Raw genomic sequence first — 57,671 nt, 5'->3', positions numbered from 1 at the left:
TGATATTTGTCATGACTTTGCGTACCCTACGGCGTCTCATCCAAAAGGAAGAAATTCTAGACAGCCACATTGAAAGTACCGAAAGCCGCACCTCCGAGATCATTACCAACATCAAAACCGTCAAGGCCTTTGCCACCGAAGCCCGTGAGTTGGCCCGTCAAACCCAGCGCCTTGACCGCGAGTTCAAGATGGTGATTGATCGCATCCATCGCGGCTACATGTATTTGATTACTTGGCAAGCCGGCTGGGTGCAATTCTGTTTGTTCACGTTGTTGGGTTTTTCCTTGGCTGCCACGATTGCCGGACGGGTCTCCATTGGCCACTTTATGACGATTTACACCCTCGCCAGTATGGCCTATGCCGAAATTACGCCCCTCTCCCAGGTGTCCGAGGTGTTTGCGCGGCGCTATGCCTCTATTTTGCGCTTCCATGAATTTATGGAACTGCCGCCGGGGCGGGATGCCATTGACCTAGAGCAAGCGGAGATTCCCCGCCTCAAGTTTTCCGGCAAAGTGGATTTTCAACATGTCTGGTTTAGCTATACGCCGGGGCGTCCCATTCTGCGGGATATTAATTTGCTCATTGAACCCTGCCAAACCGTGGCCTTGGTGGGGCGGTCGGGGTCGGGAAAATCCACGCTAATCAAGCTTCTTTTTCGCTACTTCCAGCCGGATCAGGGGCAGATTCTCATTGACGGCCAAGATATTCAAACCCTTGATGTGCGTGCCTATCGCCGCCGTCTGGCCATTGTCCACCAAGAGGTGGATGTCTTCAATGGCACGCTGTGGGAGAACCTCACCTATGCCAATCCCGAGGTCAGTGCCGACGCCGTCTATGAGGCCTGTGCCATTGCGCGGGTGGATGAATTTGTGCACCAGTTGCCCTTGGGCTATCGCACGATTGTGGGGGAACGGGGCCTGCGGCTTTCTGGGGGTCAGCGACAGCGGCTGGGGATTGCCCGTGCCCTCTTGGCGGATCCCGATGTCCTGATCTTTGATGAGGCCACCTCCAGTTTGGATTATGAATCGGAGCGGGAAATTCAACTTGCCCTGCGCTCGATTACCGGAACGCGCACCATGATTGTGATTGCCCACCGCCTGAGTACCGTTCGCGATGCCCATCAAATTGTGGTGTTGGATCAAGGCACAATCCGTGAGCAGGGAGACCATGAAACCCTTCTTGCCCAAGGGGGGTTGTATGCCCATCTCTATTCCATTCAGCGCGATCGCGCCCCCCATGCCTAGCCGAGATCCACCCCAAGAAAGCGATCCAAGAGCCGATAGCGCCAGAACGTGCGCAGCAAGATGACCCACAGGAACACAATCAGCACAATCAAGGCCCACAACCACCAAGGGAGAGGTTCCAACTCCGCTACAGACCGTAGGGTCGGCGAGACGCTGATCATCAGAAAGGCAGCCAGCAAAGCTAAAACCACTGCAACATAACGCCAGTTACCCACCAACGGCGCACCGCCAACCCATGTCGAATGGGGAGGTTTGAGAAACAGGACTAAACAGAGAGAGGCCAGCATCAGGGTAGTCACCAAGGCCGTACGAGCGATCGCCACACTTTGGCTCAGTTCCGAGAGCACCTCATGGCTCTCCAAGAGTGCTGGATCAAACCGTCCCTGGAGAAATTCGAGCAAGGGGGTGAGTTCGCGAGCCAACACCCCCAAGTACATGAAAATGGCCAACAGCGCTAGACTTAGAGTGGCGGGGATCACAAAGTGCAGCAATGAACGAATCAGCGATCGATGGGGACGTGGTCTCGGCACTGCCCAAAAAGCCACAGCAAGCGTGGGCAAACCAACCCCCCATAGGGTTAACAGGCTATTGTGCTTAATCAGTAGAGGAAAGGCGCGCCCCGCCATGACGGTGACCAGACAGAGCAAACTAAAGCTAAAGACCCGCACCAAAAAGAGCTTGGTGACATCCTGAATGCCGTTGTAGATGCGCTGCCCCTCGCGAAAGGCTGCGGGTAAGGCTGCAAAGGAATCTGCAAGCAGCACAATATCGGCGACATTACGGGTAATGGCACTGCCACTTTCCATCGCAATTCCCACGTTGGCCTGCTTCAGGGAGAGGACATCATTCACACCATCGCCAATCATGGCCACCTGATGCCCGAGGGCACGGAGTCGAGTCACGAGTTTCGCTTTTTGCTCTGGGGTAATGCGACCAAAGACCGTAGCTTTCTCGGCCATCTGATCAAAGCTGGGATCATCCATGGCAGCGAGTTCTGCGCCGGAGATGGCGATCGCCCCTGCATCAAGGCCGACTTGTTTACCGAGGGCAACCACCGTTTCTGCATGGTCACCGGAGATGATTTTGATTTGAATTCCCGCCTGTTGAAAACGCTCCAAAACATCGCGGGATTGGGGTCGCAGGCGATCGCCCACCCAAATCACTGCTAAGGGTTCGAGGTCTGGGGGCAATAGGGGGGTCTCCTGATGCTCATCCCACGTGGGATCACTGCTACTGCGGACAAAGAGGAGCACCCGCAATCCCTGCTGCCGTCCCCGCTGGAGCAACTCAGCCACCTCAGGGGAGAGGTCTTCGGTTTTGAAGAGGACATCCGGTGCGCCTAGGATAAATGTTTCCGAGTCATTCCACGCTGCGGCACTCCACTTGTAGGCGGAGGAAAAGGGAATTTCTAGGCGAAGGGGTTGGGGACTGCTGCCAAACGTCTCTGTGAGGGCAACAATCGTGGGGTTTGGAGCACTAACACTGGCGGTAAACGTAGCTAGGGCAGCTTTTGTCTTTTCTTCTGTATCGGTGAGGGGGTACCAGCTATGGAGTTCAAGGGCATTAACCGTCAGCGTCCCCGTTTTATCAAGGCAGAGAATATCCACACCACTGAGGGACTCAATGGCATTCACCTGCTGCACCAAGACATTGGAGCGAGAGATGCGCAACGCCCCCAAAGCATAGGTGAGTGTAATGGTCAGATACAATCCCACCGGCACTAGACCTGCAACCACTGCTGCTGTTTGCACACTCATTTGTAGGGTGGTCAGCCGCACCAATAGCGATAGCAGCACCAAGAGCCACAGGAAAATGGCAAGGGCGAGAATGACGCGAATAATCAGGTTAATTTCCCGTTGCAGGGGGGTAAGTTTGTGGTGGTGGGTCTTAGCCGCTGCGGTCAGTTGATGGGCGGTACTGTCTTCCCCCACCTGTTCAGCCACATAGGCGGCGGCACCGCGCACACAAAAGCTCCCAGAGTACAGGCGATCGCCCGCTCGCTTGGAAATGAGGTCTGACTCTCCTGTGAGTAACGACTCATCCACTTGAATCTGGCCATCGCCCACCACGGTGCCATCGGCAACGATTTGATCCCCCGGCTCTAAGAGGAGAATATCCCCCTCCACAACCTCTGCGGGATCGATAATCGCTTCTTGGCGATCGCGCAAAACCTTGACACGGGGACGGGTGAGGAGGCTAATTTCATCCAATTGCCGTTTGGCGCGGATTTCCTGAAGGATGCTGATGACAGCATTGAGAAACACGACGACAATAATGGCGGCCACATCCCCCGGCCGCCCTAAAAAGAGCAAAATCACGCTAATAAAGGCAAAAACCCCGTTGATAAACGTCAAGAGGTTTTCCCGCAAAATGTCGCCATAGGTGCGATTGCTTTCACTCGCTTGACGGTTGATGCGACCCTTGGCTTGTCGCTCTGCCACTTCCGCCGCTGTAAGACCCGTCAATGGTGCTGACATAGTTATAGTTTAGGTTTCCGCTGATTTCACCACAAACACCGAGCAGGGAGCATCAGCAACAACGGCGCCACTTACCGAGCCTTGCACAACTCGCTCAACTCCCGTGAGACCGCGACTGCCCAGTACAATTAAATCCGCATTATAGATATTGGCTAGGCGTAAAATTTCATCCACCGGGTCACCGGTGACAATTTCAATTTCCGAGTTGCAGGGAAGCTGGCCTTGGAACTGTTGTAAATGCTGTTCAATACTACGGTACGTGCCCATTTGCGGATGCAAGGAAGGGCGATCGGCACTAACCCCAAACCCCGATTCCACCGGTGAAATCACATGACTGAGAATCACTTGAGCATCTGGCTCAAGATTTAACTGTGCCACTGCTGCCATCACCCGTGCCGATAACTCACTGGTATCAAGGGCCACTAAAATTGTTTTGAACATGCCTGTGACTCTGTACTTGCAATCTCCTAGTCTGCCATAAGAGCGCAAGTAGCGGTCAAACAGCCTTTCTGGCTAGCCATTCACAATGATTATTAACCACACCTATCGGTTTATTTTCTTGAAAACTCGTAAAACTGCTGGCACCAGTATTGAAATTTCCCTATCCCAGTTTTGTGGTAATGAGGATGTCACCTACCCAAGTTAAAAAGGCAATTAATCCCGAAATTTGGAATGACTATTTTAAGTTTTGCTTTGAAGGGGCGTGCGCGAAGGAAATAGCTGCTTTTGGCTACTACTGGGAAACTGGATCAGCGACCCCAAATTAGATATAGCTCCTTTGAGCATACAAAAGAATGACAAGCGGGAATTAAGTAAAAGTACTCAGTGGTAGTGTCAACATTTGTTACAAACGTTGCTGGGGATCATAAGACTTGTGGAGAATCCCTAGGAAACGCTGACATTTCCTCGCATTCCCAAGGAGATCGCAGTAGCGTGAGGATCAGTACAGAACTCGTAAGTGTGGACGTGTTGAGACGGTGTCGGGTGTCAATCACAATGCCCTGATCACCAAGGAATTGTTCTGTCAAGACTGCAAACCCTATCCAAGAGTGCCTATGAAAGTTGGGGTCGTTAAGGAACGCGAAGTGGGTGAACAACGGGTTGCCCTGATTCCGGAAGTTGTGGCCAAGCTGGTGCAGCAGGGGTATCACCTCTGTGTCGAGTCCGGTGCAGGGGATATGGCTCACTTCAGCGATGATGACTACCGTGCCGCAGGTGCGGAAATTAGCTATTCCATTGAAGAGGTCTGGGGGGGTGTGGATGTGCTGCTCAAGGTCGCCCCTTTGCGCGATCGCGAGGTGGAGTGGATTCGCCCCGGCACCACCTTAATAAGTTTTCTCAATCCCTTGGGCAATCCGTGGCAGATGCAACACTTGGCAGAGCGGCAGATTACCGCCTTTGCCCTTGAGTGTCTTCCCCGCACCAGTCGTGCCCAGAGCATGGATGCCCTCTCCTCCCAAGCAGCGGTGGCTGGCTATGCGGCGGTGTTGTTGGCCGCTTCCCATTTGCCGCGCTTTTTCCCGATGTTGACGACGGCGGCGGGTACGATTCCCCCGGCCAAGGTGTTTGTCATTGGGGCAGGGGTGGCCGGCTTGCAGGCGATCGCCACCGCGCGGCGTTTGGGGGCTGTGGTCGAAGCCTTTGATATTCGCCCGGCGGTCAAGGAAGAAGTGCAAAGCCTGGGTGCCAAATTTGTCGAAGTCAACCTTGAGGAGGAGACGGTGGCTGCCGGCGGCTATGCCAAAGAGGTCTCTGAGGCGGCGAAGCACAAAACTCAAGAGGCGATCGCTACCCACGTCCACAGTGCTGATGTGGTCATTACCACTGCCCAAATTCCTGGTAAGCCTGCCCCTCTTTTGGTGACAGAACGCATGGTAGCTAGCATGAAACCGGGTTCAGTCATTGTGGATTTAGCCGCTGAGCAAGGGGGCAACTGTGCCTGCACAGAATCGGGGCGCTCCATTTGTCATCGGCGGGTCACCATTATTGGCCCGATTAATTTGCCCTCGACAATGGCGGTGCATGCCAGTCAAATGTATGCCAAAAACATTTCGGCGCTCCTGAAGTACCTTGCCCCCAAGGGGGAATTGGTGTTGAACTTTGGCGATGACATCATTGATGACGCTTGTATCACCCATGCAGGACAGGTGCGCAATCCACGGGTACTGCAACTGCTGCATCCCGCCCCAACCTTGGCCACAACGGTTTAGAAATTTCCCTAGAGGAGAGGGTTGGTTCTATGACGGATCCCATGCTTGTCAGTCTGATGATTTTTGTGCTGGCCAGTTTCATTGGCTTTGAGGTGATTAATAAAGTCCCACCCACGTTGCATACGCCCCTCATGTCCGGCTCCAATGCGATTTCTGGGATTGCGGTAATTGGTGCACTGCTGATGGCGGGGAGTGGACACCCCCCCTTAACGGTAGTTTTGGGATTCATGGCGACGGTCCTGGCCACGATTAATGTGGTGGGCGGTTTTTTGGTCACGGATCGCATGTTGCAGATGTTTAAGCGGTAGGAACCATGGATGGGCTAACACGCATTGAAGAATTGAGCTATCTGGGCGCGGCGGCGCTCTTTATCCTCGGTTTGAAAAAATTGGGGTCGCCGGCCACGGCACGTCAAGGAAATCGCCTTGCCGCCTTGGGGATGTTGATTGCAATTGGGGTCACGCTCCTTGATCGCCAGATGATTAGCTACACGGGCATCCTAGTGGCCCTTGGCCTCGGCAGTGTCATCGGGGCGATCGCGGCCTACACCGTGGAAATGACGGCCATGCCCCAGATGGTGGGGTTGCTCAACGGCTTAGGGGGGGCGGCCTCGGCCTTGGTGGGCATTGGTGAATTTTGCCGCCTTGTGGCTTTAGGGGAGCCGCCGACCGCCGGTACGCTGATCACGATGATTTTGGGGGTGCTCATTGGCAGTGTTACCCTCAGCGGTAGCCTTGTGGCCTTTGGGAAACTTCAGGGACTGATTCCGGGAACCCCGATCCTTTTCCCACTGCAGCAGGCAATTAACCTCGGCTTGCTGGTGGCTTTCTTGGTTGGCAGTGGGTTGGTGTGGTCAGATCCCAGTCAGTTGCGGCTGTTCTGGGGTTTGGTGGCAATCGCCGGCACGTTGGGGGTGCTCTTTGTCCTGCCCATTGGCGGTGCCGATATGCCCGTAGTTATTTCCCTTTTGAACTCCCTCTCAGGGCTGGCCGCCAGTGCTGCCGGCTTTATTGTGGGCAACAGTATGCTGATTATTGCCGGTGCCTTGGTGGGGGCGTCGGGGTTAATTCTGACCCAAATCATGTGCAAAGCAATGAATCGCTCCTTGGCCGATGTCCTCTTTGGCGGTTTCGGGAGGGCAACCGGCGGCGGTACGGAGGGAACTACCCACGCCACGGCAAAGTCGGTACACACCATTGACCCTGAAGCAGGTGCCATGATGCTCGGCTATGCCAAGTCGGTGGTCATCGTCCCCGGCTATGGGATGGCGGTGGCGCAAGCGCAGCATAGTGTCAAGGAACTGGCGGATCAACTGGAGCGGCTCGGTGTGGAGGTCAAATACGCCATTCACCCTGTTGCCGGTCGCATGCCGGGTCACATGAATGTGCTGCTAGCGGAAGCCAATGTCCCCTACCCCCAACTGAAGGACATGGAGGACATCAATCCGGAGTTTGAGCATGTGGATGTGGCACTGGTGATTGGCGCCAATGATGTGGTCAATCCTGCTGCTCGCACCAACCCCGGTAGCCCCGTCTATGGCATGCCCATTCTCGATGTGGATCGGGCACGGCACACCATTGTGATCAAGCGCAGCCTCAATCCGGGCTTTGCCGGTATTGACAACGAGTTGTTCTACAAAGAGAAAACCTTCATGCTTTTTGGCAACGCCAAGGACGTACTCAACCAGCTCATTGCCGAGGTGAAACAGCTCTAAGGGGTGGCAGTGGCCACCCGACAATCAAATACAGGGGCAATTTCTGCCAGATCAAACTGATCAAGGCGATCCAATGCCCAATGGCAGCGGCGCTGGAGCATGTGGAAGGGATAGGTGTGAGCCACCCCCAAGACTTTGACCCCGGCTTCGCGGGCGGCTTGAATTCCCACCAAGCTGTCTTCGATCGCCAGACAATCGGCGGCGGTGAGATCAGCCCCTAGGGCTTGCAGGGCTTCAACGGCTCGCAGATAGGGGTCAGGGTGGGGTTTGCCCCGCTCCACACTTTCGGCACTGATAATGCAGTCCACGGTGAGGTTGCCCTGTTCAAGGGCCAAGTCCACATCGGATCGCAGGGCACCGGTGACAATGGCAATTTTCAATTGCGCCGCCTGGAGTTTCTCCAGCAGGGCGATCGCCCCGGCAAAGAAGGGAAATGGTTCTATACTGGCCAAGCGTGCGCGGTAGGCGGCGGCTTTTTGCGCCACCAGTTTATCCAAATAGGCCGGGGGGACTGCCCGCCCTCGGCGGCTGAGCAGGTTATCCAAACAGGCGCGATCGCTCCGTCCTAAACAGAAGAGAGCGTATTCTCCCCGCTGCGGGCGCACATTCTCTTGCAGCAGAATCTCGTCAATGAGGGCAGCATGAATTGCCTCATCGTCAACGATCACGCCGTTGAAATCCAACAGGACTGCCTTCAGGGGCATACCTAGCGTGCTAGCTCTGGAAATAATTGGCGAATCCGGGCTTGGAGTTGCTCCGCCTCACTTAAGTGCGCCATCTCCGCCGCGGGGCGCATTAGGGATTCTCCCACTAAAACGGCTTGGGCACCGGCCTGAGCCACCCGTTCGACATCGGCACGCTGATGAATACCGGATTCACTGACCACAAGGATATTGCGATCGCGCAATTGCGCCCCATAGGTCGCCAACAGCGTTTCAGTGGTGGCCAGATCAACACTAAAGTCCGTCAGATTGCGATTGTTAATGCCCACCAGGCGCACCTCCTCAAGGCCTAAAACCCGCTCCATCTCCGCGGCGGTGTGTACTTCCACCAAAGCCGTCAGTCCCAAGCTTTGGGCAATGCGCAGGAAATAGCGCAAATCACGATCCGAGAGAATAGCGGCAATCAGGAGCACGGCATCGGCGCCCCGCAGCCTTGCCAGAAACATCTGGTAGGGGTAGAGGATAAAATCTTTGCACAGCAGGGGCACCTCCACCACCTGGCGAATTTGGGCAAGGGACTCAAAACTGCCTTGGAAAAATTCACTGTCCGTCAGCACAGACAGACAGGTTGCGCCGGCGGCAACATAGGCTTGGGCGATCGCCACCGGATCAAAGTTGGGACGAATGATGCCTTTACTGGGGGAAGCCTTCTTGACCTCAGCAATCAGCGCCGGACGGGTGACGGGGGTTTGCAGCGCCTTTAGAAAGGAACGCACCGGTGGTGCATCGAGCACCTGACGCTGCAACTCAGACAAGGGCAGCACCTCCCGCAGTTGCTCTACCTCCTGTTCCTTGTGCCAAACGATTTTTTCTAGGATATTGCGGGGAGCCTCATCGGCCACCGGTACTTGGTAGTGCAGGTTGCGAACGGTCACAGGAGGATTGGGGGGACGCCGGCGAATATGCATGGGTCAGTTTTATCGAGTTGGAGCCGTTGAACATTAAGATAAACCAGAATGACGGTACGGAACTACCCTTCCCGGTTCTTTTCTAAGCGGAGTCAAGATGGCCATTGGCGTTTGGGTTCTCGGCGATCAACTGTGGCAGGGGCAAGCAGCCCTGCAAAGCTGTCCAACGCCGGTGCCCGTCATCCTCATTGAGTGCCACGGGTGGGCAAAACAGCGCCGCTACCATGCCCAAAAATTGGTGCTGGTCTGGTCGGCCATGCGCCACTTTGCCCAAGAACTGGCAGCGGCCGGTTGGCCGGTGACCTATGCAGTTGCTCCCGACTTTGCCACGCCGCTGCGCCGGTGGATCGAAGCTCACAATATCCACGAACTGCGGATCATGGAACCCGGCGATCGCCCCTTTGGCGATCTGATTGCTGCCCTTGACCTTCCCTGTAGGATCAAATTCTTGCCCAACAATCACTTTCTCTGGTCCAAAGCAGAGTTTCAGCAGTGGGCAAAGGGGCGCAAAAACTTGCTTTTAGAGTACTTCTACCGCGCGGGTCGCCAACGCTTTCAAATTCTCATGGACGGCCCAACCCCTGTGGGGGGCAAGTGGAACTACGATGCCGAAAACCGCCAACCGCCGCCTACCCACCTCAAAGCGCCCCCACCGCTGCACTTTTCTCCGGATTCGATAACCCAAGCAGTTATTGAGACAGTGCGCCAAGGGAATTTTGACACCTACGGCCACATCGAACCCTTTGAGTGGGGAGTGACCCGCGCTCAAGCCCTGCAAGTGCTGGCCAACTTTATCAAATACCGCTTGCCCCAGTTTGGCCCCTACCAAGATGCTATGGTGGCAGGAGAAGAAACCCTCTGGCACAGCTTGCTCTCCCCCTATTTGAACTTAGGCCTACTGCATCCCCAAGAGGTGATCCATGCCGCATTGGCAGCCTACGGTGAATGGCAACTGCCCCTGAATAGCGTTGAGGGGTTTATTCGCCAAATTCTCGGCTGGCGGGAGTATATGTACGGTCTGTATCACTATTTCGGTGCCGAGTACACTCAGCACAACTTCTTTCAGCACACCCAACCTTTGCCCACCTTCTTTTGGCGGAGCGATCGCACCTCGATGAACTGTCTGCGCCACGTTCTGCGGCAAATTGAGCGCACAGGCTATGCCCACCACATTCAACGGCTGATGATCCTCGCCAACTTTGCCCTGATTGCCGGCCTCTCTCCCCAGGCGGTGGAAAACTGGTTCCACAGTGTCTTTATTGATGCCTACGATTGGGTAATGCAAACCAATGTCTTGGGCATGGGATTGTTTGCTGATGGCGGTCTGCTGGCCTCCAAGCCCTATGCAGCCTCTGCCAATTACATTCGGCGCATGAGCAATTACTGCCAAGGATGTGCCTACGATCCGAAGCAACGGGTGGGCGATCGCGCCTGTCCTTTTAACTTTTTCTATTGGCATTTTCTCGCCCGTCACCGTGACGTTCTCAGTCACCAAGGACGCATGAGCGTGATTCTCAAAAATCTTGATAAATTTAGCCCAGCAGAAACAGCAGCAATTCAACAGCAGGTGGCGCAGTGGTATGCCGAAAATTTATAAAATCCCTAGGTCAAGAAAATGAAAACTGTATTCTAGATTACTGTGATTTCTTAACTCTTAGTCAAAGCAGGCGAGTCTGCTGTTTCTGGAAGATTTCAGACCTTTTAGACCCTATCGCTAATAAGGTTTAACCAAAAGATAACCAAAAAATAAATTCCTCCTACTCTCAAGTCGAGATAATTTGATTGAGGTAGAGCAAAAGTACACTTTCCACCCTAAAAAATTCAATACTCATTCCGAGGGATAATCAAAATGAATGAGACAGTCAATAGTCAACTGTCTGCAGCCGCTACGTTGGATGACTTACCCTATTTTTCCTATCAGGTTTCCCCTGAAACCATCTCTGAAGAAGTAGCTGATGAATTCCAACGTCACCCTGAACTACCGGGGGTGTTGGTCGTGGCGGGCGATCGCGTGATCGGCATGATCTCCAAGATCAAGTTTTTTGAGCGCATGAGTAAGCAGTTTGGTCGAGATCTCTACTTACCGCGCCCGATCAAATTGATTCCAGAGATTGCTGCACCCCAAGTGCCTCCCCTTGTCTTGATGGCACGGACTCCCGTTGAGGAAGCCGTGGAACAGGCCTTGAGTCGTCCCCCTGCCTTTGTCTATGAACCTGTGGTTGTGCGTAAGGGCAAGCAACTGGTGTTGGTGGATATGCGGGTGATCCTGATTGCCCAAGCCCAAGTGCTGAGCAAGAAAAATCTCTTCATTCAGCAGCAGCACCTGCACACCCAGCAACTCCTTGAGAAGTTAAAGGTAGAAAAAGAGCGCAACCAAGACTACGCTAAGCGTCTTGAAAGTGAGCTAACCCGCACCCAACAGATGAACGAAGCCCTAGAGCAGCAGGAGCGCTCTGTCCGCGAACAAGCAGAACGCATTGCCCAACTCAACCAGCGGTTCATCTCCATTAGCCAAGTGCTCTCCCAACGGGGACAAAAAGCCTTTCAAGAAACCTTCATCGGCGTCAACCAAATCACGCGGCATACAGCGGAGGTCTATCGCCTCGGCGAGCGCCTGAAGCACGACGTGGAAATCATTGACAAAGCCACCCATCAAATTGCCGAGATTACCCGTCAGGTGAAGCACCTTGCGGTACAAGCAGGCCTAATTGCCAGTCGCAGCGGCCAGCGGATGGCTGGGTTTGATTTTATTACTGAAGCCATTAACAAACTGGCCAACCAAGTGGTTTTTGCCAACCAGCAGGTGGAGGAAATGGCCAATCATTTTCGCCATCACATCGGCGAAGTGGTGCAGTCCACCGCCGCTGGGGAAAAGATCGCGCGATCGCTCCTCAGTCAAGTAGAAGATACCCAGCAAGCCATCCAAGAACTGCAAGCGCTTTTAAATGCTGAGGAAGAAACCCCTGAGTCTGATAAGTCTGACGCCATGCCAGTCGCTGTGGTCGCCTAGGGAGTAGAGATAAACGATTGCCACGGGGTATGGTGGATATTGAACATCGCTCTTTTGCTTACCGAGGATGCCTCAACCCACTGTGATTCTCCATGGCGGTGCCGGCAGTTCGCTCCAAGATAAAGGTGGTCTCATTCCCGTGCGCCAAGCTTTGCACAGCATTGTCACCCAAGTCGCTCAGGCTCTTACAGAAGGTGCAACGGCTCTTGAAGCAGTGGTATTCGGGTGTCGACTCCTAGAGGATGACCCCCGCTTTAATGCAGGAACCGGCTCTGTACTGCAATCCGATGGTCAGATTCGCATGAGTGCCTCGCTCATGGATGGGCAGCGGCAGCGCCTTAGCGGTGTGATTAATGTCTCACGGGTAAAAAATCCCATTGAGCTTGCCCATTGGCTGCAACAGTGTCCCGATCGCCTTCTTTCTGAGGTGGGGGCAGCAGAACTTGCTCGGGAATTGCAGCTTCCTGTCTATCAACCCCTCACCGATCAACGACTCTACGAGTGGCTAGAGGAACGCAAGGGCAATTTCCCAAAAACGATGGCCGCAGTCGTCGCCGAGGAGGCAAGGCGGGGCACGATTGGTGTGGTGGCTTTAGATCGGCAGGGGCACTTGGCTGTGGGCACCTCTACCGGCGGCAAAGGCTTTGAGCGCATTGGCCGCGTGAGTGATTCTGCAACACCGGCGGGCACCTATGCCAATCGCTTCGCAGCGGTCAGTTGTACCGGCATTGGTGAGGATATTCTGGATGAGGCGCTAGCAGCACGGATTGTGGTGCGGGTCACCGATGGCTTGTCCCTAGAGGCGGCTTTTGAAAAATCCTTCCAAGAAGCTGCCAGTCGGCAACGGGATTTTGGCGCCATTGGTCTTGATCATCAGGGGGCGATCGCTTGGGGCAAAACCTGTGATGTCCTCCTTGCCGCCTACTGGCATGGCACCACCATTGGCGATACCTTGGAATTACCACCAGGGCTACAGGTGGGCAGTCAAAAATAATTTATCTTTGGTGTCAAGTTTTTTTATTGCTCGCTGTACCGGATTGGGTGCATCTGTGGGGGCAAACGCCTATAATCTTAAGTGTTTTTACATTCATTTGGCCGATGTCCCTTGAGGGAACCCTATGACCAATACGACCTCGCCTGCCATTCTCAATCCGATTGCTCGTCCTGAAGTTCCCCAAGAACTTGCTGAAAACATCATCCTCACTTCCCTCAACGATGTTTATGACTGGGCACGGCTATCGAGCCTCTGGCCACTCATGTATGGCACTGCCTGTTGCTTCATTGAGTTTGCCGCTATGATTGGCTCGCGCTTCGATTTCGACCGTTTTGGCTTGGTGCCCCGCAATAGCCCCCGTCAGGCAGACTTGATTATCACCTCCGGCACAATCACGATGAAGATGGCACCGGCCTTGGTGCGCCTCTACGAACAAATGCCCAACCCCAAATACGTCATTGCCATGGGGGCTTGCACGATTACAGGGGGGATGTTTAGCTCTGACTCCTATTCTGCCGTACGCGGCGTGGACAAGTTGATCCCCGTGGATGTCTATTTGCCGGGCTGTCCGCCTCGTCCAGAGGCCATCATGGATGCGATCGTCAAGCTGCGCAAGAAAATTGCCAACGAGCATCTGAGTGAGCGCGGCAACCTTGCCCAAACGCACCGCCTCTTTACTACCAAACACAAGATGAAGCCGGTGCCCCCCATTTTGACAGGGCAATATCTCAATGCCCCCAGCCGCCAAGCTCCGCCCCCAGCCCTTGCGCAAGCAATGGGAATGGCAGTGCCTACCCTTGGGGAACCCGTGAGCGAAACGAGCGCCGTTGCAGAGTAGTTTGGTCATCGTTGCTAAGAGGTAGCAATTATGGAAGTTTCAACCGAGCTTTTGGTACTGGCTGTCTATGCAGCCTTGGCGGGTCTATATCTGCTGCTGCTGCCGGCGATCGTCTATGCCTATCTGAATGCTCGCTGGTATGTAGCCAGTTCCTTCGAGCGGGCGTTTATGTACTTTCTTGTTACCTTTTTCTTCCCCGGGTTACTCCTGTTGGCTCCCTTTATTAACTTTCGTCCGCAACCCCGCTCGCTCGATTCCTAGGAACTATGCGCCGCATTGATGTTCTCGGGATTGGTTTGGGTGTGTTTTTTGCAGGCGGCTTGGTGTATCTCCTGTTGCGGATGGCTGGGGTTGAGCCGCTGCAAGCGGGGATTTGGAGTCAAGCGATTTTTATCTTGGGGGTTCTAGGTTGGCTTGCGACGTATCTGCTGCGCGTCTTTACAGGGCGGATGACCTACCACCAACAACTCAAGGACTATGAAGAAGCGATGATTCGCGATCGCCTAGCACGCATGTCGCCAGAGGAACTAGCCGCCCTCGAAGCACAAATTCTAGTGGAATCAAACGAGATTGCCGATCCTCAATTGGGGGATAATTAGCTCAAGTTTCGCCATGGCTTGAGAATGCTCTTTCCCCGCTCCTGTGGTTTACTACTTCATCCCACGTCCCTGCCTGGTGGTCACGGCATTGGTGACTTGGGTGCGGCAGCTCGTGAGTTCCTCGCATTTTTGGTGTCCAGTGATCAGCAGTACTGGCAGGTGTTGCCGCTAGGGCCGACGGGTTTTGGCAATTCCCCTTACATGTGCTACTCCGCCATGGCCGGCAACCCCTTGCTGATTAGTTTGGATGAGTTGGTCAAAAAGGGCTGGTTAACCGACGCCGATTTAGCAGGGGTTACGCTTGAGAATAGCGATCGCGTTGATTTCGAGGCCGTCATTCGCCAAAAACTGCCCCTGCTCCGCCTTGCTGCTCAACGCTTTCAGAGTCAAGCCACCCCAGAAGACTGGCAGGCCTTCCGCAACTTTCAAGCCCTTGCCCACTACTGGCTGCCAACCTATGCCCTCTTTATGGCACTTAAGGATCACCACGAGGGACAGCCGTGGTATGAATGGCCCGCCCCTTTGCGCGATCGCGAGCCGACCGCCCTTGCCGCTATCCAAGCCGTTCTCAAAGAGCGCGTTTTTGAGTACGAGTTTCAGCAGTTTCTCTTCTACCAGCAGTGGCACGCCCTCAAGGAAGCCGCCAACCAACAGGGGATTCAAATTATCGGTGATATTCCCATTTATGTTGCTCACGACAGTGCTGATGTCTGGGCTTTTCCCCACTTCTTTGAACTCAATCCAGAAACAGGGGCGGCTGCCCTCATGGCAGGTGTGCCCCCCGACTACTTTAGTGCCACAGGACAACTGTGGGGCAACCCCATTTACAACTGGAAAGCCCTTGCTGCCGATGGCTACTCTTGGTGGATTGAGCGCTTCCGTGCCCTGCTCTCCTACATGGACATTATCCGTGTGGATCACTTTCGCGGCTTTCAGAGCTACTGGCAAGTGCCCGAAGGAGAAGAAACAGCCGTCAATGGCGAATGGCAACCGGGTCCCGGTGCTGCCTTCTTTGAAGCACTACAAGCTACCTTGGGACGACTGCCCATTCTGGCGGAGGATTTAGGGGATATTACCCCCGATGTCATTGCCCTGCGGGATCAGTTTCAGTTTCCGGGGATGAAAATTCTCCAGTTTGCCTTTGGCGGCGGCTCGGATAATCCCTTTTTGCCCTTTAACCAAGAGCGCAACTGTGTGGTGTACACCGGCACCCACGACAATGATACGACTGTAGGTTGGTACCGAAGCCTGAGTGACTGGGAACGGCAGCGCTTCATTGACTATTTGGGCTATACCCCCGCTGAACCCCACTGGGCATTGATTCGCATGGCCTTAGGCACCGTTGCCAACCAAGCCATTATTCCTGTTCAAGATTTACTCGGCCTTGATAGCCATGCCCGTATGAATTTTCCCGGTACTGGCGAGGGTAATTGGGCGTGGCGACTGACTGCTGGACAACTCACGCCTGAACTCGCGGCTCATTTGAAGCACTTGGTGCACCTCTTTGGCCGCCAGTCCCCACCAAGACCCCAGCCCGTCGAAGCGGAGGCAGAATCCTTGGCAACGGAAGAGTAGCACTAAGCTCGCCGCCGGCCATCGGGCATAATCGTCCCGCGCAGATCCACTTCACTGAGGTTGGCACCGCTCATATCCGCAGCGGTCAGGTTCACCCGCGTCAAATCCGCCCGCGACAGGTTAGAGCCTGAGAGGTTGGCATCCCCTAAGTCTGCCCCACTCAAATTGACACCACTGAGATCCACAGTGCCCACTAAGCTGCGGCTAAACGTTGCCCGGCTCAGGGTGGCTCCACTCAGGGTTGCTCGGCTGAGGTTGGCTTCTGAGAGGGTGGCGCGGCTCAAGTTGGCTCCCACCAAGCGGGCACGGCTGAGATTCGCCTCGACGAGATCAGCACGGCTAAAGTTGGCTTCCGTTAACTCCACCTCACGAAGATTGGCACCGCTGAGATTGGCGCCCCGCAGCTTCACCCCATTAAAGACTAGGCCACTGAGGTTGGCACTACGCAAATCCGTCTGACTTAAATCCGCATTGTCCAGCAATGCCCCCTGCAAGTTTGCCCCTTGGAGATTAGCGCCCCGCAGATTGGTGCCCACCAGTTTGGCATGGCTGAGGTTGGCACCCCGCAAATTGGCACCACTGAGATCCGCACGGCTAAGATTGGTATGACTCAAGTTCGCACCACTAAGATTGGCGCCACTGAGGTTGACATCTGATAGCTCTAGGGAGGACAGTTCCGCCTTTGCCAGTTCGGCACCGACAAGGTTGGCCTTGGCAAGGTTGGCTTCGCTGAGCTTGACTTCTGTGAGATCGACACGGCTAAGATTGGCACCCGTGAGGTTCGCCGCCGTTAAGTTAGCACCACTGAGGTTGGCACCGCTGAGGTTGGCACCGCTGAGATTAGCATTGCTGACATCTGCCTGAATCAAATCCACACGGGTCAGGTTCGCCTGCTTTAGCTCCGTCCCATGCAAATTCGCGCCCTGTAAATTTGCCCCCGAAAGGTTCACACCGTCGAGCGTCAATCCCCGTAAATCCGCATTGGCCAAATCTACACGGGAGAGATTTGCCCCCTGAAGCACAGTTCCCCGCAGTGTGGTTTCACTGAGTTCAGCCCGGCTAAGATTAGCGCGCGTTAAGTTCGCCCAACTCAGATCACTGCGGCTCAGGTTTGCGCCGGCAAGGTTGGCATCCACCAGTTCTGCTTTGATGAGCATGGCATTGACAATTTCGGCGCCACAGAGCGCCGCACCACTGAGGTTGGCACCGCTTAGATTGACCCACTCCATGTCGGCACGGGAGAGAATGATCCCCCGTAGATCGGCGTTGATGAACTCGCCATTGGTTAAACTGGCTCGATTAAAATCCCGTTCACCGCTGGCATAGCGTTTTAACAACTCTTGGGGATTCATCAAAAAAAAAACGGGTCTGGAACCCCGCCCTTGAGAGCGGCTCTACAACTCTAAGCCTAGCTTAATTCGCTAAAACCACACTACGCTCGTGAGAGGATGGTAATAAGGACTTGCGCTCGATGCTCTCATGGACACCATCCCTCTCCTCGATCTCAAAGCCCAATATCAATCCCTGCAAGCAGACATCGATCGCGCAGTTGCCCGTGTATTGGCATCGGGTCAGTTCATTCTAGGACCAGAGGTACAGGCCTTTGAGGAAGAGGTGGCGACCTATTTAGGGGTGCGCCATGCGGTGGCGGTCAACTCAGGCACCGATGCTCTGGTGATTTCCCTGCGCAGCTTGGGGGTGGGTGCAGGAGATGAGGTGATCACCACCCCTTTTTCGTTTTTTGCGACGGCAGAGGCAATTAGTTTGGTGGGGGCCCGCCCCGTGTTTGTGGATGTGGAACTGGACTCTTTTAACCTCGATCCGGCGAAGATTGAGGCAGCGATTACGCCCCGCACCAAGGCAATTTTGCCGGTGCATTTGTTTGGACGGCCTGCGGCAATGGGGGCGATGGTGGAACTGGCCCAAGCCTACGGGTTAGCAATTCTGGAGGATTGTGCTCAATCTTTTGGGGCTCGCTATTGCCCGCCCTGTGAAAATTGTCAATGTACAGCAGCAACCCAAAAGCGCTTCGCCCATCAATTCACGGGGGCGATCGGCCACATGGGTGCTTTTTCCTTCTTTCCGACAAAAAATTTGGGTGCCTATGGTGATGGGGGGTTGATTACCACCAATGATGATGATCTCGCCGAGCGATCGCGCATGCTGCGGGTGCACGGTTCTCGACGGCGCTACCACCACGAAATGATCGGCTACAATTCTCGCCTGGATAGCCTACAGGCAGCGATTCTGCGGGTCAAGCTGCCGCATATTGATCGCTGGAATCAAGAACGACGGCGGGTGGCGCAAACCTATAACCAAGCCTTAGCCGGGCTAGATAGAATAGTCACGCCTGAGATATCGCCGGGGCATGTGTTTCACCAATATACGATTCGGGTGCTTGATGGCCGGCGGGATGCCCTTGCCGCTTACCTGAAGGCAGCCGGTATTAGTTCAATGATTTACTACCCGATTCCCCAAGATCACTGTCCGATGTACAAGGGGCAGTCTCCGCCAAATCCGGTGAGCGATCGCCTTGCCGGCGAGGTGCTCAGCCTACCCATTTGGCCTGAATTGAGCGATGCCACCATTGAGTATATTGCGGTAACCATTCGCCAGTTTTTTCAGAGGCCCTAAGTACCTCTCCCCAGTATTTATCTTGACTTAACAAACCCTTAAAGTCCCACTCGCTAAGCTAGCAACAGACCTTTTCTAAAACCTGTAATGTTGCTAGGGCAGGAGTACGATTTCATGAAGGTTGCTGTTTTCAGTGCTAAATCCTACGATCGCGAGTTCTTGAATGCTGCGAACGCAGCTCAAGGTTACCCCCACTACCTGAACTACTACGACGTGCGCTTGCGCTCTAAAACTGCTTCCCTTGCCAAAGGGCATGATGCCGTCTGTGGCTTTGTCAACGATGATCTGGGGGCAGAGACCCTAACACGGTTGGCAGAGATAGGGGTACGTCTGATTACCTTACGCTGTACAGGCTTTAACAATGTCGATCTGGCTACGGCGGCCAGCTTGGGGATCACAGTGACCCGCGTCAGTGCCTATTCCCCCTATTCGGTGGCGGAGCACACCGTGGGACTGATCCTAATGCTCAACCGCAAACTCCACCGTGCCTACAACCGCGTGCGGGATGACAATTTCTCTCTAGAGGGGTTGATGGGCTTTGACCTGCACGGCTGTACGGTTGGTATTATTGGCACGGGTAAAATTGGCCGTATTGTGGGTCAGATTATGCGGGGTTTTGGCTGCCACCTCTACGGCTATGATCCCTACCCTAGTGAAGCCTTTAGGGAGATTGGTACCTACACAACCCTAGAGACACTGCTGGCGGAATCCGATATTGTCACGCTCCATTGCCCCTTGGTTCCTGAAAATGAACACCTGATTAATGCAACTACCATTGCTCAAATGAAGCGGGGCGTGATGTTGATCAATACCAGTCGCGGTAAACTGGTGGACACCAAAGCCGTGATTGAGGGCATTAAAAGTGGCCAAATTGGGTATCTGGGGATTGATGTCTATGAAGAAGAAGACTCCCTCTTTTTCCAAGACCTCTCCGATACAATCATCCAAGATGACACCTTCCAACTTTTACAATCTTTTCCTAATGTGGTGATTACGGCTCACCAAGCCTTCTTTACCCGCAACGCCCTCAATGACATTGCTCGTACCACGATTGAAAATTTGACCTGTTTTGAACAAGGCCTGCCCCTCGTCAACGAAGTGAAACAGAGCTAAAGGGCGGCAAAACGGCTATCCCCATAACCAGATCCGCTATAGTAGCGATCGCGTTTATTTTTTTAGGAAAGCAGCATGGGGCGTGCAGAAAAAGTCGTTCTGGCCTATTCGGGGGGGGTGGATACCTCCGTGTGTATTCCCTATCTCAAACACGAGTGGGGGGTCAAGGAAGTCATTGCCCTTGCGGCCGATTTAGGACAGGGGGAGGAACTGGAACCGATTCGCCAAAAAGCCCTAGAGGCAGGGGCCAGTGCCTCGTTGGTGGTGGATGCCAAAGCTGAGTTCATCCGTAACTACGCTTTTCCGGCCATTCAGGCCAATGCCCTCTACGAAAATCGCTATCCCCTCTCGACTGCCCTTGCGCGCCCCTTGATTGCCAAGCTCTTAGTGGATGCGGCTGCCGAGTACGGTGCCGACGCCGTTGCCCACGGCTGTACGGGAAAAGGGAATGACCAAGTCCGCTTTGATGTGGCGATCGCGGCTCTGAACCCCAACCTCAAGGTCTTAGCTCCTGCTCGCGAATGGGGCATGAGCCGGGAAGAAACCATTGCCTACGGCGAACGCTTTGGCATTCCCGCCCCCGTGAAAAAATCGTCTCCTTACAGCATTGACCGCAATCTTTTGGGACGCAGTATTGAGGCAGGCTCCCTTGAGGATCCGTGGAGTGAACCTCCCGAGGAAATCTATTCGATGACCCAAGCTATTGAAAATACCCCCAACTCCCCGGAGTATGTGACCATTGGTTTTGAAGCAGGGATTCCCGTCAGCCTTGAGGGTCGCTCCCTTGATCCTGTAACTCTTATCGGTGAACTCAATGAACGGGTGGGTCGCCACGGCGTTGGCCGCATTGACATGATGGAAAATCGCCTAGTCGGTATTAAGTCCCGCGAAATTTACGAAGCCCCTGCCCTCTTGGTGCTCATTGACGCCCACCGCGATCTCGAAAGTTTGACCCTGACTGCCGATGTCACCCAGTACAAGCGAGGCATCGAAGAAACCTACAGCCGCTTGGTCTATAACGGCCTCTGGTACAGTCCCCTGAAAGAGGCTCTGGATGCCTTTATTCAACAGACCCAGCAGCGGGTCACCGGTACCGTGCGCGTCAAGCTCTTTAAGGGAACTGCACGGGTGGTGGGACGGCAATCTCCCTACTCCCTCTATGCGCCCGAGTTGGCCACCTACGGCGCCGAAGATCAATTCGACCACAAGGCCGCCGAGGGGTTTATCTATGTGTGGGGACTACCCACCCGTGTCTGGGCAGAAAAACTGCGCCAAGGCTAATCGGGGGCTTCGACAATACACCACTCATGGAGTTCGTAGTCCACACAGCCGTGTTGGATAAGAGGATCGCGGGCAACGATTTCCTCGGCCGCCTTGCGGGAATCGGCGTGAAACAACAACATGCCACCTCCACGCTCGGCCCAGTATCCCGTGCGGGCCTGATGCCCTGCCTCGATCAGGGAACGCACATAGGCACGGTGGGCAGGAACGTATTGATCAAACGTGGCTTTATCCACAATGCCGCGCTCAATCTTGACAAACCATGGCATCGGTTCTTGGCTCCTGTGGGTTGGCATCAACCCCTAGAATAGCTATATGCAGTGTGCCTAGGCGACGCTGTTGTGCCCCGACTGTGAACCGCTATGAGTAAAACTATTACCCTAGAAACCTTGTTGAGTGAATTTGCCCGTGGAGTACGGAATTTCCGTGGTGTCAATTTGGCGGGCAGTGTGCTTCCTTTAGTCCAACTTAGCCATATTGATCTGGCGGGAGCCAACCTTCAGGGCATCAATTGGAGTGGGGCGGATCTCATCAAAGCGAACCTTGCAAATGCCGATCTGCGGGGCGCTAATCTGATCGGTGCCGATTTGAGCGGTGCCAATCTCACGGATGCCAATTTGCAAGAGGCGCTGCTCAGTGGGGCAATTTTGGTGGGCGCCTATCTCTCGCGGGCCAATTTGCAGCGGGCAGTGCTAAGTGGGGCAATCCTCAAGGGGGCGGTTCTCCACGACAGTAACCTCAAGGACACCAATGTGGTGGGAGCGGATTTATCGGCGGCGGATTTAACCGGGGCGATCGCCCGCCGCCAAGATCTCCAGGAGGCTAACCTTTCAGGAGCCACGCTCCCCAGCGGTGAAATTGTGCTCGAAGAGACGGATCCGGAGGAGGCTCCTGTTTCCTCTCCTGCTGCAAGTAGCACACCAATGGCGATCGCCGGCGAAACAACGGTTTTAGAGTGGACCAATGAGCAGGTGATTGAAAAGCTGATCCTCCAGCAGCATCCTTTACTGCCGTCTTACCAAAGTGCCGACCTGAAGGTAACCGATTTGGGCAATGGCTGCTACCAACTGCGAACGGTCACCGAAATGGTGGTGGCAGTGGTGGAGGGGTCGAGGGTGGCCGATGAAAAAGTAACCCTTTTCGTGGAGGCTCCTTTTGCGGATTTGGTGGCCGGTGTGCTCCAAGCCCATTCCTTTTTGCCCACGCAATTCATAAGTGAGCCTGTGCCCGCATGGCAGTACGAGCAGGTGCCGATTCCTGTGGGAGGCGAAGTTCATCAAGGAACGGCGCGGCAACTTTGGAAAACCTGGTGGCTCCTTTCAAAATCTGCTGCCAGGGGTCAAGAGCCAATCCCCCTCCAACTGTTGGTGGACAAACGTTGGCAACCCATTCGCGATATTGCCTTTTCCCCCTCAGCAGTAGGAGGCATCATTATCAAAACTGCGGCAGGAGATCGCCACTATTCTGCGGATGCTTCGCTCATTTGGCTAGAAAGTGTCCAGTTTGGATCACCGACAACCACTACCCCAGTGCCCACCCCTACAACCTCTCTCCGGAGCGGTCTACTGAAATTTGAAAATAATTGCTTGACGATTCAAACGGCGGCGGGTTCCGTCTGTGTGCGGGGGGAAAATTTGACGGTCACCCTTGATGGTCAGGCGATCGATCTAAACCAGCTCTGATGGTCGTTGTTCAGCCCTTTGATTTTAGTTGCTGGCCGATTGCGGTTAGGGATTTGCCTGCCAATACGTACCTCGTGGGGGGAGCGGTGCGGGATGCCCTCCTAGGGCGGACAACGTTGTACCCCGACTTGGATTTTATTGTGCCGGCGGAGGCCATTGCCCTGTCCAAAAAACTGGCGGACAAGTATCAGGCCGGCTTAGTGGTGTTGGATCGAGAGCGACAGATTGCCCGCCTGGTCTTTGCCAATGCAACGGTGGATATTGCGCAGCGGCATGGAGAAACACTGTTGACGGATTTGAGGGATCGCGATTTTCGCCTCAATGCGATTGCCTACGACATTCACCAGCACCGCCTTGTCGATCCCCTCGGTGGTCTGTTGGACTTGCAGCGCCGCCAAATTCACTATGTGGCGCCCGAAAATTTGGCTGCCGACCCGCTGCGACTCCTGCGCGCTTATCGCCAAGCTGCCCAACTGCAATTTACGATTACGCCCGAAACGCGGCAGGTGATCCAACGCCTTGCTCCCCAGTTGCGGCAGGTGGCCGCCGAACGGGTCCGGATGGAACTGAGTTACCTTCTGAGTGCCGCTGCAGGAGCCGCCCAAGTAACCCTCGCCTTTCGGGATGGGGTATTGCCGGTGTGGCTGCCTTCGGTTACCGAGGAGCGGATTACCCACTACCATGCCCTTGAGTCCACCCTCGCAAATTTCCCCTTCCCTGACCTGTGGCCGGCGCTGACAACATCCATTGCGGCAACCACTGCCCCCGGCGAACCCCAACGGCGAACCCTCGCGGCGTTGGCCAAGCTCACCTGCCTTGTAAATGCCGGCGATCGCCAAGCAGCCGAGGAACTGACCGCCCTCACCTACACCACCGATGAAATTCGCATTGTCCAAGTCCTGTGCCGACTGCTCAGCCACTGGTTAATCCCCCTTGAACAGCCCCTGAACCGCGAGCAAGCCTTCTATCTCTTTCGCACAGCGGGGAGCTATTTTCCGGCCTTTGTGGCCCTTGCCCTCAGCCGTGGCGTACCCAAAGATCATCTGGTGCCCTTGGTCAAAGCGTGGTTAGACCCCGGCGATCCCGTTGCCCATCCCCCCCAATTGCTGCGGGGGGCCGACTTGGTGGAACAGTTTCATCTTGCGCCGGGGCCGCGTATCGGGGAACTGTTGCGCGCCGTGGAAGCCGCCCAAGCCCGCGGAGAAGTTAGCGATCGCCCCCAAGCCCTAACCTATGTGGCCCAAATTCTGAACTGTTCTTAGGAGCCGCTAAGAAAAATCTCTTGCCAAAGGTTGTCATAGCGCTTTTGGCTTGCCCCATCGAGGGGCAGCAGTACCTCACTCCGGGCAAAGGCGCTGGGGGTGGCGAGGGGAATATAGCGGTGAAATAGGGTGGTCGTTAGATCCGCCACCAAGGGGGAAGGTGCATCACTAAACCGACTCAGTTGCTCGGCCACCTCTGGCTGCCACCAGTAGTTCAACCAATTCAAGGCTGCTCGATCCGGTTCCTGGGTACAGACCCATAAATCCGTCCACAGCGCCGTACCACTGCTCGGCAAGACCGCCGCATAGGTCTGGGGATCTTGCTTCAGGAGTGGCAGGACATCCGTTGACCACCCCACGGCCAATTGGGTAGCCCCTAGCATCAGGGGTTGCAGGTAGGCATCGGAGCTAAAGAAACGGCAACCTCGGCGCAGTTGAGACAAGCGCTCCCGTAATTGGGGATGGGTGGGCGGGGCGTTGTAGGACAGTCCCAAGGATTTCAGGGTCAGGCCGATTACCTCACGGGAGCTACTGAGCAGGCTGTAGTGACCCTGCACTGCCGGATGCCAGAGTGCTTCCCAATCTCTGGGTTCCCAGCCCAAGTCGGCAAAGAAATCGCGGCGGTAAACAAGGACGGTAGCTCCCCACCGATAGGGAAGACCCCAGAGGACATCCCCCTTACTTAGGAATTGCAGTAAAGACCGCCAAGGGTCTGCCCCGTCAAGCCGGTTGGGAAGCCATCCTTTGGGAATAGGCGCAATCTGCTGCCGACGAATTGCCTGAGCCAACCACCCATCCCCCAGACTTAGCACCGCCGACCCTAGGTTGCCCGCTGCCAGGAGGTTGGCCAGCGCTTGGGGAGTGTCCTCAAGATGCAGACGCACCGGAATCCGCCACTGTTGCTGAAATCGCTGAATGAGTTGTGGCGGTAAAGATTTGCGCAGCAGATAAACGGTTAGCTCCCCTGCAGTAGCTGCTTGACACCCCCTAAGGGCGATCGCCCCTAGGGCAAATAGCCCCTGACAAAATTGCCGCCGCTGCATTAGCGTTGTCGGCAAAACCGTAACCGAGCGGGCCGAGCCGGATCTCCCAGTTGCTCGATGCCGCGATTGTTGGCCACGAGGTGCCGCAGGATCAGGTAGATGCGTTCCAGTTGATCCGGGGCATTCACCGCGGTGGCGATCGCCCCCAAGTCGAGGGGTTCATCACTTTGTTCCAAGACTTTAACAATCTGCCGTTGCAGTGCCAAATTCGCCGCCGCGGCTTTCTTGCCGGCTTCGACGCCCGGCTGATGGTAGGCATTGATATTCACCAAGAAGCCATACAACCCCACCGCTCGCTCGTAAAGGGCAATCAGGGCGCCCACCGTCTTTGGGGTTACCTCTGGAATCGTGACCGTCAGGGAGGGGCGCTCCTTTTCATAGAGGGCTTGGCGCGTACCGAGGAGCAGGCCACTGAGGTAATCTCCTGAGGTAATGCCCGGTTCCACCTCTAGGCCGGGTTCTTGACCATCCCGCAGCACTTCAATAAACGTGACAAAGAAGTTGGGCAGGCCATCCCGCAACTGCTGCACATAGGCATGCTGATCCGTGGTGCCTTTGTTGCCATAGACCGCAATCCCTTGGTGGACAATGTTGCCGTCGAGGTCCTTTTCTTTGCCGAGGGACTCCATTACCAACTGCTGCAAGTAGCGGCTAAACAGCAACAGGCTATCTTTGTAGGGGAGGACAACCATATCTTTTTCCCCCCGACCCTTGCCTGCATGGTGCCACGCCAAAGCGAGAAGGGCAGCGGGGTTTTGGCGGATCTGCGGCACCCGCGTTGCCTGATCCATTAGCTTGGCACCTTCCAGCAGAGCGTCAATGTCAATCCCCTGAAGAGCCGCAGGCAGCAGACCCACCACAGACAGTTCGGAGGTGCGCCCCCCCACCCAGTCAAACATAGGGAAAAGGGCAAGCCAACCGTTGGACTCCGCCACTTGGGCTAAAGCACTCCCCGGCAGGGTAATGGCCACAGCATGAGCGGCAAAGGCCAGACCGGCCCGTTGAAAGCGAGCTTGGGTCTCCAGCATGCCATTGCGGGTTTCCGGTGTCCCCCCCGATTTGGAAATGACGAGAACCAGCGTTGTCCGCAGGCGATCGCCCAACTCGGCAAAGACCCGCTCAAACCCTGCCGGATCCGTGTTATCGAGAAAATGAATGTTCAGGGGAGGATTGACGGGGGCAAGGGCAGCCGCCACAAACTGCGGACCCAAGGCAGAGCCGCCGATGCCAATGGAGAGAATATCCGTAAAGCGACCCCCTTGGGGTGGAGCAATGGCGCCACTGTGCACCCCTTGGCTAAACCGCTTCACCTGGGCAATGGCCTCGCGAATGTCCGAACGCAATTCCGGGGTGGGAGCCAGCTCCGGATCGCGTAGCCAGTAGTGCCCCACCATGCGCCCTTCATCGGGGTTGGCGATCGCCCCTGCTTCCAGTGCTTTCATTTGCTCAAAGGCGCGCTCAAAGGCCGGCTCTAGGCACTGCACAACCTCTGGGGTCAACCCCATCCGACTGACATCCACATAGAACTCCAATTCAGGGTGGTAGTACAACCAATCTTGGTAATGCTGCCAAAGAGCCAAAGCATCCATAAAAACACTCTCGCGCTACGATCTCAGCCTACCTCAACAACCGTCCCTTGCCGCGAACCTCGGGTTTCCCTTAATAAACTGCGCCTTCACAAAAGCGGCAAATTCTGCTAAAGCGATCCGCAGGCGATCGCCCGCCACCTCAACGAAATCATTGTGATCGGCGCCCTCGACCCACAGGAAAAATTTTGGCTCAGGGGCAATGGCAAACAGATCTTGGCCATGACGAAAGGGTACAACCCTGTCGGCAGTACCGTGGAGAATCAACAGTGGCACCTCCAGGTGCGGCAGCTTATCCCGGTTGATGAATCGGTCAAAGGGAAACAGCGAGAACGGCAGCACCACCCGAAAGATGGAAGTAAAGGTACTTTCTAAGACCAGACCTGCAATCGGAACCCGTGTCGCCAGTTCCGTCGCCACTCCCCCGCCAAGGGAACGACCATAGAGAATCGCCCGTTCTGGAGGCACTTGCAGTTCCTCTGTGGGATAGGTATAGGCGGCTAAGGCATCTGCGTAAGCATGATACTCAGCGGGGCTGCCCGAACTCAAACCATAGCCACGATAGTCGTAGGCAAGAACGGAAAATCCCCACTGCCGCAGTGTCTGGAGAAAGGGTTCTACCATGCCGAGGTCTTCACCGTTACCGTGACTAAAAAGCAGCGTAAAGTGAGCCTCTGGATTAGAGACATACCGCAGCGCCAGGCGATCGCCCCGACCCACCGGAATCAACGTGAGATCCTCAGAAAAGAAATAGGTGGGAGGTGGCGGCTGGAAAATTAGCCGATCGACCCCCCAGTAGAGATAGACGGCAATGCTCAGGTAAATCAGGAGGAGCGATCGCCCCAAACGCAGCCAACTCCACTCCCCCAGTACCCAGTTTGGCAGCCAGCTCATTGAGGGGTAGAATGCAAGCTCGGTGCCAGCAGCGGCAGTGTCCCTAGGGGCTGCTCCACCTGTTGCGCCAGTGGCGGTACCACCTCCCGCACGCGGGCAATCACTTGACCGGTGGTTGCATCATAAATTTGCGTCAATAGCTTGGGATAAAGGCCAATGCCGATAATCGGCACCAGTAGGCAGGCAATGATAAACACTTCGCGGGGTTCGGCATCCACAAGGGCTTCATGCTCAACTAATTCCTTGTTTTCCGGGCCGTAGAAAATTTCCCGCAGCATCGAGAGCAGGTAAATCGGCGTGAGGATCACCCCCACAGCTGCCAAAAAGACCACCATCACGCGAAAGGGCAGAGAATAGGCATCGCTGGTGGCAAAGCCAATAAAGACCATGAGTTCGGCCACAAAGCCACTCATCCCCGGCAAGGCCAAGGAAGCCAGAGAGCAGGCGGTAAACATGGCAAAGATCTTCTTCATTTTCTGGCCGACACCCCCCATTTCCTCAAGGATCAGCGTGTGGGTGCGGTCATAGGTGGCTCCCACCAAGAAGAAGAGGCTGGCTCCGATTAAGCCGTGGGAGACCATTTGCAGGATTGCGCCGCTCATGCCCAAATTGGTAAACGAGGCAATGCCGATCAGCACAAAGCCCATATGGGAAATCGAGGAGTAGGCAATTTTGCGCTTGAGATTGCGCTGGGCATAGGAGGTCAGCGCCGCATAGATGATGTTGACCACCCCCAAAATCACCAGCACCGGCGCAAACTTGGCATGGGCTGCCGGCAGCATATCCACATTCATGCGAATCAGGGCATAGCCCCCCATCTTTAGGAGAATGCCCGCCAGCAGCATGTGCACCGGCGCCGTTGCTTCCCCATGGGCATCGGGTAGCCACGTGTGGAGAGGAACAATCGGCAGCTTGACCCCATAGGCAACCAAAAAGGCCGCATAGAGCAGCACTTGGAAACCGACGGCATAGTCCTTGGCTGCCAACGTCTGCATATCAAAGCTAATCGTGTCGCCATAAAAGGCCATGGCCAAGCCCGCCACCAAGATAAAGAGGGAGCTGCCTGCGGTGTAGAGAATGAACTTGGTGGCGGCGTATTGACGCTTGGGGCCGCCCCAAATTGCCAAAAGCAGGTACACCGGAATGAGTTCCAATTCCCAGGCAAGGAAAAAGACCAGCATATCCTGCACGGCAAAAACCGCAATCTGGCCACCGTACATCGCCAGCATTAAAAAGTAAAAGAGGCGCGGCTTCAGGGTCACCGGCCAAGCGGCCAAAATCGCCAAGGTGGTAATAAAGCCGGTGAGCAAAATCAGCGGCATCGAGAGGCCATCTGCCCCCACCGACCAACGCAGGCCAATTTCGGGAATCCAGTCATAGCTTTCCCACAGTTGCATGCCGGGAGTGTTCAGGTCATAGGACGTGGTGAAGGCATAGACCATCAGCGCAAAGTCCATCAACCCCACCGTCAGGGCATACCAGCGGATGGGGCGTCCTTTGCCGGTGGAATCTGGAATGAAGGGAATTGCCAAGGCAGCCACAATCGGAAACAGGATAATCGTTGTCAGCCAAGGAAACGTACTCATGGCAGTCGTGTTTACTCCTCCAGCAGTTAGGAAAGAACCCTGAGCGGGGTTAGGCTTGCACCGAGAAGATGACAAATCCCAACACCGCCAGCAGCACAATTAGGGCGTAGAATTGGGCACGGCCATTTTGGAAGTATTTCAGACCTTCACCGGTGACCATGGTGACAAAGCCCGTGAGGTTCACTACCCCATCCACCACGTTGTAGTCCACTTCCAAAACCTGACGCGCCAAGCGACGACAGCCTTTGATGAAGACCGCTTCGTAAAGTTCATCGAAGTACCACTTATGCAGCGAGAACCGATACAGGGGTTGAATGGCTTTGGCGATCGCCTGCGGACTGGGTCTGCCTTTGAGATACATCAGCGAAGCCAAGGTAATGCCGACTAGGCCAATACCCACAGAGCTGCTGCCAAGGATAAGGAACTCAGTCAAATCCACTGCGTGCTCCGCCACTATCTCCTCCGCAGGGGCATGGATAAAAGCCTCAAAGAGATTATTGAAGGGGGTACCTACAAAACCAATCAAAGTCGAGGGAATCGCCAGCACCACCAAAGGCAGCGTCATCGTCCAAGGGGATTCATGGGGTTCAGCGGCATGGTGATCAGGGTGCTCCCGGAGCGCGGGGGGCACATTGCGGAACTTACCCTCAAAGGTCATGAAGTAGATGCGGAACATATAAAAGGCCGTCAAACCCGCCGTGAGCCACGTCAGCCCCCACATGGCCGGGTTGGCATGAAAGACCGCCCCCAAAATTTCATCCTTCGACCAAAAGCCGGCAAAGGGAGGCACGCCAGAAATGGCCAAGCACCCCACCAGAAACGTTGCCGCCGTAATGGGCATGTATTTGCGCAGCCCCCCCATGTAGCGCATATCTTGAGCCAAGTCAGGGTTATGGCCAACTACCCCTTCCATGCCATGGATGACTGAACCTGATCCGAGAAAGAGCATGGCTTTGAAGTAGGCATGGGTCATCAGGTGAAAGAGGCCGGCACTATAGGCGCCCACGCCCATCCCCATGACCATGTAGCCCAGTTGGGAAATGGTTGAATAGGCCAAGCTCTTTTTGATGTCGTTTTGGGTGAGGGCAATGGTGGCACCCATAAACGCCGTAAAGGCACCCGTCCAAGCAATGATCGTCATGACTGGGGGCAATTGCTCAAAGACCGGGAACATCCGCGCAATCAGAAACACCCCGGCGGCCACCATGGTTGCGGCGTGAATGAGGGCAGAAATGGGGGTTGGGCCTTCCATTGCATCCGGCAGCCATACGTGCAGCGGAAACTGAGCAGATTTGGCCACAGGACCAAGGAAGACCAAGATGGCCAGAATTGCCGCCAGGCTGGGGGACAGTAGCCCCGTATTCACCAGCTCTGTCAGGCGATCGCCCATCTCTGCGAACTCAAACGTCCCCGTTGCCCAAAACAGACCCACCATGCCCAACAGAAGGCCAAAATCGCCGACGCGGTTGGTGACAAATGCTTTCTGCGCGGCTTCCGCTGCGCTTTTGCGGTCATACCAGAAGCCAATCAGCAGGTAGGAGCACATCCCCACCAGTTCCCAAAAGATATACACCTGCACTAGGTTAGGACTGACGACCAACCCCAGCATGGAAGAGCCAAACAGGCTCAAATAGGCAAAAAAGCGCACATAGCCGGGATCATGGGCCATGTAGCCATCGCTGTAGAGCATGACCAAAAAGGCCACCGTGGTGACAATGACCAGCATCAAGGCGGCTAAGGGGTCAATCACGTATCCCATGGCAATGTGGAGATTCCCCGCCGCTGCCCATTCAATCATTTGGGTATAGGGGGCATGGCCTTGGACTTGGCTCCAAAAGAGGCTCAGCGAATGTCCCATGGCGATCGCCATCAACGCCATGATGAAAATGGCACTGGGTCGCCGCAGTTTTGAGGTGGTCTCTGAGAAAGCAATTAAGCCAAAGCCAACAATTAGCGCTCCCAACAGGGGTAAAACGGGAATCAGCCAAGCGGATTGATACAGGGGTTCCATGTGTGCCACCTAACTTTCCATAAGAGCTGCCTGCCTAGAAAACCCAATAGGTATGAATCACTAGCATAGGCAAAACCCTCTACATTCTGCCACATCCCTTTGAGCAGGAGATAAGGGTCATTCATGACGGAAGATTAAAAAAATGTTTTTTCTTGCCGCCCTCACCCCGTAAGACTGAGGGAGGGAACAAGCCAAGCTGCTTTACCCGTCTAGCTACCCATTGAGCCAGTGAGGAATTGAGGACGCCATGGAACGGCAGGTGATCATCGGACGGATACGCCAGGTAGTGTCTATTGGAGTGGGGGCGATCGCCTTCAGTTTTATTCCCTACCCCAGCTTTAGCCAAGCCGCCCCCGACCCTCGAATGGTGCAGCGGGTGGAAAAAGCCACCTTTGTCCTAGGTGAGTTTACGTTTAGCAACAACAATCGCATTCCTGCGGAGATTGTCCGGCGTGTCCAAGGGATTGCCATTATTCCCAATGTGGTTCAAGCAGGCTTCCTCTTCGGTGGCCGCCGGGGTGCCGGAATTCTCTTAGTGCGCAACGAAAATAACGAATGGAGTAAGCCCGCTTTTATCACCCTAACGGGAGGAAGCTTTGGCCTGCAAATCGGCGCCCAATCTACGGATGTGGTGCTGGCCTTCATGGATAAATCTGTAGTCATGCGCAGCTTGGCGCAGTCGTTTCGCCTAGGGGGCAATGTCTCCGTTGCTGCAGGTCCGGTGGGTGGTGAGATCGTCAGTCCTACAGACCCTAGCCCCCAAGTCTTTTCCTACACGCGTAGTGCCGGACTGTTTGCAGGAGTTGCGCTAGAAGGAGCCAAGATTGCCTTTGACCAACGTGCAAGCGCTCAGTTCTATGGTCGGCGCAGCCTGACTCCCGGCCAAATTTTTGAGAATTCACCCCCCCTGCCTTCACCCCCTGTTCTCAACGGTCTTTACAATGCCCTTGCCCGTGCGGCTCGCTAATTCCCCTGTCACGACAGTGGTAAGATAGCAGTCAATAGTCCGCACTGTATAGAGAGAACACTATGGCACAGGGACAGGGTTTTGGCTTCGGTCTTGGCAAAATGAAGGAGCTGGCCGCAGCCATCCAAAAAGCACAGCAAGTTCAAGAGGGCGCCAAAAAGTTGCAGGAAGACCTTGAGAACATGGATATTGAGGGGCAAGCAGCGGGGGGTGCCGTCAAAGTGATTATGAGTGGTACCCAAGAACCCCGCCGCGTTGAAATCAGCCCAGATCTCCTCAGTGAAGGGGCTGAAGTGCTTTCTGATCTGGTGACCGCTGCCATGCGCGATGCCTACCAAAAATCCACCGCCACCATGCGGGAACGGATGGAAGAGTTAACAGGGGGCTTGAACGTTCCGGGTCTTGGTTAATGCACTTTCCCGCCCACCATGGCACCCAAGCTGCGGCTCCTGATTGTTGAAGACGATCCGATGATGCAACTGGGGCTAGGACAAGCCCTAGGGGAGCAGTTTGCTGTGGTGGGTTATGCCGAGGATGGGTATGGCGCCATTGATTTGACCCGGCAATTGCAGCCTCAAGTGGTAATTATGGACATTGGCCTGCCGAGGCTAGATGGGATTGCAGCAACCCAACGGCTTAAGCGAGAATTTCCCGATATTCATGTGGTGATGCTCACCTCCCACCAATCTGCCCTTGAGGCCGTTGCTGCCCTTTCTAGTGGTGCCGATGCCTACTGTATCAAGGGGGGAAACCGTTGAGCGATTACTGATGGCGATCGCTGCTGCCCAAGAGGGAGCTACCTACCTTGATCCCCAGATTGCCCGCCATGTGATCCAGCACCTGCATCCCCCCCAACCGACAATGGACTATCACCTTTCGCAGCGGGAACTGGATGTCCTCAAGCTCATGGTGGAAGGCTATAGCAACCCTGAAATTGCCGGCAAGCTCTTTTTGAGTCCGAATACGGTCAAGACCCATGTGCGGGGTATTTTGAATAAGTTGGCGGTGGATGACCGTGTACAGGCAGCAGTTGTTGCACTTCGTAACGGTTTAGTCTAGGCCTTCCACGAGATTGAAGTGCACTTGTTATCGTGAAGGGGATCTATCGGTGTGTAGAGCCTGTATCCCATGGCATCCCATAGTAATGAGGCAACGGTTTTAGCCTCGGATCAAGAATCATCCCCCTTTCTGCAAACCCCCTTTCTGCAAATTAGTACGCCCGCTTCTGTGGAGGAGTTTCCGCTCCTGCAACCGATGGTGCGGGTGGGGCGATCGCCTCACAATGAGATTGTGATTTCCTATCCGACCATTTCGCGGCATCACTTTGAAGTTGTTAGGACGGACACCGGCTATCGCATCCGTGACTTGGATAGTAAGCTCGGTCTGGTCTATGGCGATCGCCCCATCAAGGAAAAAGACCTCAAGAACTGGGATACCTTCTACATCGGTGCCAACGTTAAGATCACCTTCCGTGAGGGGCAAGCTCAGTTTCTGCAAAAAGCAATCAGATTTCAGGGCAAGACTGTCCTGGGCATTGGCCGAGGCGATGATAACGACATTCAAATTGATCACCCCCAAGTCTCGCGCCACCATGCCAAAATTGAACGTCAAGGCACCTCTATTGTCATTACAGACCTCAACTCCTCCAATGGTGTCTTTTGCAACGGCAAGCGCCTCACCAAACCCCATGCCCTACGAATTGGTGACAAAATTCGCATCGGCCCCTATCTACTGCAAATCAACGTTGATGAAACAATTACCGTTAACAATGAAACGGGCAGTATCCGCCTTGATGCCTTTGGCTTAGAAAAAGTCGTCCAAGGGAATAAAAAACTGCTCCACGATGTCTCCCTATCCATTTTGCCCCGTGAATTTGTGGTCATTGCCGGCGTCAGTGGGTGTGGCAAATCCACCCTCTTGCGGGCGCTGACAGGATTTAACCCAGCCACCAGTGGTACCGTCTTGGTAAATGGCAACGATCTCTACCATAACTTTGATGCCTACCGCTCTCAGTTTGCCTATGTGCCTCAGGAGGACATTGTCCACAAGGAACTCACCGTTGAGGAAGCCCTCGACTTTGCGGCTCAATTGCGGATGCCCGCCGACATTACACCTGCTGAACGCCACAGCCGCGTTGAAGAGGTAATGCAGATTTTGGGTTTGAGCCAACGGCGGGATGTGCCAATCAAAAACCTCAGCGGTGGCCAACTAAAGCGAGTCTCCATTGGCGTTGAGTTAATTACCAAACCCAGTTTGTTTTTTCTGGATGAGGCCACTTCGGGTCTGGATCCGGGTACTGAGGCAGATGTGATGACGGTGTTGCGGCGCTTGGCCAATGGTGGCTGCACTGTCGTGCTGATTACCCATGTCACGGAAAATATCAAGCTATGTAATTTGGTCTTGTTTCTCGCCGCTGGTGGTCGCATTGCCTATTTTGGCTCTCCCAATGAAGCTCCTGACTACTTTGGGGTCAAGTCCTTTAATGACATTTATCCCTTGGTGGAGCGTGAACGCAGTCCTGAGGAATGGCAGCAATTATATTTGCAGTCAAAGCAGTACAAAGCCTACGTTCTCGATCGCCAGAAGTCGGTGGTTTGTCACTTGGATCACGGACGTTCCCCAGATGTCCAAACTAAACGCGCCAGCAAAGTTCCCCAGTACCATCCCGTCTCAGGGTTACGACAGTACCTGATCCTGCTGCAACGGGAAGCGGCGGTTTTGCTGCGCGATCGCGTCAGCTTAATTTTGAATTTCTCGATTCCTTTCTTTATTGGTTTACTGGACTTAATTGTTTGGGATCGCCACCTCTTTGATATTCGCAGAGGGGATGCTGCCTCAGCCATTACAATGCTCTTTGCCACAGCTTTGGTGGCGGTGATGGTGGGTAGTTTAACTACGATGCGCGAAATCGCCAAGGAGCGAGAGATTTACCGCCGCGAGCATCTCGTAGGGCTGAAAATTGGTGCCTATGCCTTCTCTAAGACAACGGTGGCGTTGCTGTTAGCGCTTTATCAGGCCTCGGCTTTTCTCCTGTTCAAAAACATTGCCATTGATTTTCCCGGCGATAGCCTCACCCAGTTGCAGCTGTGGCTGACGATGTTCTTGGCCTCCTTCAGTGGCATGATGATGGGGCTATTGGTGTCGGCACTGTCACCGAATACGGCGATCGCCCCCCTGCTGCTGATTCTCTTTATCATTCCCCAAGTGACGTTTGGAGGCGGGATTATTGCCCCTTCCCAGATGAATCCCATTGGCCAAGTCATGAACGTCTTTACCCTAACCAAGTGGCCCTTTGAGGCCTTTGTCACGATTACAAAAGTGGGCAGGGATGTGGCTTTGGATCCCTGCTGGACGAAACCCAATGAAACCCATGCCCCCGAAAGCTGTGGTTGCACAGGTGCCCAACTCTTTAAGACCTGCTACTTTCCGGGAGTTCGCGGCTACTACACCCCTGCCCTTGATGAGGCAGAACCGAAAAAGCCCACGGAACCCACAACGCCAACCACCCCAGCGGCCTTTGCCACCTTCCAAGAGGAGATGGCTAACTACAAGGATGATTTGGAGATTTGGCAGAGCTACTATTCTAACTGGATGCTGAAGCGAGAAAAAGCAATTGGCCAAGCGGAAGGCATTATTGATCACCTTTACGGCATTTATGGTGAGATCCTTGACGTGAATGTGCCGGGGCACTGGCTGATCATTAGCTTGTTTATTGTCCTCATGTTTACCACGATTGTCGGCATTCAGATCTACTTCGATACCCTTCACTAAGGGGGTGGCTGGTGAATTCCCTCATCCCGTTAGGACAAACCCAACTCCAAGAGTACGTCACTGCCTTGGCATGGGGCGATCGCCATCTGCTGGCCGCTTCAGCTGCAGGAGAGGTGTATCACATTGACCCAGAGGTGGGTGAGCAGCTCATCACCGTGGCACTGTGCGCGCTCTCTCTATGCATCCCCAAGGTCAAGGATTCGTGTTCAGTGGCGATGAGGGATGGCTCTGTTATTGACAGCAGACCCAGCCGCAGGAGTTACTTCAAGGTGCCCAAGAATACTGCACAACCCTTGCTTGGCACCCCAAGGGAGACTATTTGGCAGCAGGAGGCACCCAAGGAGAACTCTGGGTTTAGCAATCCAGTTAAAGAGTACGTGCATGGTAGGATGTTGCTGCGGGTTTAAGCTAAAGTGCCGATGAAACTTATTGATCGTTATGGCCGCCTTTTTGGCAAGCTGAGTCTTTTAGACCTTGGGGCAGGGATTGTACTCCTGTGTGTCCTAGCGGGGCTATTTCTCCTGCCGGGGCGATCGGGTACCTCCTTAGCCCAGATGACGGCTGCACAACCCATTGAGGTAGATATTTTAGTCCTTGGCCTGAGCACCCCTAGACCTCAAGAGCTAATTCCTAAAGGCAGTACCGCCAACTTTATTATTCGCAACCAGCCCTATGGCCAAATCACTGTGAAAAATGTCCAAGTACTGCCGCGCACGGTTACCGTTTCCCAGCCCGATGGCTCGGTTAAAGCGCTGCCAGATCCCCGCCCAGAGATGGCCTTTAGTAGCAACTTGCTCCTAACCCTCGAAGGCCGAGGTCAAATTACCAAGAATGGTCCTGTCCTAGGAAATACTGGTATCAAAGTAGGGACGCCCGTAGAGCTAGAGGGCAAAGAATATAATTTTCGAGCCTCAGTGATTGCCGTTAGGCCATTGTAGGACAGTAGGCAATGCAGTCAATTTCAACTTTCACACCCTTCGGCAGTCGTGACACCTCCACACAGGCACGGGCAGGCGCTGTTTTAGCATCCATGTACTTAGCATAGATTTCATTCATGGCCGCGAAGTCATTGAGGTCTGCGAGATATACAGTTGTTTTCACCACCTGTGACCAATCAGTGCCGGCGGCCTTGAGGACAGCAGCAAGGTTATCCATCACTTGGCGAGTCTGCTCCTTGACATCTTCCCCACCGACAATTTCCCCCGTTTTGGGATCGAGGGCGATTTGCCCCGCGAGAAAGACCCATTCCCCTTGACGCACGGCTTGGCTGTAGGGACCAACGGGCATAGGTGCATTAGTGGTATAAATAATCACTTTTGTCATAAAACTTAAAACAACTACATCGAGGGCGCGATCGCCCCAAACGCTCATTCTACAGGGGATTGAGCCATATCTACCTGTATTAAATCAATGGATATGATAGTCCATATGTTATGCATTTATACCCCCACAATCATGTCAAGAATTCAAGCATCTTAAATAATGTTAATTATCGGCAAAGTCTGTACTCCCCCTCTATAATGCTGAATTGAGCGTTCGCCTCCCGAACGGGCTTTATCGTTCCATTCTGGGTCTTTAGATTCACGATTCTTCACAATCATTGATCTAAAGATCTTTCTATTTTCCGAGGTGAATGCCCTCGTTCCTTCCTTGCCTAAGAGAGAGGAGAGACTCGATGACCATCAGTCCACCGGAGCGAGAGCCAAAGGTCAGAGTCGTGGTTGACAATGACCCGGTGCCCACATCGTTTGAAAAATGGGCGAAACCCGGGCATTTTGACCGCACTTTGGCCAGAGGACCCCAAACCACCACATGGATTTGGAACCTCCACGCTCTTGCCCACGATTTTGATACACACACGAGCGACCTTGAAGATATTTCCCGCAAAATCTTCAGTGCACACTTCGGCCATCTGGCTGTGGTGTTCATCTGGCTGAGTGGGATGTACTTCCACGGTGCAAAATTCTCAAACTATGAGGCTTGGCTGGCCGATCCCACCGGTATCAAGCCCAGTGCTCAAGTGGTCTGGCCCATTGTGGGTCAAGGCATTCTCAATGGTGATGTCGGCGGTGGCTTCCACGGCATCCAAATCACCTCGGGGCTATTCCAACTGTGGCGTGCCTCTGGGATCACCAATGAGTTCCAGCTTTACTGCACCGCAATCGGTGGCTTGGTCATGGCTGGCTTAATGCTCTTTGCAGGCTGGTTCCACTATCACAAGCGCGCTCCTAAGCTGGAATGGTTCCAAAACGTGGAATCCATGCTCAACCACCACCTTGCCGGTCTACTTGGCTTGGGGTCTTTGGCTTGGGCAGGTCACCAGATCCACGTGTCGCTCCCCATCAACAAACTCTTGGATGCCGGGGTTGCGGTCAAGGACATTCCCTTGCCCCATGAGTTCATCCTCAACCCCAGCTTGATGGCCGAGCTATATCCCAAAGTGGATTGGGGCTTCTTTAGTGGCATCATTCCCTTTTTCACTTTCAATTGGGCTGCCTACTCGGATTTCCTGACCTTTAACGGCGGCTTGAACCCTGTAACCGGTGGCCTGTGGCTGTCGGATACAGCCCACCACCACGTGGCGATCGCCGTCCTCTTTATCATTGCCGGTCACATGTACCGCACCAACTGGGGGATTGGCCACAGCCTTAAAGAGATTCTGGAAGCCCACAAAGGCCCCTTCACCGGTGCCGGCCACAAAGGTCTCTATGAAGTGCTGACCACCTCTTGGCATGCCCAACTGGCCATCAACCTTGCCATGATGGGTTCACTGAGCATCATTGTGGCGCAGCACATGTATGCCATGCCCCCCTATCCTTACTTGGCCACCGACTATCCCACCCAACTCTCGCTGTTTACCCACCACATGTGGATTGGTGGCTTCCTGATTGTGGGTGGTGCGGCTCATGGTGCCATCTTCATGGTGCGTGACTACGATCCGGCAATGAATCAAAACAACGTCCTAGATCGGGTACTGCGCCATCGCGATGCCATCATTTCTCACCTGAACTGGGTGTGCATTTTCTTGGGCTTCCACAGCTTTGGCCTGTACGTCCACAACGACACCATGCGCGCCTTTGGTCGTCCCCAAGATATGTTCTCCGATACGGGGATTCAACTTCAGCCCGTGTTTGCCCAATGGGTACAACACCTGCACACCCTATCCCCCGGTGGCACGGCTCCCAATGCAGCAGCCACGGCAAGTGTCGCCTTTGGTGGTGATGTCGTTGCTGTCGGTGGCAAAGTCGCCATGATGCCCATTGTTCTGGGAACTGCTGACTTCATGGTGCACCATATTCACGCTTTCACGATCCACGTGACGGTGCTGATTCTGCTGAAGGGCGTGCTTTTTGCCCGCAGCTCTCGTCTCATTCCCGATAAAGCCAACTTGGGCTTCCGCTTCCCCTGCGATGGTCCCGGTCGTGGCGGTACCTGCCAAGTCTCCGGTTGGGATCACGTCTTCTTGGGTCTGTTCTGGATGTACAACTGCATCTCCGTGGTGATTTTCCACTTCAGTTGGAAGATGCAGTCGGATGTCTGGGGTACGGTTGCCCCCGATGGCACGGTCTCTCACATTACGGGCGGTAACTTTGCCCAAAGTGCCATCACCATCAATGGCTGGCTACGGGACTTCCTGTGGGCACAAGCTTCGCAGGTGATTGGCTCCTATGGTTCAGCCCTATCCGCCTACGGCTTGTTGTTCTTGGGTGCTCACTTCATTTGGGCCTTCAGCCTCATGTTCCTCTTCAGTGGCCGTGGCTACTGGCAAGAGCTGATTGAGTCCATTGTTTGGGCCCACAACAAGCTGAAAGTTGCACCGGCCATTCAGCCCCGTGCCCTGAGCATTATTCAAGGGCGGGCCGTCGGTGTTGCCCATTACCTCCTAGGGGGGATTGCCACCACTTGGGCATTCTTCCTAGCTCGGATTATTTCTGTAGGATAGGGGCGAGGAGGAGATAACTAACTATGGCAACTAAATTTCCGAAGTTTAGCCAAGACCTCGCACAGGATCCGACCACACGCCGGATTTGGTACGCCATCGCCATGGCTCATGACTTTGAAAGCCACGATGGCATGACCGAGGAAAATCTTTACCAGAAGATTTTTGCCTCCCACTTTGGACATCTGGCCATTATCTTCCTGTGGGTGTCTGGCAGCCTATTTCACGTTGCGTGGCAGGGAAACTTTGAGCAATGGATTCAAGACCCTGTCAACACCCGTCCCATCGCCCATGCGATCTGGGATCCCCAATTTGGCAAAGCCGCAGTGGATGCTTTTACCCAAGCGGGGGCTTCTAACCCTGTGGACATTGCCTACTCCGGTGTCTATCACTGGTGGTACACCATCGGGATGCGCACCAATGGCGACCTGTACCAAGGTGCGATCTTCCTGCTGATTCTGGCATCGCTGGCGCTCTTTGCCGGCTGGCTGCACCTGCAACCCAAATTCCGGCCGAGCCTCTCTTGGTTCAAAAATGCCGAATCGCGGCTGAACCACCACTTGGCGGGTCTGTTTGGAGTTAGCTCCTTGGCTTGGGCAGGTCACCTGATTCACGTGGCCATTCCTGAGTCCCGTGGTCAGCACGTGGGCTGGGATAACTTCCTGAGCACCCTGCCCCACCCCGCTGGCTTGGCACCCTTCTTTACCGGCAACTGGGGTGTCTATGCCCAAAACCCTGATACCGCTAGCCATGTCTTTGGCACGGCAGAGGGGGCTGGAACAGCAATTCTCACCTTCTTGGGTGGGTTCCATCCCCAAACTGAGTCTCTGTGGCTCACGGATATGGCACACCACCACCTGGCGATCGCCGTCCTCTTTATCGTGGCCGGTCACATGTACCGCACCCAGTTTGGGATTGGCCACAGCATCAAAGAGATGATGGATGCCAAGGATTTCTTTGGCACGAAGGTGGAAGGTCCGTTCAATATGCCTCACCAAGGCATTTATGAAACCTACAACAACTCATTGCACTTCCAGTTGGGTTGGCACTTGGCCTGCTTGGGCGTGATCACCTCACTGGTGGCGCAGCACATGTACTCGCTGCCACCCTATGCCTTCATTGCCCAAGACCACACCACGATGGCTGCTCTCTATACCCATCACCAGTACATTGCCGGCTTCTTGATGGTGGGTGCTTTTGCCCATGGCGCCATCTTCTTGGTGCGGGACTATGATCCAGCTCAAAATAAAGGCAACGTGTTGGATCGGGTGCTACAACACAAAGAGGCGATTATTTCCCACCTGAGCTGGGTGTCCCTCTTCTTGGGCTTCCACACGTTGGGTCTCTATGTCCACAACGATGTTGTGGTGGCCTTCGGTACCCCTGAGAAGCAAATTCTGATTGAGCCGGTGTTTGCGCAGTTCATTCAGGCAGCTCATGGCAAACTGCTCTATGGCTTTGATACGCTGCTGTCGAATCCCGATAGCATTGCGAGCACTGCTTGGCCCAACTATGGCAATGTCTGGCTACCCGGCTGGCTCGATGCCATCAACAGTGGCACCAACTCACTGTTCTTGACGATTGGCCCTGGCGACTTCTTGGTGCACCACGCCATTGCCTTGGGGCTGCACACCACCACCTTGATCTTGGTCAAAGGGGCATTGGATGCCCGTGGCTCCAAACTGATGCCGGATAAAAAAGACTTCGGCTATGCTTTCCCCTGCGATGGCCCTGGCCGCGGCGGTACCTGCGATATTTCCGCATGGGATGCCTTCTATCTGGCCATGTTCTGGATGCTGAACACCATCGGCTGGGTGACCTTCTACTGGCACTGGAAACACCTCGGTGTCTGGGAAGGCAATGTGGCTCAGTTCAACGAGAACTCCACCTACCTCATGGGTTGGCTGCGGGATTACCTCTGGTTGAACTCGTCGCAGCTCATCAATGGTTACAATCCCTTTGGCACCAATAACCTGTCGGTCTGGGCATGGATGTTCTTGTTCGGTCACTTGGTGTGGGCGACGGGCTTCATGTTCCTGATTAGCTGGCGCGGTTATTGGCAAGAGTTGATTGAAACCTTGGTTTGGGCGCATGAGCGCACTCCTTTGGCCAACTTGGTGCGTTGGAAAGATAAACCCGTTGCCCTCTCGATTGTGCAAGCTCGGCTCGTCGGTTTGGCTCACTTCAGTGTTGGTTATGTGCTGACCTACGCTGCCTTCCTGATTGCCTCAACGGCAGCCAAATTCGGTTGAGGATAGCGCTCCACTGAGGTTGTTTTTCTTAAGATCCCCTGCCTAGGGCGGGGGATTTTTTTGTTGTGTTAAGAATTTGCAAACTTCCTAGGCGTTTTTTTTCCCTGTTGATAGGATAGGGCTGACCTTTAGTGTCGCGTTGCATTGGTTGTGACTGAGGAAAAACAAATGTTGGCTTGGCTGCTACATCAACCGCAGTGGTTCCTTGCCCAACTCACGCCAGACTCTCTGCCCATGGGTGAGCCAATTCAAGAGGGCATTGGTCTTGACTTGAATAATTTAAAGGGGCTCCTTGTCCAAGTGGTGACTGCGGTGGCGCTGCTGATCTTGGGTTGGATTGTGGCGCTGATTTTGGCAAAGGTCACGCAAACCCTGCTCAAGCGGCTGCAATTTGACGCGCGGTTAGCCCAGTTTTTCGGCAACGACAATGAAGCGGTGCACAGAATTTCGATCACCAGAATCGTCAGCGGTATCGTCTTTTGGGTCATTTTTTTGGTGGCCGTGGTCATGTTTTTAGATGCCCTGCGCTTGACCACAGCCTCTCAACCTTTAAACACATTCCTCAATCAGGTTTTTAGTTTCCTCCCCAAACTGGGAGCAGCAATTATCCTTGGGGCAGTTGCGTGGTTGGTGGCAACCTTTGCCAAGTTGGTGGCCATTCGCTCTGCCCAGACGCTGAATTTGGATCGTCCTTTGCAGCAGTTGGCTGAGGGAGAAGCGGCACCTCCCCCTATTCTCTTTAGCGACATGCTGGGGAACACCCTCTATTGGTTTATCCTCCTGTTTTTCCTGCCCCTAATTTTGGGAGTTCTGGATCTTCAGGGTGCCCTTGAGCCGGTACAAAACCTGCTCAACGATATTTTGGCGGCACTGCCCTTTGTCCTAAAGGCGGTAATTATCGGTCTGGTCGGCTGGCTCATTGCCCAGATTGTACGCAGGCTGGTTGTCAATTTAATGCGGGCTTTTGGGGTGCAGCGATTGGGTCAGCGGCTGGGTTTGGGGCAAGCGAGCCTCGGTGAGTCACTGGCAACAGGGGCAGGGACACTGGTTTATGTGCTTATTCTGATTCCGACGGCGATCGCCGCTCTAGAGGCTCTGCAAATTGCGGCCATTAGTGAGCCGGCAACGGCAATGCTGAACCAGGTTTTGCTGGCTCTGCCGCGAATTTTCACTGCCGGCGTGATTCTCGTGTTGGCCTATGTGATTGGCCGATTTGTGGCTGAGACAGTGACGAGCTTTTTGGGGAGCTTGGGCTTCGACCAAGTATTGGTTTGGCTAGACCTGCCGACCCCTCCTGCTGCCGCAGAGCAGACCACGGAAACCCAGCGCCCGTGGCGTCGGCCTTCGGAAATTGTCGGCATTGTTGTATTCGTTGGCATTGTCTTAGTAGGTGCGATCGCTGCCGTTGAGGTTCTGGAAATTCCGGCGCTGACCGCTTTTGTCACTGCCCTATTGGTCATTCTCGGCCAAGTGCTGGTGGGCATTGTGATCTTTGCGGTGGGTTTGTACTTAGCCAATTGGGCGTTCCGACTTGTGGCCGCTACGGGGGGATCCCAAGCGCGGTTTTTGGCTCAGGCTGCGCGGATGGCCATCCTTGCTTTTGTGGGCGCTATGGCCTTGCAGCAGATGGGCATTGCAGCCAGCATTGTGAACTTAGCTTTTGGTCTGCTCTTTGGTTCGATTGCGGTGGCGATCGCCCTTGCCTTTGGCTTGGGATGTCAAGCGATCGCAGCCGATCAAGTAAAAGAGTGGATTGGCTTGCTCAAAGGCAAAAATACTGATCCGCAGTAAAACAAGAGACCAATAGCCCTTTTCTAAAGTCGTTGAATCATACTCTATCCCCTTGAAAAGGGCTGTCTTTACTCATAGGGGACAAAAACTGCTGAAGATGATTACTCTCCGGCTGGTAGAGGACATAGCTGGCTCTGCCCGGCTCTCGCCCCACGGAACCCACGCCGATCAGTCGCCGCTTTAGCAGGTCAAAGGTTTGTTGCTCCCTACTGTCTAGGGTTTTCACTTCACTGGTTAAGGCTTCTGCACTGATCCAGCAGTCAAACAGTTCTCCAGAGCGTCCACAAAATAGCTGATTGGCATCGGCTCGAATGAGGCGATCACACAGGATCGGCGGAGCGGTATCGGGGGTTAAAACCTCTGAGACACTGACCGGACTGCCATGAACCAACAGACAATCTAGCTCGTGGAAACCAAAGGGGAGCGATCGCAACCACTCCACCGACGAGCGTGAGATGGACTCCCACAGTTGCCCCACGGCTGCTTCCCCGTGCTGGGCAATCAACTCCGGCACTTCGCCCGACAGGCCGACGCCAAATAGATTAAAGCACTGCTCCTCCCACCAGCCGATGCAAATCTGGGGGTCTAAAGGCTCTAGATCGGGTCTCTGCAAGCGCTGCACCACAGCGTCATTTTGCCCCTTGAGACCAATGATGTCTCCCAAGACGTAAAGGGTCGTAACGGGGGGACGTTGCCGCCGTAAATCCCGCAGCACCGCCTCCAGCGCTCTTAAATTCCCTTCGATACCGCTTAGAATAGCCCAAGAGGTGATCATCGCTGACACACATGGTGAGGGTCATCGGCCCGTTCGGCAAACTCCATGCTCCGTGCCAGACGCCAGGCAAAAATCGGCGGCAACCCCTGCTCAAGAATGGCGGCACAGGTTTTCTGGTAATCGTAGGGAACTTCCCGTAGCGTTACTTTTTGGGTATCGGTGTCGTAGATAACATAGGTGGCATTGGGCCGCCCATGCCGCGGTTCACCCACAGACCCGGCGTTGACGATCATCTTGACGCCGGCCTGAAATTCTTGGGGTGTTTCTCCGCTGTGCTGAACGCGAATCCTTCCTTCCCGTAAGTAACGCACATAGGGAATGTGGGTGTGACCGCAGAAGAGCACCTCAGCTTCGGCGGCAAGGACACGCTCAAGGGCCGCAAATCCATGCATGGTGGGCAGGAGATACTCATGTTGGCTGTTGGGGCTGCCGTGGACAAAGCACAGGTTTCCCTGTCGCAGCGTCATCGGTAATTGCGCAAGGTATTCGCGAACCTCAGGGTGCAGCATGCGCTGAGTCCACTCATGGGCCCGTCGCCCCCGCTTTTCCGCCAGTTGGGAAGGATAACTACATTCGCAGGCATTCAAGCCCATGACAATATCCTCGTCCCAGCACCCTTGACAGGTGGGAATGTCCAGAGAGCGAATCATCTCTACGACGGCGTTGGGATAGGGACCATACCCCACCAGGTCACCCAGACAGTAAATTTGATCCACCCGCTGGCGATCGATGTCCAACAGCACAGCGTTGAGCGCTTCGTAATTGCCGTGAATACAAGAAATGACTGCGTACTTCATCGTTCGGCCTCCAGCGGTGTACGGTAGTGAGCTTGGTATTGCGCCAAAACAGGGTCACTGAGGACGGCATCCTCGATGAGTTCGCGGACGGCGGCTTTGTCTAGGTGATGGCCGATCAGTTCTAGGCCGCTCCAGCGCCGAGGCCGCCCTTCAAACCATAGAGGTAGGTTGAGGTTGGTGTACTCGATGTCCTTAAGCCCCAGCGAAAAGTCAACGGCAAAGGCTTGGCCATCCGGCAGTTCAAAAATTCCCTTCAGCCGCTGCACTTGGCCATAGGCGCCCTCTGTCAACTCCAGAAGCACCTCATCCAAACTGGGAGGATCAAAGACTTGGTCGCTGAGTTCTATTTGCCACAGGTCGGGCAACCCAGGGGCGATCGCCGGCAAGGGCACGGCGGGTTCCACCACTTCATCGGCCCAGTGGCAGAATTCTGTCTCCTCTGGGGTGGCGATCGCCACCCGCTTCACCCTAGGAAGGGGAATCTGTAGGCAGTGGATGTCCAGGTGATAGCCCACTTCTAGGAAAAATTGTCCCTGTGGTGGCAGCCTCTCCCAGCACGCTTCCAGACTGGCGGCGGGCAGCACCTGCAATCGCGGATACAGATACCCCATGCGCGCCAGATCTACCCCCATGGATCCGTAGCCGGGACAGGCGTAAAACAAAGGCTGCTGCCAACCTTGGGCTGCCAATTGCTGCCGAATCCAGTGGGTTTTGCCGGCACCGCAGCGCCCGGCAACCACAATCACCTGACAGCTATCCATCGCGTTTCTGAGACTCTCCTCAGTGGAAGGAGGGTTGATGGCGAATTAAGTCTAGGAATTCTTGGCGAGTCCGCGCATCCTCGGCAAAAACCCCCTGCATTGAACTGGTCACCGTCCAGGAGCCCGGCTTTTGCACCCCGCGCATGACTATACACATGTGGGTGGCTTCAATGACCACCGCAACCCCTTGGGGCTGCAGCAGTCCCTGGAGGGCATCGGCAATTTGCTGCGTCAATCGCTCCTGCACTTGGAGGCGCCGCGCATACATCTCACAAATGCGGGCAATTTTCGACAAGCCGATCACCTTGCCGTTGGGAATATAGGCCACATGGGCACGGCCAATAATCGGCAAAATGTGGTGCTCACAGGAACTAAACAGGTCAATATCGCGCACTAACACCATTTCGTTGGTGTCTTCATGGAAGACGGCGCCGTTGAGGAGTTCATCCAAGGATTGGTGATATCCGGAAGTGAGGAATTTTAAGGCCTTGACCACCCGCTTGGGGGTATCCCGCAAGCCTTCGCGATCTGGACTTCGCCTAGACCCCTGAGCAGTACCCGAACGGCCTGCTCCATTTGCGCCTCGGAAACACGCGGCGATAGGGCAGTTGGGAGTGCGGCAATAGTGGCATCTGCGGATTTCCAGTGAGGAAGAGGGAATTGAGTCATTGTTCGAGAATTTAATAACGATTATCATTCTACTTCACGTATATCAAAATGTTAAAAAAAAGGTGCAGGGATCACCCCACACCTTCACCCATGGAATCAATTGAGAAATTGCTATTCAGGTGGCCTCTAAAGTTGAGGCACAAACCGCTCCTTATCGGGAACCACAGTGTACTCGGCAACAATCTGGCGGAACTCTTCGCCATCAATGGTTTCTTTTTCCACCAGTAGATCCACCAAGCGGTCAATGACCACTCGATTTTCGCGGATAATCTTGATGGCCAACTCGTAGCTGTGCTGTACCAATTCCCGCACTTGGGCATCAATGCGCGCAGCAATTTCCTCCGAGTACTCTGTGCGAGACACCAGATCGCGCCCTAGGAACACTTCACCGTTTTGGCTTTCCAAGGAGAGAGGCCCCAGGTCAGACATCCCAAAGCGGGTCACCATTTGCCGAGCCATGGCCGTTACCTGTTGCAGGTCATTCCCTGCGCCGGTGGTAACCTCGGCATCCCCAAAGACGACGTACTCGGCAGCGCGACCCCCCAAGGCACCGGCCATGCGCGCCATCAATTGCGATCGCGAGATGAGACCCGCATCCTCGGAGGGCATAAACCAAGTGAGACCCCGAGCTTGACCACGCGGCACCAAGGTGACCTTTTGCACAGGATCGTGATCCTTGAGCAGGGTGCCAACAATGGCATGACCCACTTCGTGGTAGGCAATCAACCGTTTGCTCTTGCCGTCAATGAGGGGGGTGCCCTCCATACCCGCGACAACCCGATCCACGGCATCGTCAATTTCCAGCATCGTGATCGCGGGCTTGCGGCGACGGGCAGTGAGAATTGCCGCTTCATTCAGCAGGTTGGCCAAATCAGCGCCGGTAAACCCAGGGGTACGGCGGGCAATGGCCTCAAGGGAGACTTCCGGAGCCAGTTTTTTGTTGCGGGCATGCACCTTGAGAATGGCCAAGCGCCCCTTGATGTCGGGGGCATCAACAACCACTTGCCGGTCAAAGCGACCGGGACGCAACAGCGCCGCATCAAGGACATCGGGGCGGTTCGTTGCCGCAATCACAATAATGCCGGTGTTGCCCTCAAAGCCGTCCATTTCCGTGAGGAGTTGGTTGAGGGTTTGCTCGCGCTCGTCATTGCCACCGCCGATGCCGGCGCCGCGTTGGCGACCGACCGCATCAATCTCGTCAATAAAAATCAAACAGGGCGCATTTTCTTTGGCCTTGCGGAAGAGATCCCGCACGCGGGAAGCACCTACGCCGACGAACATCTCGACAAATTCTGACCCCGAAATGGAGAAGAAGGGCACCCCCGCCTCGCCGGCGATCGCCTTGGCCAGCATGGTTTTACCGGTACCAGGGGGGCCTACTAAGAGCACCCCTTTGGGAATACGGGCACCCACCGCCGTAAATTTCTCCGGTTTTTTCAGGAAGGTGACCACCTCCTGCAGTTCTTCCTTGGCTTCATCCACACCGGCCACATCATCAAAGGTGACTCCGGTTTTGGCCTCCATTTGGAAGCGGGCGCGGGATTTCCCAAAGTTCATGGCTTGACCGGGTCCGCCCGGCACGTTGCTGGAACGGCGAAAGAGGAAAAAGAGTCCTCCCAACAGCAAGACGGGAAAGAGCAGGTTCCCCAACAGACCCCACAGGGCACCGTCATTGCGCGCCGGATGCACGTCAATTTCTACATGCTGCTGCCGCAGTTTACTAATAACTTCTGGCGCCATCCCCGGCATCTCCACCCGTACCCGCAGGGGACGACCGTTAATCAATTCCGGATCCGAGACATCCACAATGGCGGTGCGACCGTTGTCAAAAATGTCCACTTTACTAATACGACCCGCCTCCAGATAGTTGAGGAATCGCCCGTAACTCATGCGGGTGCTGGCGGTATTGAGGGGAGGCTGACTTTGATTGAGCATGAAGTTGCTCACCCCCTGCCAGAGGAGAACCCCCATCAGCAGCAGGGGGATAGACCAAAGGAGAACAGTTTTCCAAGAGACTTTCATTGGCGGCGCTTTTTATCAGGTTCTTAACTAAATTTAACATATCCCTGCCAACGGCGGCGCATTAGTTCATCCTGCCCTCTAAAAGGGGAACAGCTCCGCTGCGCCCTAGGCGATCGCGCCGTTGTTGCAGAACCGCTTGCAGCAGAGGATAGCCCCGTAGCTCCGCATCCTGCTCGATCAGTTCAGCGGCTGCCGATCGCGCCGCCTCTAGGCAATCTTGATCCTCCACAAGGCCGGCCAAGGCAAAGTCCGGTAATCCCGATTGCCGCGTCCCCAGCACCTCCCCCGGTCCGCGCAGCCGCAGATCCATCTCGGCAATAAAGAAGCCATCCTGAGACTGCGCCAACACATTCAGCCGTTGCTTGGCAGCATCACTGCGGGAACTATTGAGCAGCAGACAATAGGACTGTTGGGCACCTCGACCCACCCGTCCCCGCAGTTGATGCAATTGCGATAGGCCAAAGCGTTCCGCATGTTCAACGAGCATCACCGTGGCATTGGGGACATCGATTCCCACCTCCACCACCGTTGTAGCCACAAGAATATCCAGTTCCCCCTTGGCAAAGGCTCGAATGGTGCCATCCTTTGCGTTAGCCGGCATGCGACCGTGGAGCAGTCCCACCCGAAAGTTGGGAAAAATCTCCGTTTGCAACCGCTTGTGCTCGGCAATGGCCGATTTGAGATCCAGTTTTTCCGATTCCTCCACCAAGGGCAGGACAATGTAGGCCTGACGCCCCTGCGCCACCTCCCGGCGGATTAACTCGTAGGCATGGGGGCGATCGCCCCGTCCTAAGACCGTTGTTTGAATCGGCTGCCGACCGGGGGGCAGCTCATCAATTTGACTGACATCGAGATCGCCGTGGAGCGTCAACGCCAGGGTACGGGGAATGGGGGTTGCCGTCATGGTCAGCACATGGGGCAGGAGTCCTTTGGCTTGCAGCTTAGCCCGTTGTGCCACCCCAAAGCGGTGCTGCTCATCAATGACCACAAGACCGAGCCGCCGAAACGTCACCCCCTCTTGGATTAGGGCATGGGTACCCACCAGCACGGGCAATTCCCCCGTTACCAACTGATCCAGAATCTGGCGGCGCTTGGCCGTGCGTATGGATCCGGTGAGCAGTTCCACCGGCACATGGAGGGGAGTCAGCCATTCCAACAGCTTGCGATAGTGTTGCTCTGCCAAAACCTCTGTGGGGGCCATAAGCGCCCCCTGATAGCCGGACTGCACTGCCGCCAAGAGGGCAATCACAGCGACAACGGTTTTGCCTGACCCTACATCCCCTTGGAGAAGGCGATTCATGGGAATCGGGCGCTCTAGATCCGCCAAAATTTCCGCCACCACCCGCTGCTGCGCCCCTGTGAGCTGAAACGGCAACCGTTGGTAAAATTGGGCAACTAATTTTCCTTGAGGACGAAGAGGGGCACTGGCCTGCTGTTGCTGCTGGCGGCGTCGTTGCAATAACCCCAGTTGCAGGTAGAAAAATTCATCAAAAATCAACCGCCGCCGCGCCAAACTCAGTTGCCTTTGGTCGGGGGGAAAGTGAATGTAACGCAGCGCCCTCTCTAGGGGAATGAGGTGGTGACGTTGGCGCAGACTCTGTGGTAAAGGATCGGGGTAGCCCTGCATCAAAGGCAGAATGCAATTCACCGCCCGGCGGAGGACATCGGGGGAAACTCCCTCGGTGAGGGGATAGACCGGCACAATGCGGCCAATCGTCAGGGAGTCTATCTCTGCCCCGGCATGATCGAGGACTTCTAACTGCGGATCCTCAAGGGTGAGGCCGTACTTTGTCAGCTTGACAAGGCCGGAGGCGGCCACAATGGTCTGGGGCGCATAGAGGCGTTTTTGCTGCTCTTGCCACCCCCGTTGGGCGTAGCGGGCACCGGCATAAAAGCGGCTGAGCCGAATTTGCCCCGTGGCATCCTGAAGGAGAATTTCCAAGATGGTCAGCTTGGCATTGCGCGGACTGGTAAAACAGTTGCAACGGCGCACTTTACCCACAATGGTGACCGTCTCCCCGGCTTGAAGTTGGCCAATGGGCACTTGGCGGGCATAGTCAATGTGATCGCGGGGAAAGTAATAAATGAGATCTGCAACCGTATGCAGGCCTAGTTTTTCTAGCTTGGTCGCCGTGCGATCGCCAATCCCCTTGACGGTCTTGAGCGCTTGATCGAGGGGACGGCGGCGTGGGGGTGGACTCGTGAGTTGTTTGTGGACATCGTGGAGCAGTTGGCGCGTTTTTACCACGAGGCGTTGTCGTTCGCTGGGGGACAGATCGTTGTAATGAGCATAGGCTGCCGCCGTTTCCTGCCAGCGATCGCGCACCTGAAGGGGTAGTTGTTGTAGGGGGGTCTGCGTTAACGCTTCGTGTAAATACTCATTGAACCGATAGGTATTCCCCTGAAGATTGCAAAAGCCCCGCTCCATTTCGATGGCAAGGGCGCGTTGTAGGCGTGGCCAGTCAAGGGACACCGCAGGCCTCCTTCCCTATTGCTCACCATCTATGACTTCAGAGACAGGCGCTGTCGTATCTGCGGCTTCATTGGCTTTCCATGTTTGCCACCATGCTCGACTGGCCTTGAGAACCAGATATTGTCGCTGTTTCTTATGCAGCTGCTTTTGCAGGGTGGCTAGACGCGCTTCCAGTTGGCGAATTTGACTGCGCTGATTGGCAAGGGGCGGGTGCTGAAACTCCAGTTCTTCAAGTTGCAGGTAAACGGCTGCCATGGGGTGATGGCTGGAGGATTCCCTTGGGGACTCACTCGTGTCTCCCTCGTCTTCGCCCTCCTCTTGCAATTTCTGCTCATCCAGCATGATCGTCAATAAGTGGGGAATTCGCCCCAAGGGACGATTTTCGGCCTTACTAGCAATCTCTAAAATGACCGCGATCGGGGCAGGCGGTAAGATAGCCGCCCGTTGCAGCAGATGGTTAATCTTGAGCGAACTTTGGTAGAGGACTCGGCTCAACTGCTCCGCTAGGGAGGGGGTTTCCTGTTCCTTGGTTGAGTCTTCTTCCCCATTCGTCGCTTCTGACCCTAGCGTCGGCTCTTCTTGGCGACGGGGCTGCAAACCTAAAATAGTGGTTTCCAAAGCTGTGGCTAGTTCGACAATCTGACGCTGGAGTTCCTGTCGCTCTGAATCCTCAAGGGTCAAAAATTGCTCTGGAAAGACTTGGGTACACACCTGATAGCTGACCGTGATCAACTGCTGACGGGCAATGGGGGCGAGCATCTCCAGATAGACATCATAAAGCTGACGCATTTCCGCTAACGCGGCCAATAGCATCCCCTGTAACCCTACAATTTCCCGCTCAACGGCTTCTAAGTTACCCGACATATACGCCTAAACTGGCAAAACAGTGCTACTGCGTTTAGAGGACTGCGCCCTTGTAAGGCGCATGTTTCTACAATCTATTACAAAATCTTGGCGAGGATAGACTGTTCACCGACTCATGGCAAGATGGTGAGGTCGCAAAGGTGAGTCAGAAACGTGGATATTGTTCTTTGGCTACAAGCAGTCATCCTCGGCTTGGTGCAAGGTATTACAGAGTTCCTACCCATTAGCAGCACGGCTCACCTGATTCTCTTTAGTGACCTGTTGGGGTGGAAAAGCGTTTGGCACAAAACTGCTCTAGATGCGATGCAGTTTGGGAGTGTGATTGCCGTTTTTGGCTACTTTTGGCAAGACATTCGCCAAATTCTCCAAGGGGCTACCCAAGCATGGCAAGAGCGAGATTGGCAGCGCGAAGAATGGAAACTGTTGGTTGGTATCACAGTGGGTACGATTCCTGCACTAGTGGCTGGACTGATTCTGAAATTGGCCAAAGTAGAGCTGGATCGCCCTCAGATTATTGCCACGATGGCGATCGCCATGGCAATTCTTTTGGGACTCGCAGAAAAATGGGGTTCCCGTAAGCGCACCTATCAAGACATTGGCATTTTAGATGGCTTTCTCGTCGGTTGTGGCCAGATGATTGCCCTGCTGCCAGGGGCTTCGCGGTCAGGCTCGACACTAACCACGGCTTTATTTTTAGGACTGGAGCGGCAAACAGCGGCGCGCTTTTCTTTTCTGTTGGGCATTCCCACTCTGACGATCGCCACCCTCGTTCAAGCCAAAGATGTCTTTGATGAGGGGACGCTGTTTATTCCCCTTGTGATTGCCACCCTGTCGAGTATGGTGTTTTCCTATCTGGCGATCGCTTGGCTGCTGCACTTCCTGCAACGCCATTCCACTTGGGTCTTTATCTGGTATCGCATTGGCTTGGGAGCCGCTCTGTGGGGCGCGATCGCCCTTGGTAGCCTGCAAACCTAAAGCACAGCATTTAGTAAAATTTAACCTAATCTGTGGTCGAGATCACAGGGAAAGTAACGATGCCTTGCCATACTAAATGTGGAACTGTAAAAATAGTCGACTTCATAGGTGCAGCTTATATTTAGTTCAATTGTCTTCATTGAAGTCGTTCGTTCGGTAAAAAACTATAGTATGTGTTCATTGATGTGCTCATTTTGAAGCCGTGGGGGATTGAAGGTACTGTGTGTTCTATGTTTAGCACGACAGCCAATACTGACCTAAAGTATTCCACCCTCTCGTTGTTGCAGGCATACCAACACAACCCTGCACCAGAATTGCGGAATCGCCTTGTCGAGTTGAACATGGGACTAGTACGCAAGGAAGCCCACCACTGGGCACAGTGCACCCAAGAAAGCTTTGACGACCTTATGCAAGTGGGCACCCTTGGCCTGATTCAGGCAATTGAGCGCTTTGACCCGAGCAAGGGGGTCGCCTTTAGTTCCTTTGCTATTCCCTACATTCGCGGTGAGATTCAACACTACCTGCGGGACAAAAGTCCCCAAATTCGTATACCTCGCCGTTTGCAAACCTTGCAAAGCCAAGGCAAACGGGTCATTCAGGAGCTACGCCAACAACTGCATCGCCCCCCCACCGATAGCGAAATTGCCCAAGCCCTCGATGTCCCCCTTGAAGACTGGCAAGCGGCAAAATTTGCCAGCTACCACACCACCCCTGTCAGTTTAGATGCCCCCACCTTTGAGGGAGAAGAAGACACCGTTTCCCTCGGTGACATCGTGCCCGATCAGCGGTACCAAAGTTTTCAACTGGCTGAAGAGGATCGCATTCGCTTGCAGCAGTGTCTACAAAAACTGGAAGCCCGCACCTGTCAAATTCTGGAATTCGTCTTTTTGCATGATCTCAGTCAAAAAGAAACCGCTGAACTTTTGGGTCTAAGTGCGGTCACGGTCTCTCGACAAATTAAAAAAGGCCTCCAAGCCCTGCAACGGATGATGAGTCACGACGACGGTGAATCCTGACAACGCATAAAATATATCTATGGCTGATTTTGCTGCCCCTCTCGCGGCTTTAGCGGCACATCGTTGGTTCAAACTCATTAACGGTGCCAGTTTCCAAGATGTTGCCCAAATTTATAACTTGACATTGGCCTATGCGTTGGCAGGGGCTGATTGTATTGATGTGGCCGCCGACCCCGCTGTGATTTACGCCGCCAATGATGCTTTGACGGTTGCCGAGAGCCTTGGTGCAACTCGCCCCCTGCTCATGGTGAGCATTAACGATGGGGCGGATCCCCATTTTCGCAAGGCGACGTTTGATCCGAATTGCTGTCCACCAGCGTGCGATCGCCCCTGTGAACGCATTTGCCCTGCGGAGGCGATTCGCTTCGATGAACAGGTGCAGGGGGTGGTGCGCGATCGCTGTTATGGCTGTGGTCGCTGTTTGCCCCTGTGTCCTTGGGGATTGATCACTGCCCAAGAGCAGCCCGCCGTGTTTGAAAACATTACCCCCTTGCTGGCCGAGGGCACCATTCAAGCCCTTGAGATTCATACGCAACCTCAGCGCTACACCCCTTTTGCCGAGCTTTGGCAGCGCGTGCGACCTTGGGTGCGCCATTTACAGGTGCTGGCCATCAGTTGTCCCCCAACCGAGGAGGGAATTAACTACCTGCACTGGATCAATCGGCAGATTCAACCCTTGGAGTGTGCCCTGATTTGGCAGGCCGATGGCCGTCCCATGAGCGGCGATATTGGCGAGGGGGCAACGCGAGCCACAATTCAATGGGGTCAAGCCATTTTGGGGGCAAATTTACCCGGCTTTGTGCAGTTAGCCGGCGGCACAAATGGCCATACGGTTGCTAAACTCAGGGCAATGGGATTGCTAGATCAACAGGGAATCGCTGGTGTTGCCTATGGTAGTTATGCCCGCAAACGCCTTGCCCCTTTCCACGCGATCGCCGACCAACCATGGCAAACTGTTCCTGCCGTCCTTGCAGCGGCTGTTGCTGAAGCAGCGACCCTTGTGTCTCCTTTGAAATCTGTCCCGTCACCCTCTGTACCCTATGGTTGAATTGACTGCTGGACAACGCCAAGTCACTGACGATCTCGATCAACTACTGGCCATCCTACCGCCGCCCCTTGGACAGTCTCTCACCGATCACCCGCAGCGGGAAGAACTCTTAGAAATTGTTCTCGATTTGGGGCGATTGCCAGAAGCGCGGTTTATCCACAGTACCCAATACCTTGCTGAGACTCCCGTCAGCCGTGAGATGTTGCAATATGCCGTGAATCGGGTGGGCGAGTTTAGTGGTGACAATCGCGCCGGCATTGAGCGTACGCTGCACCGGATTAGTGCCCTGCGCAATCGCCAAGGAACGATTATTGGCTTGACCTGCCGGGTGGGGCGAGCCGTCTTTGGCACCATTGGCATGATTCGCGATTTGGTCGAAAGTGGTCAGTCCATTTTGCTTTTGGGGCGTCCGGGGGTGGGGAAAACAACGGCCCTGCGGGAAATTGCCCGTGTTCTTGCCGATGAGCTACACAAGCGGGTGGTGATTATTGACACCTCCAACGAAATTGCCGGTGATGGTGATATTCCCCATCCAGCCATTGGCAAGGCACGACGAATGCAGGTGGCACGCCCAGAACTTCAACATCAGGTGATGATTGAGGCGGTGGAAAACCACATGCCCCAAGTGATTGTCATTGATGAGATTGGCACGGAACTGGAAGCACTAGCGGCGCGCACCATTGCTGAGCGAGGCGTACAACTCATTGGCACTGCCCACGGCAACCAAATTGAGAACCTGATAAAAAACCCGACCCTTGCAGACTTGGTGGGGGGCATTCAATCAGTCACCCTTGGGGATGAAGAGGCGCGGCGGCGGGGCACCCAAAAGAGTGTTCTTGAACGCAAAGCCCCCCCGACCTTTCAGATTGCGGTGGAAATGCTGGAGCGCGATCGCTGGGTTGTACATCTCGATGTCGCTGCCAGTGTAGATCTCCTGCTGCGGGGTCGCCAACCAGCTCCCGAAATTCGTAGTGTTGCTGCCGATGGCTCAGTGGTGATTAGTCGTCCTGAACCTACCCCCCAGCGATCGGAGGTCAGATCTGTGCCGCAGCGTCCCTCCTGGCGCGAGAGCGGCCAGATGCTACCTGTCGTTGATGCTAACAAAGAACCGCTGCGGGCGAATTTTGCCCAACTGCTTGAAGCAACACTGGATGCCCCCACGGTTGGACCCAATGGCGAAGAACTTCCCCTCCATGTTTTTCCCTATGCTGTCAGCCGCCATCACCTAGAGCAAGCGATCCGCACGCTCAACCTACCCATTATTGTCACTAAGGACATTGATCAAGCGGATGTGATTTTGACGCTCCGTTCCCATCTCAAGGGGGAAAGCAAGCTGCGGCACCTTGCCCATATTCACCATCTACCCGTTCATGCCATTAAGACAAATAGTATGGCGCAAATTGTCCGAGGACTACGGCATTTGCTGGGCATGGAAGACCCTAGTCCAGCAGAGTCGGCAGATCTCTCCCTCTTTAGCCCGACGGGGAGCGATGATGAATTGGAAGCCCTTGAAGAAGCGCGCCTAGCGGTTGAGGAAATTGTCATTCCTAAGGGGCAAGCGGTGGAGTTACTCCCGCGATCGGCCAATATTCGGCGGATGCAACACGAGTTGATTGAGCACTACCAGTTGACCTCCTGTAGCTTTGGTGAAGAGCCAAATCGGCGGCTGCGGATTTACCCCAATCTTTCTCGTTGATCGGGTGGGGGAAGTCACTAACTCCTGCAAAAAGATCCCCATGCAGTCAATGGGGAGCACATAGTGCATGACACCAAGGGCGATCGCCTCTTTGGGGATACCAAAAATAACACTGGTGGCTTCCGAAGTGATGTCGATGAACACCTAGAGCAGATTGCCAAATTGCGTCGTTTGGCTCATCAGTATCGGGGCACAAAACTCTTGGGAGCTGTGGCAGAGATAATTGTGCCGTGCATTATTTGGTCAGCGTTTTAGGTATTAGGGACAACCCTCAATCTGCTACATTTGTGGTAACTTGCTCCCGTGGTATCTTCGCATGGTGTGCAGTAGGTTAGTCTATAGGTATCAAGCCTAATTACTTTCTTTATGGATAACCGTGGCAATGGCTTTGGCTGGGGATTTCTGGCAGGTGCCCTCTTTGGCGGCATTGCGGGTTCCCTTGTCACACTCTTAGTCAAGGATAGATTGAGT

General features: G+C 54.6%; 48 protein-coding genes and 2 pseudogenes (2 of these 50 cut by a window edge). 31 read left to right on the top strand and 19 right to left on the bottom strand.

What is annotated here, in order from left to right:
• On the top strand, nt 1–1,244 hold the 3' portion of the coding sequence (locus ACK4IR_RS02180; RefSeq protein ID WP_409871968.1) for an ABC transporter ATP-binding protein. 568 nt of this gene lie to the left of the window's left edge; the window shows 1,244 of its 1,812 coding nt (coding positions 569–1,812); its start codon lies off the left edge, out of view; it ends in the stop codon at nt 1,242–1,244.
• Here the strand turns inward: ACK4IR_RS02180 and ACK4IR_RS02175 are convergent.
• Nucleotides 1,241–3,721, bottom strand: coding sequence for an HAD-IC family P-type ATPase (locus ACK4IR_RS02175; protein WP_409871965.1), 2,481 nt, complete (start codon nt 3,719–3,721; stop codon nt 1,241–1,243). The two genes, ACK4IR_RS02180 and ACK4IR_RS02175, sit on opposite strands and share 4 nt — an antisense overlap.
• A 9-nt stretch (nt 3,722–3,730) precedes the next feature.
• Nucleotides 3,731–4,162, bottom strand: a complete 432-nt coding sequence (locus tag ACK4IR_RS02170; RefSeq protein ID WP_409871963.1) for a universal stress protein — start codon at nt 4,160–4,162, stop codon at nt 3,731–3,733.
• Nucleotides 4,163–4,776: 614 nt separating this feature from the next.
• Between ACK4IR_RS02170 and ACK4IR_RS02165 the strand changes: the two genes are divergently transcribed.
• From ACK4IR_RS02165 to ACK4IR_RS02155, 3 genes are read left to right on the top strand one after another with little or no spacing between them, the layout of a single operon-like run.
• Nucleotides 4,777–5,931 (top strand): Re/Si-specific NAD(P)(+) transhydrogenase subunit alpha, encoded by a 1,155-nt coding sequence (locus ACK4IR_RS02165; protein WP_409871961.1) that lies wholly within the window; start codon nt 4,777–4,779, stop codon nt 5,929–5,931.
• 29 nt (nt 5,932–5,960) lie between these two features.
• Complete coding sequence (locus ACK4IR_RS02160) at nt 5,961–6,239, top strand: NAD(P) transhydrogenase subunit alpha (protein WP_409871959.1); 279 nt, start codon at nt 5,961–5,963, stop codon at nt 6,237–6,239.
• A gap of 5 nt (nt 6,240–6,244) precedes the next feature.
• Nucleotides 6,245–7,645, top strand: coding sequence for an NAD(P)(+) transhydrogenase (Re/Si-specific) subunit beta (locus tag ACK4IR_RS02155; RefSeq protein WP_409871957.1), 1,401 nt, complete (start codon nt 6,245–6,247; stop codon nt 7,643–7,645).
• Here ACK4IR_RS02155 and ACK4IR_RS02150 read toward each other — a convergent pair.
• A complete protein-coding gene (locus tag ACK4IR_RS02150) occupies nt 7,642–8,349 on the bottom strand; it encodes an HAD family hydrolase (protein ID WP_409871954.1) in 708 nt (235 codons plus the stop codon). The two genes, ACK4IR_RS02155 and ACK4IR_RS02150, sit on opposite strands and share 4 nt — an antisense overlap.
• 2 nt (nt 8,350–8,351) lie before the next feature.
• A complete protein-coding gene (gene trpC / locus ACK4IR_RS02145) occupies nt 8,352–9,275 on the bottom strand; it encodes an indole-3-glycerol phosphate synthase TrpC (protein WP_409871951.1) in 924 nt (307 codons plus the stop codon).
• Nucleotides 9,276–9,372: 97 nt separating this feature from the next.
• Here trpC and ACK4IR_RS02140 point away from each other — a divergent pair, with 97 nt between their 5' ends.
• The 7 genes from ACK4IR_RS02140 (at nt 9,373) to malQ (ending at nt 16,291) form a co-directional block, all read left to right on the top strand.
• The gene (locus tag ACK4IR_RS02140) at nt 9,373–10,872 is read left to right on the top strand and encodes a cryptochrome/photolyase family protein (protein WP_409871948.1); all 1,500 of its coding nucleotides are present in this window, start codon (nt 9,373–9,375) and stop codon (nt 10,870–10,872) included.
• Between the two features lie 252 nt (nt 10,873–11,124).
• Entirely contained in the window at nt 11,125–12,285 is a 1,161-nt protein-coding gene (locus ACK4IR_RS02135; RefSeq protein WP_409871946.1) for a hypothetical protein, read from the top strand.
• A gap of 67 nt (nt 12,286–12,352) precedes the next feature.
• Nucleotides 12,353–13,279 (top strand): isoaspartyl peptidase/L-asparaginase, encoded by a 927-nt coding sequence (locus tag ACK4IR_RS02130; RefSeq protein ID WP_409871944.1) that lies wholly within the window; start codon nt 12,353–12,355, stop codon nt 13,277–13,279.
• A gap of 124 nt (nt 13,280–13,403) precedes the next feature.
• Nucleotides 13,404–14,117, top strand: a complete 714-nt coding sequence (gene ndhK / locus ACK4IR_RS02125; RefSeq protein ID WP_409871941.1) for a photosynthetic/respiratory NAD(P)H-quinone oxidoreductase subunit K — start codon at nt 13,404–13,406, stop codon at nt 14,115–14,117.
• A gap of 30 nt (nt 14,118–14,147) precedes the next feature.
• Nucleotides 14,148–14,378: a photosynthetic/respiratory NAD(P)H-quinone oxidoreductase subunit L gene (ndhL, locus tag ACK4IR_RS02120; protein WP_409871938.1), complete on the top strand. Its 231-nt coding sequence runs from the start codon at nt 14,148–14,150 to the stop codon at nt 14,376–14,378.
• Nucleotides 14,379–14,383: 5 nt separating this feature from the next.
• Nucleotides 14,384–14,716, top strand: coding sequence for a DUF3007 family protein (locus tag ACK4IR_RS02115; protein WP_409871935.1), 333 nt, complete (start codon nt 14,384–14,386; stop codon nt 14,714–14,716).
• 24 nt (nt 14,717–14,740) lie between these two features.
• Nucleotides 14,741–16,291: a 4-alpha-glucanotransferase gene (malQ, locus tag ACK4IR_RS02110; protein WP_409871933.1), complete on the top strand. Its 1,551-nt coding sequence runs from the start codon at nt 14,741–14,743 to the stop codon at nt 16,289–16,291.
• A gap of 2 nt (nt 16,292–16,293) precedes the next feature.
• On the opposite strand, the gene ACK4IR_RS02105 is transcribed toward malQ, so the two are convergent.
• Nucleotides 16,294–17,643, bottom strand: a complete 1,350-nt coding sequence (locus tag ACK4IR_RS02105) for a pentapeptide repeat-containing protein (protein WP_409872032.1) — start codon at nt 17,641–17,643, stop codon at nt 16,294–16,296.
• A gap of 127 nt (nt 17,644–17,770) precedes the next feature.
• Between ACK4IR_RS02105 and ACK4IR_RS02100 the strand changes: the two genes are divergently transcribed.
• The 3 genes from ACK4IR_RS02100 to ACK4IR_RS02090 all read left to right on the top strand — a co-directional run bounded on the left by ACK4IR_RS02100 (nt 17,771) and on the right by ACK4IR_RS02090 (nt 21,319).
• Nucleotides 17,771–18,925 carry a DegT/DnrJ/EryC1/StrS family aminotransferase gene (locus tag ACK4IR_RS02100; RefSeq protein ID WP_409871931.1) on the top strand — a complete coding sequence of 385 codons (1,155 nt, stop codon included), beginning with the start codon at nt 17,771–17,773 and terminating at the stop codon, nt 18,923–18,925.
• A 114-nt stretch (nt 18,926–19,039) separates the two neighbouring features.
• The gene (locus tag ACK4IR_RS02095; RefSeq protein WP_409871928.1) at nt 19,040–20,038 is read left to right on the top strand and encodes a 2-hydroxyacid dehydrogenase; all 999 of its coding nucleotides are present in this window, start codon (nt 19,040–19,042) and stop codon (nt 20,036–20,038) included.
• A 75-nt stretch (nt 20,039–20,113) separates the two neighbouring features.
• On the top strand, nt 20,114–21,319 hold the full coding sequence (locus ACK4IR_RS02090; RefSeq protein WP_409871925.1) for an argininosuccinate synthase: 1,206 nt from the start codon (nt 20,114–20,116) through the stop codon (nt 21,317–21,319).
• On the opposite strand, the gene ACK4IR_RS02085 is transcribed toward ACK4IR_RS02090, so the two are convergent.
• Nucleotides 21,316–21,588: a YciI family protein gene (locus ACK4IR_RS02085; RefSeq protein ID WP_409872029.1), complete on the bottom strand. Its 273-nt coding sequence runs from the start codon at nt 21,586–21,588 to the stop codon at nt 21,316–21,318. The genes ACK4IR_RS02090 and ACK4IR_RS02085 overlap by 4 nt on opposite strands.
• 93 nt (nt 21,589–21,681) lie before the next feature.
• Here ACK4IR_RS02085 and ACK4IR_RS02080 point away from each other — a divergent pair, with 93 nt between their 5' ends.
• Both ACK4IR_RS02080 and ACK4IR_RS02075 read left to right on the top strand, forming a co-directional pair.
• On the top strand, nt 21,682–23,001 hold the full coding sequence (locus ACK4IR_RS02080) for a pentapeptide repeat-containing protein (protein ID WP_409871922.1): 1,320 nt from the start codon (nt 21,682–21,684) through the stop codon (nt 22,999–23,001).
• The gene (locus ACK4IR_RS02075) at nt 23,001–24,263 is read left to right on the top strand and encodes a CCA tRNA nucleotidyltransferase (RefSeq protein ID WP_409871919.1); all 1,263 of its coding nucleotides are present in this window, start codon (nt 23,001–23,003) and stop codon (nt 24,261–24,263) included. Before ACK4IR_RS02080 ends, ACK4IR_RS02075 begins: the two co-directional genes overlap by 1 nt.
• Here ACK4IR_RS02075 and ACK4IR_RS02070 read toward each other — a convergent pair.
• From ACK4IR_RS02070 to ACK4IR_RS02050, 5 genes are read right to left on the bottom strand one after another with little or no spacing between them, the layout of a single operon-like run.
• Nucleotides 24,260–25,321 (bottom strand): extracellular solute-binding protein, encoded by a 1,062-nt coding sequence (locus ACK4IR_RS02070; RefSeq protein WP_409871916.1) that lies wholly within the window; start codon nt 25,319–25,321, stop codon nt 24,260–24,262. The genes ACK4IR_RS02075 and ACK4IR_RS02070 overlap by 4 nt on opposite strands.
• The gene (locus ACK4IR_RS02065) at nt 25,306–26,895 is read right to left on the bottom strand and encodes a glucose-6-phosphate isomerase (protein ID WP_409871913.1); all 1,590 of its coding nucleotides are present in this window, start codon (nt 26,893–26,895) and stop codon (nt 25,306–25,308) included. Before ACK4IR_RS02065 ends, ACK4IR_RS02070 begins: the two co-directional genes overlap by 16 nt.
• Nucleotides 26,896–26,928: 33 nt before the next feature.
• Entirely contained in the window at nt 26,929–27,786 is an 858-nt protein-coding gene (locus ACK4IR_RS02060) for an alpha/beta hydrolase (RefSeq protein WP_409871910.1), read from the bottom strand.
• Complete coding sequence (gene ndhD1, locus ACK4IR_RS02055) at nt 27,783–29,372, bottom strand: photosynthetic/respiratory NAD(P)H-quinone oxidoreductase subunit D1 (RefSeq protein WP_409871907.1); 1,590 nt, start codon at nt 29,370–29,372, stop codon at nt 27,783–27,785. The genes ACK4IR_RS02060 and ndhD1 overlap by 4 nt, the downstream gene beginning before the upstream one ends.
• A gap of 49 nt (nt 29,373–29,421) precedes the next feature.
• On the bottom strand, nt 29,422–31,383 hold the full coding sequence (locus ACK4IR_RS02050; protein ID WP_409871905.1) for an NAD(P)H-quinone oxidoreductase subunit 5: 1,962 nt from the start codon (nt 31,381–31,383) through the stop codon (nt 29,422–29,424).
• A gap of 247 nt (nt 31,384–31,630) precedes the next feature.
• On the opposite strand from ACK4IR_RS02050, the gene ACK4IR_RS02045 reads away from it, so the two are divergent.
• The 6 genes and pseudogenes from ACK4IR_RS02045 to ACK4IR_RS02020 all read left to right on the top strand — a co-directional run bounded on the left by ACK4IR_RS02045 (nt 31,631) and on the right by ACK4IR_RS02020 (nt 37,059).
• Nucleotides 31,631–32,350 (top strand): lipid-binding SYLF domain-containing protein, encoded by a 720-nt coding sequence (locus ACK4IR_RS02045; RefSeq protein WP_409871903.1) that lies wholly within the window; start codon nt 31,631–31,633, stop codon nt 32,348–32,350.
• 62 nt (nt 32,351–32,412) lie between these two features.
• Nucleotides 32,413–32,760, top strand: coding sequence for a YbaB/EbfC family nucleoid-associated protein (locus ACK4IR_RS02040; RefSeq protein WP_409871900.1), 348 nt, complete (start codon nt 32,413–32,415; stop codon nt 32,758–32,760).
• Between the two features lie 18 nt (nt 32,761–32,778).
• Nucleotides 32,779–33,409 (top strand): annotated as a pseudogene (locus ACK4IR_RS02035) (response regulator).
• A 69-nt stretch (nt 33,410–33,478) separates the two neighbouring features.
• Nucleotides 33,479–36,121, top strand: coding sequence for an FHA domain-containing protein (locus ACK4IR_RS02030; protein ID WP_409871899.1), 2,643 nt, complete (start codon nt 33,479–33,481; stop codon nt 36,119–36,121).
• Between the two features lie 11 nt (nt 36,122–36,132).
• Nucleotides 36,133–36,528, top strand: a complete 396-nt coding sequence (locus tag ACK4IR_RS02025) for a hypothetical protein (protein ID WP_409871896.1) — start codon at nt 36,133–36,135, stop codon at nt 36,526–36,528.
• A gap of 12 nt (nt 36,529–36,540) precedes the next feature.
• Nucleotides 36,541–37,059 carry a DUF4330 domain-containing protein gene (locus tag ACK4IR_RS02020; RefSeq protein WP_409871893.1) on the top strand — a complete coding sequence of 173 codons (519 nt, stop codon included), beginning with the start codon at nt 36,541–36,543 and terminating at the stop codon, nt 37,057–37,059.
• On the opposite strand, the gene ACK4IR_RS02015 is transcribed toward ACK4IR_RS02020, so the two are convergent.
• Nucleotides 37,046–37,444: a RidA family protein gene (locus ACK4IR_RS02015; RefSeq protein ID WP_409872026.1), complete on the bottom strand. Its 399-nt coding sequence runs from the start codon at nt 37,442–37,444 to the stop codon at nt 37,046–37,048. The genes ACK4IR_RS02020 and ACK4IR_RS02015 overlap by 14 nt on opposite strands.
• Before the next feature lie 352 nt (nt 37,445–37,796).
• Between ACK4IR_RS02015 and psaA the strand changes: the two genes are divergently transcribed.
• The 3 genes from psaA (at nt 37,797) to ACK4IR_RS02000 (ending at nt 44,104) form a co-directional block, all read left to right on the top strand.
• Nucleotides 37,797–40,064 carry a photosystem I core protein PsaA gene (gene psaA / locus ACK4IR_RS02010; protein ID WP_409871890.1) on the top strand — a complete coding sequence of 756 codons (2,268 nt, stop codon included), beginning with the start codon at nt 37,797–37,799 and terminating at the stop codon, nt 40,062–40,064.
• 23 nt (nt 40,065–40,087) lie between these two features.
• Entirely contained in the window at nt 40,088–42,313 is a 2,226-nt protein-coding gene (gene psaB / locus ACK4IR_RS02005; protein WP_409871887.1) for a photosystem I core protein PsaB, read from the top strand.
• A gap of 168 nt (nt 42,314–42,481) precedes the next feature.
• A complete protein-coding gene (locus tag ACK4IR_RS02000) occupies nt 42,482–44,104 on the top strand; it encodes a mechanosensitive ion channel (RefSeq protein WP_409871886.1) in 1,623 nt (540 codons plus the stop codon).
• 37 nt (nt 44,105–44,141) lie between these two features.
• Here ACK4IR_RS02000 and ACK4IR_RS01995 read toward each other — a convergent pair whose 3' ends face one another.
• The 7 genes and pseudogenes from ACK4IR_RS01995 to ACK4IR_RS01965 all read right to left on the bottom strand — a co-directional run bounded on the left by ACK4IR_RS01995 (nt 44,142) and on the right by ACK4IR_RS01965 (nt 52,465).
• Entirely contained in the window at nt 44,142–44,879 is a 738-nt protein-coding gene (locus tag ACK4IR_RS01995; RefSeq protein WP_409871883.1) for a metallophosphoesterase family protein, read from the bottom strand.
• A complete protein-coding gene (locus tag ACK4IR_RS01990; protein WP_409871881.1) occupies nt 44,876–45,676 on the bottom strand; it encodes a metallophosphoesterase family protein in 801 nt (266 codons plus the stop codon). Before ACK4IR_RS01990 ends, ACK4IR_RS01995 begins: the two co-directional genes overlap by 4 nt.
• Complete coding sequence (locus tag ACK4IR_RS01985; protein ID WP_409871878.1) at nt 45,673–46,437, bottom strand: GTP-binding protein; 765 nt, start codon at nt 46,435–46,437, stop codon at nt 45,673–45,675. The genes ACK4IR_RS01990 and ACK4IR_RS01985 overlap by 4 nt, the downstream gene beginning before the upstream one ends.
• 19 nt (nt 46,438–46,456) lie before the next feature.
• A pseudogene (gene folE / locus ACK4IR_RS01980) lies at nt 46,457–47,106 on the bottom strand (GTP cyclohydrolase I FolE).
• A gap of 126 nt (nt 47,107–47,232) precedes the next feature.
• The gene (ftsH2, locus tag ACK4IR_RS01975; RefSeq protein WP_409871875.1) at nt 47,233–49,128 is read right to left on the bottom strand and encodes an ATP-dependent zinc metalloprotease FtsH2; all 1,896 of its coding nucleotides are present in this window, start codon (nt 49,126–49,128) and stop codon (nt 47,233–47,235) included.
• 61 nt (nt 49,129–49,189) lie between these two features.
• Nucleotides 49,190–51,601, bottom strand: coding sequence for an ATP-dependent DNA helicase RecG (gene recG, locus ACK4IR_RS01970; RefSeq protein ID WP_409871872.1), 2,412 nt, complete (start codon nt 51,599–51,601; stop codon nt 49,190–49,192).
• 15 nt (nt 51,602–51,616) lie between these two features.
• Nucleotides 51,617–52,465: a hypothetical protein gene (locus ACK4IR_RS01965; RefSeq protein WP_409871869.1), complete on the bottom strand. Its 849-nt coding sequence runs from the start codon at nt 52,463–52,465 to the stop codon at nt 51,617–51,619.
• A gap of 153 nt (nt 52,466–52,618) precedes the next feature.
• Between ACK4IR_RS01965 and ACK4IR_RS01960 the strand changes: the two genes are divergently transcribed.
• The 6 genes from ACK4IR_RS01960 to ACK4IR_RS01935 form a co-directional block, all read left to right on the top strand.
• Nucleotides 52,619–53,440, top strand: coding sequence for an undecaprenyl-diphosphate phosphatase (locus ACK4IR_RS01960; protein WP_409871867.1), 822 nt, complete (start codon nt 52,619–52,621; stop codon nt 53,438–53,440).
• A gap of 230 nt (nt 53,441–53,670) precedes the next feature.
• Nucleotides 53,671–54,456 (top strand): RNA polymerase sigma factor SigF, encoded by a 786-nt coding sequence (locus ACK4IR_RS01955; RefSeq protein WP_409871864.1) that lies wholly within the window; start codon nt 53,671–53,673, stop codon nt 54,454–54,456.
• A 19-nt stretch (nt 54,457–54,475) separates the two neighbouring features.
• The gene (locus ACK4IR_RS01950; protein WP_409871861.1) at nt 54,476–55,504 is read left to right on the top strand and encodes an LdpA C-terminal domain-containing domain; all 1,029 of its coding nucleotides are present in this window, start codon (nt 54,476–54,478) and stop codon (nt 55,502–55,504) included.
• Nucleotides 55,497–57,200 carry a R3H domain-containing nucleic acid-binding protein gene (locus ACK4IR_RS01945; protein WP_409871858.1) on the top strand — a complete coding sequence of 568 codons (1,704 nt, stop codon included), beginning with the start codon at nt 55,497–55,499 and terminating at the stop codon, nt 57,198–57,200. Before ACK4IR_RS01950 ends, ACK4IR_RS01945 begins: the two co-directional genes overlap by 8 nt.
• Before the next feature lie 63 nt (nt 57,201–57,263).
• Nucleotides 57,264–57,455, top strand: a complete 192-nt coding sequence (locus tag ACK4IR_RS01940; protein ID WP_409871856.1) for a hypothetical protein — start codon at nt 57,264–57,266, stop codon at nt 57,453–57,455.
• Between the two features lie 111 nt (nt 57,456–57,566).
• On the top strand, nt 57,567–57,671 hold the 5' end (the start) of the coding sequence (locus ACK4IR_RS01935; RefSeq protein ID WP_409871853.1) for a hypothetical protein. 174 nt of this gene lie beyond the right edge of the window; 105 of the gene's 279 nt are visible here — the first part of the coding sequence; it begins with the start codon at nt 57,567–57,569; its stop codon lies beyond the right edge, outside the window.

The sequence above is a fragment of the Thermosynechococcus sp. genome, assembly GCF_046299635.1.
Taxonomy (GTDB): Bacteria; Cyanobacteriota; Cyanobacteriia; order Thermosynechococcales; family Thermosynechococcaceae; genus Thermosynechococcus.
Note: the sequence above shows the minus strand (reverse complement) of the source record. Positions and strands in the feature narration are given on the sequence as shown.

Coding starts and splice junctions, on each gene's coding strand:
- ACK4IR_RS02015 (WP_409872026.1), bottom strand. CDS start 37,444: ATGACAAAAGTGATTATTTATACCACTAATGCACCTATGCCCGTTGGT.
- ACK4IR_RS02050 (WP_409871905.1), bottom strand. CDS start 31,383: ATGGAACCCCTGTATCAATCCGCTTGGCTGATTCCCGTTTTACCCCTG.
- ACK4IR_RS01945 (WP_409871858.1), top strand. CDS start 55,497: ATGGTTGAATTGACTGCTGGACAACGCCAAGTCACTGACGATCTCGAT.
- ACK4IR_RS02140 (WP_409871948.1), top strand. CDS start 9,373: ATGGCCATTGGCGTTTGGGTTCTCGGCGATCAACTGTGGCAGGGGCAA.
- ACK4IR_RS02085 (WP_409872029.1), bottom strand. CDS start 21,588: ATGCCATGGTTTGTCAAGATTGAGCGCGGCATTGTGGATAAAGCCACG.
- ACK4IR_RS01955 (WP_409871864.1), top strand. CDS start 53,671: ATGTTTAGCACGACAGCCAATACTGACCTAAAGTATTCCACCCTCTCG.
- ACK4IR_RS02030 (WP_409871899.1), top strand. CDS start 33,479: ATGGCATCCCATAGTAATGAGGCAACGGTTTTAGCCTCGGATCAAGAA.
- ndhK (WP_409871941.1), top strand. CDS start 13,404: ATGACCAATACGACCTCGCCTGCCATTCTCAATCCGATTGCTCGTCCT.
- ftsH2 (WP_409871875.1), bottom strand. CDS start 49,128: ATGAAAGTCTCTTGGAAAACTGTTCTCCTTTGGTCTATCCCCCTGCTG.
- ACK4IR_RS02075 (WP_409871919.1), top strand. CDS start 23,001: ATGGTCGTTGTTCAGCCCTTTGATTTTAGTTGCTGGCCGATTGCGGTT.
- ACK4IR_RS02040 (WP_409871900.1), top strand. CDS start 32,413: ATGGCACAGGGACAGGGTTTTGGCTTCGGTCTTGGCAAAATGAAGGAG.
- ACK4IR_RS02060 (WP_409871910.1), bottom strand. CDS start 27,786: ATGAGCTGGCTGCCAAACTGGGTACTGGGGGAGTGGAGTTGGCTGCGT.
- psaA (WP_409871890.1), top strand. CDS start 37,797: ATGACCATCAGTCCACCGGAGCGAGAGCCAAAGGTCAGAGTCGTGGTT.
- trpC (WP_409871951.1), bottom strand. CDS start 9,275: ATGCATATTCGCCGGCGTCCCCCCAATCCTCCTGTGACCGTTCGCAAC.
- ACK4IR_RS02115 (WP_409871935.1), top strand. CDS start 14,384: ATGCGCCGCATTGATGTTCTCGGGATTGGTTTGGGTGTGTTTTTTGCA.
- ACK4IR_RS02020 (WP_409871893.1), top strand. CDS start 36,541: ATGAAACTTATTGATCGTTATGGCCGCCTTTTTGGCAAGCTGAGTCTT.
- ACK4IR_RS02175 (WP_409871965.1), bottom strand. CDS start 3,721: ATGTCAGCACCATTGACGGGTCTTACAGCGGCGGAAGTGGCAGAGCGA.
- ACK4IR_RS02080 (WP_409871922.1), top strand. CDS start 21,682: ATGAGTAAAACTATTACCCTAGAAACCTTGTTGAGTGAATTTGCCCGT.
- ACK4IR_RS02130 (WP_409871944.1), top strand. CDS start 12,353: ATGCCTCAACCCACTGTGATTCTCCATGGCGGTGCCGGCAGTTCGCTC.
- ACK4IR_RS02105 (WP_409872032.1), bottom strand. CDS start 17,643: ATGAATCCCCAAGAGTTGTTAAAACGCTATGCCAGCGGTGAACGGGAT.
- ACK4IR_RS02155 (WP_409871957.1), top strand. CDS start 6,245: ATGGATGGGCTAACACGCATTGAAGAATTGAGCTATCTGGGCGCGGCG.
- ACK4IR_RS02160 (WP_409871959.1), top strand. CDS start 5,961: ATGACGGATCCCATGCTTGTCAGTCTGATGATTTTTGTGCTGGCCAGT.
- ACK4IR_RS02045 (WP_409871903.1), top strand. CDS start 31,631: ATGGAACGGCAGGTGATCATCGGACGGATACGCCAGGTAGTGTCTATT.
- psaB (WP_409871887.1), top strand. CDS start 40,088: ATGGCAACTAAATTTCCGAAGTTTAGCCAAGACCTCGCACAGGATCCG.
- ACK4IR_RS02000 (WP_409871886.1), top strand. CDS start 42,482: ATGTTGGCTTGGCTGCTACATCAACCGCAGTGGTTCCTTGCCCAACTC.
- ACK4IR_RS01990 (WP_409871881.1), bottom strand. CDS start 45,676: ATGAAGTACGCAGTCATTTCTTGTATTCACGGCAATTACGAAGCGCTC.
- ACK4IR_RS02165 (WP_409871961.1), top strand. CDS start 4,777: ATGAAAGTTGGGGTCGTTAAGGAACGCGAAGTGGGTGAACAACGGGTT.
- ndhD1 (WP_409871907.1), bottom strand. CDS start 29,372: ATGAGTACGTTTCCTTGGCTGACAACGATTATCCTGTTTCCGATTGTG.
- ACK4IR_RS01985 (WP_409871878.1), bottom strand. CDS start 46,437: ATGGATAGCTGTCAGGTGATTGTGGTTGCCGGGCGCTGCGGTGCCGGC.
- ACK4IR_RS02100 (WP_409871931.1), top strand. CDS start 17,771: ATGGACACCATCCCTCTCCTCGATCTCAAAGCCCAATATCAATCCCTG.
- malQ (WP_409871933.1), top strand. CDS start 14,741: ATGCTCTTTCCCCGCTCCTGTGGTTTACTACTTCATCCCACGTCCCTG.
- ACK4IR_RS02135 (WP_409871946.1), top strand. CDS start 11,125: ATGAATGAGACAGTCAATAGTCAACTGTCTGCAGCCGCTACGTTGGAT.
- ACK4IR_RS01965 (WP_409871869.1), bottom strand. CDS start 52,465: ATGTCGGGTAACTTAGAAGCCGTTGAGCGGGAAATTGTAGGGTTACAG.
- ndhL (WP_409871938.1), top strand. CDS start 14,148: ATGGAAGTTTCAACCGAGCTTTTGGTACTGGCTGTCTATGCAGCCTTG.
- ACK4IR_RS01950 (WP_409871861.1), top strand. CDS start 54,476: ATGGCTGATTTTGCTGCCCCTCTCGCGGCTTTAGCGGCACATCGTTGG.
- ACK4IR_RS02150 (WP_409871954.1), bottom strand. CDS start 8,349: ATGCCCCTGAAGGCAGTCCTGTTGGATTTCAACGGCGTGATCGTTGAC.
- ACK4IR_RS02090 (WP_409871925.1), top strand. CDS start 20,114: ATGGGGCGTGCAGAAAAAGTCGTTCTGGCCTATTCGGGGGGGGTGGAT.
- ACK4IR_RS02065 (WP_409871913.1), bottom strand. CDS start 26,895: ATGGATGCTTTGGCTCTTTGGCAGCATTACCAAGATTGGTTGTACTAC.
- ACK4IR_RS02170 (WP_409871963.1), bottom strand. CDS start 4,162: ATGTTCAAAACAATTTTAGTGGCCCTTGATACCAGTGAGTTATCGGCA.
- ACK4IR_RS01995 (WP_409871883.1), bottom strand. CDS start 44,879: ATGATCACCTCTTGGGCTATTCTAAGCGGTATCGAAGGGAATTTAAGA.
- ACK4IR_RS02095 (WP_409871928.1), top strand. CDS start 19,040: ATGAAGGTTGCTGTTTTCAGTGCTAAATCCTACGATCGCGAGTTCTTG.